This window comes from Psychrobacter sp. S1-30-MNA-CIBAN-0213 (assembly GCF_040309845.1).
In the GTDB taxonomy this organism is placed as follows: domain Bacteria; phylum Pseudomonadota; class Gammaproteobacteria; order Pseudomonadales; family Moraxellaceae; genus Psychrobacter.
In genome coordinates this window covers 57,672-99,247 of sequence record NZ_JBEOPE010000013.1, presented here as the reverse complement: position 1 = coordinate 99,247, position 41,576 = coordinate 57,672, and the positions used below count along the sequence as shown (strand labels likewise).

At 40.4% G+C, this 41,576-nt stretch carries 37 protein-coding genes and 2 tRNA genes (1 of these 39 only partly in view); 21 read left to right on the top strand and 18 right to left on the bottom strand.

Annotated elements, in window-relative coordinates; genetic code table 11:
- Window positions 1-406 precede the first annotated feature (406 nt).
- Window positions 407-586 carry a hypothetical protein gene (locus AAEY87_RS11800; RefSeq protein ID WP_350657334.1) on the bottom strand — a complete coding sequence of 60 codons (180 nt, stop codon included), beginning with the start codon at window positions 584-586 and terminating at the stop codon, window positions 407-409.
- Between the two features lie 278 nt (window positions 587-864).
- Between AAEY87_RS11800 and AAEY87_RS11795 the strand changes: the two genes are divergently transcribed.
- On the top strand, window positions 865-1,491 hold the full coding sequence (locus AAEY87_RS11795; RefSeq protein ID WP_350657333.1) for a hypothetical protein: 627 nt from the start codon (window positions 865-867) through the stop codon (window positions 1,489-1,491).
- A gap of 272 nt (window positions 1,492-1,763) precedes the next feature.
- Here the strand turns inward: AAEY87_RS11795 and AAEY87_RS11790 are convergent, their stop codons facing one another.
- On the bottom strand, window positions 1,764-2,120 hold the full coding sequence (locus tag AAEY87_RS11790) for a P63C domain-containing protein (RefSeq protein ID WP_350657332.1): 357 nt from the start codon (window positions 2,118-2,120) through the stop codon (window positions 1,764-1,766).
- A 42-nt stretch (window positions 2,121-2,162) separates the two neighbouring features.
- Here AAEY87_RS11790 and AAEY87_RS11785 point away from each other — a divergent pair, with 42 nt between their 5' ends.
- From AAEY87_RS11785 to AAEY87_RS11750, 8 genes are all read left to right on the top strand, one after another.
- On the top strand, window positions 2,163-2,507 hold the full coding sequence (locus AAEY87_RS11785; protein WP_350657330.1) for a DinB/UmuC family translesion DNA polymerase: 345 nt from the start codon (window positions 2,163-2,165) through the stop codon (window positions 2,505-2,507).
- Window positions 2,508-2,530: 23 nt separating this feature from the next.
- Entirely contained in the window at window positions 2,531-2,893 is a 363-nt protein-coding gene (locus tag AAEY87_RS11780; RefSeq protein ID WP_350657336.1) for a DUF4113 domain-containing protein, read from the top strand.
- A gap of 378 nt (window positions 2,894-3,271) precedes the next feature.
- Window positions 3,272-4,738: an ATP-binding protein gene (locus tag AAEY87_RS11775; protein WP_350657329.1), complete on the top strand. Its 1,467-nt coding sequence runs from the start codon at window positions 3,272-3,274 to the stop codon at window positions 4,736-4,738.
- A gap of 4 nt (window positions 4,739-4,742) precedes the next feature.
- Window positions 4,743-7,433, top strand: a complete 2,691-nt coding sequence (locus AAEY87_RS11770; RefSeq protein WP_350657328.1) for a Z1 domain-containing protein — start codon at window positions 4,743-4,745, stop codon at window positions 7,431-7,433.
- Window positions 7,426-9,546: an AIPR family protein gene (locus AAEY87_RS11765; RefSeq protein ID WP_350657327.1), complete on the top strand. Its 2,121-nt coding sequence runs from the start codon at window positions 7,426-7,428 to the stop codon at window positions 9,544-9,546. Before AAEY87_RS11770 ends, AAEY87_RS11765 begins: the two co-directional genes overlap by 8 nt.
- Before the next feature lie 55 nt (window positions 9,547-9,601).
- Window positions 9,602-9,781, top strand: a complete 180-nt coding sequence (locus AAEY87_RS11760) for a S24/S26 family peptidase (protein WP_350657326.1) — start codon at window positions 9,602-9,604, stop codon at window positions 9,779-9,781.
- Between the two features lie 241 nt (window positions 9,782-10,022).
- Window positions 10,023-11,522, top strand: coding sequence for an Eco57I restriction-modification methylase domain-containing protein (locus tag AAEY87_RS11755; protein ID WP_350657325.1), 1,500 nt, complete (start codon window positions 10,023-10,025; stop codon window positions 11,520-11,522).
- A gap of 12 nt (window positions 11,523-11,534) precedes the next feature.
- On the top strand, window positions 11,535-12,545 hold the full coding sequence (locus AAEY87_RS11750) for a BsuBI/PstI family type II restriction endonuclease (RefSeq protein WP_350657324.1): 1,011 nt from the start codon (window positions 11,535-11,537) through the stop codon (window positions 12,543-12,545).
- A gap of 117 nt (window positions 12,546-12,662) precedes the next feature.
- On the opposite strand, the gene AAEY87_RS11745 is transcribed toward AAEY87_RS11750, so the two are convergent.
- Window positions 12,663-12,794: a hypothetical protein gene (locus AAEY87_RS11745; protein ID WP_350657323.1), complete on the bottom strand. Its 132-nt coding sequence runs from the start codon at window positions 12,792-12,794 to the stop codon at window positions 12,663-12,665.
- Window positions 12,795-12,977: 183 nt separating this feature from the next.
- Between AAEY87_RS11745 and AAEY87_RS11740 the strand changes: the two genes are divergently transcribed.
- Window positions 12,978-14,003, top strand: a complete 1,026-nt coding sequence (locus AAEY87_RS11740) for a DUF3427 domain-containing protein (protein ID WP_350657322.1) — start codon at window positions 12,978-12,980, stop codon at window positions 14,001-14,003.
- A 447-nt stretch (window positions 14,004-14,450) separates the two neighbouring features.
- Here AAEY87_RS11740 and AAEY87_RS11735 read toward each other — a convergent pair whose 3' ends face one another.
- Window positions 14,451-14,591 carry a YgjP-like metallopeptidase domain-containing protein gene (locus AAEY87_RS11735; RefSeq protein ID WP_264753634.1) on the bottom strand — a complete coding sequence of 47 codons (141 nt, stop codon included), beginning with the start codon at window positions 14,589-14,591 and terminating at the stop codon, window positions 14,451-14,453.
- 199 nt (window positions 14,592-14,790) lie between these two features.
- On the opposite strand from AAEY87_RS11735, the gene AAEY87_RS11730 reads away from it, so the two are divergent.
- Entirely contained in the window at window positions 14,791-15,498 is a 708-nt protein-coding gene (locus AAEY87_RS11730; protein ID WP_350657321.1) for a hypothetical protein, read from the top strand.
- 94 nt (window positions 15,499-15,592) lie between these two features.
- On the opposite strand, the gene AAEY87_RS11725 is transcribed toward AAEY87_RS11730, so the two are convergent.
- The 5 genes from AAEY87_RS11725 to AAEY87_RS11705 all read right to left on the bottom strand — a co-directional run bounded on the left by AAEY87_RS11725 (window position 15,593) and on the right by AAEY87_RS11705 (window position 19,248).
- Window positions 15,593-15,850, bottom strand: a complete 258-nt coding sequence (locus AAEY87_RS11725; RefSeq protein ID WP_350657320.1) for a hypothetical protein — start codon at window positions 15,848-15,850, stop codon at window positions 15,593-15,595.
- Between the two features lie 269 nt (window positions 15,851-16,119).
- Entirely contained in the window at window positions 16,120-16,533 is a 414-nt protein-coding gene (locus AAEY87_RS11720; RefSeq protein ID WP_068038431.1) for a PaaI family thioesterase, read from the bottom strand.
- Between the two features lie 197 nt (window positions 16,534-16,730).
- Window positions 16,731-17,675: a DMT family transporter gene (locus AAEY87_RS11715; RefSeq protein WP_350657319.1), complete on the bottom strand. Its 945-nt coding sequence runs from the start codon at window positions 17,673-17,675 to the stop codon at window positions 16,731-16,733.
- An 814-nt stretch (window positions 17,676-18,489) separates the two neighbouring features.
- Window positions 18,490-18,735 (bottom strand): hypothetical protein, encoded by a 246-nt coding sequence (locus AAEY87_RS11710; RefSeq protein WP_350657318.1) that lies wholly within the window; start codon window positions 18,733-18,735, stop codon window positions 18,490-18,492.
- 261 nt (window positions 18,736-18,996) lie between these two features.
- Window positions 18,997-19,248 carry a hypothetical protein gene (locus AAEY87_RS11705; RefSeq protein ID WP_068038444.1) on the bottom strand — a complete coding sequence of 84 codons (252 nt, stop codon included), beginning with the start codon at window positions 19,246-19,248 and terminating at the stop codon, window positions 18,997-18,999.
- A 277-nt stretch (window positions 19,249-19,525) separates the two neighbouring features.
- Here AAEY87_RS11705 and AAEY87_RS11700 point away from each other — a divergent pair, with 277 nt between their 5' ends.
- Entirely contained in the window at window positions 19,526-19,825 is a 300-nt protein-coding gene (locus AAEY87_RS11700; RefSeq protein WP_350657317.1) for a hypothetical protein, read from the top strand.
- Window positions 19,826-19,977: 152 nt separating this feature from the next.
- Here AAEY87_RS11700 and AAEY87_RS11695 read toward each other — a convergent pair whose 3' ends face one another.
- Window positions 19,978-21,522 carry an alanine/glycine:cation symporter family protein gene (locus tag AAEY87_RS11695; RefSeq protein WP_350657316.1) on the bottom strand — a complete coding sequence of 515 codons (1,545 nt, stop codon included), beginning with the start codon at window positions 21,520-21,522 and terminating at the stop codon, window positions 19,978-19,980.
- A 788-nt stretch (window positions 21,523-22,310) separates the two neighbouring features.
- On the opposite strand from AAEY87_RS11695, the gene AAEY87_RS11690 reads away from it, so the two are divergent.
- A complete protein-coding gene (locus tag AAEY87_RS11690) occupies window positions 22,311-22,709 on the top strand; it encodes a hypothetical protein (protein WP_350657315.1) in 399 nt (132 codons plus the stop codon).
- Window positions 22,710-22,909: 200 nt separating this feature from the next.
- Window positions 22,910-24,385, top strand: a complete 1,476-nt coding sequence (gene cls / locus AAEY87_RS11685) for a cardiolipin synthase (RefSeq protein ID WP_350657314.1) — start codon at window positions 22,910-22,912, stop codon at window positions 24,383-24,385.
- 160 nt (window positions 24,386-24,545) lie between these two features.
- On the opposite strand, the gene AAEY87_RS11680 is transcribed toward cls, so the two are convergent.
- The 7 genes from AAEY87_RS11680 to rsmH form a co-directional block, all read right to left on the bottom strand.
- Window positions 24,546-25,508 (bottom strand): putative RNA methyltransferase, encoded by a 963-nt coding sequence (locus AAEY87_RS11680; protein WP_350657313.1) that lies wholly within the window; start codon window positions 25,506-25,508, stop codon window positions 24,546-24,548.
- 136 nt (window positions 25,509-25,644) lie between these two features.
- Complete coding sequence (mraY, locus tag AAEY87_RS11675) at window positions 25,645-26,763, bottom strand: phospho-N-acetylmuramoyl-pentapeptide-transferase (RefSeq protein WP_350657312.1); 1,119 nt, start codon at window positions 26,761-26,763, stop codon at window positions 25,645-25,647.
- 3 nt (window positions 26,764-26,766) lie between these two features.
- Complete coding sequence (locus AAEY87_RS11670; protein WP_350657311.1) at window positions 26,767-28,215, bottom strand: UDP-N-acetylmuramoyl-tripeptide--D-alanyl-D-alanine ligase; 1,449 nt, start codon at window positions 28,213-28,215, stop codon at window positions 26,767-26,769.
- A gap of 98 nt (window positions 28,216-28,313) precedes the next feature.
- Window positions 28,314-29,924, bottom strand: a complete 1,611-nt coding sequence (locus AAEY87_RS11665; protein ID WP_502945473.1) for a UDP-N-acetylmuramoyl-L-alanyl-D-glutamate--2,6-diaminopimelate ligase — start codon at window positions 29,922-29,924, stop codon at window positions 28,314-28,316.
- A 149-nt stretch (window positions 29,925-30,073) separates the two neighbouring features.
- On the bottom strand, window positions 30,074-32,182 hold the full coding sequence (locus AAEY87_RS11660; RefSeq protein WP_068038475.1) for a peptidoglycan D,D-transpeptidase FtsI family protein: 2,109 nt from the start codon (window positions 32,180-32,182) through the stop codon (window positions 30,074-30,076).
- Complete coding sequence (ftsL, locus tag AAEY87_RS11655) at window positions 32,179-32,661, bottom strand: cell division protein FtsL (RefSeq protein ID WP_068038479.1); 483 nt, start codon at window positions 32,659-32,661, stop codon at window positions 32,179-32,181. Before ftsL ends, AAEY87_RS11660 begins: the two co-directional genes overlap by 4 nt.
- A gap of 257 nt (window positions 32,662-32,918) precedes the next feature.
- Window positions 32,919-34,091, bottom strand: a complete 1,173-nt coding sequence (rsmH, locus tag AAEY87_RS11650) for a 16S rRNA (cytosine(1402)-N(4))-methyltransferase RsmH (RefSeq protein WP_350657309.1) — start codon at window positions 34,089-34,091, stop codon at window positions 32,919-32,921.
- 290 nt (window positions 34,092-34,381) lie between these two features.
- On the opposite strand from rsmH, the gene gltX reads away from it, so the two are divergent.
- From gltX to AAEY87_RS11615, 7 genes are all read left to right on the top strand, one after another.
- On the top strand, window positions 34,382-35,920 hold the full coding sequence (gltX, locus tag AAEY87_RS11645) for a glutamate--tRNA ligase (RefSeq protein WP_350657308.1): 1,539 nt from the start codon (window positions 34,382-34,384) through the stop codon (window positions 35,918-35,920).
- A 124-nt stretch (window positions 35,921-36,044) separates the two neighbouring features.
- Window positions 36,045-36,404: a hypothetical protein gene (locus AAEY87_RS11640; protein ID WP_350657307.1), complete on the top strand. Its 360-nt coding sequence runs from the start codon at window positions 36,045-36,047 to the stop codon at window positions 36,402-36,404.
- 122 nt (window positions 36,405-36,526) lie between these two features.
- Window positions 36,527-36,602, top strand: a tRNA-Ala gene (locus AAEY87_RS11635).
- Window positions 36,603-36,759: 157 nt separating this feature from the next.
- A tRNA-Glu gene (locus AAEY87_RS11630) sits at window positions 36,760-36,835 on the top strand.
- A gap of 452 nt (window positions 36,836-37,287) precedes the next feature.
- Window positions 37,288-38,346: a hypothetical protein gene (locus AAEY87_RS11625; protein WP_068038489.1), complete on the top strand. Its 1,059-nt coding sequence runs from the start codon at window positions 37,288-37,290 to the stop codon at window positions 38,344-38,346.
- 565 nt (window positions 38,347-38,911) lie between these two features.
- Entirely contained in the window at window positions 38,912-40,309 is a 1,398-nt protein-coding gene (locus AAEY87_RS11620; protein WP_350657305.1) for a solute carrier family 23 protein, read from the top strand.
- 88 nt (window positions 40,310-40,397) lie between these two features.
- The gene (locus tag AAEY87_RS11615) at window positions 40,398-41,051 is read left to right on the top strand and encodes a LysE family translocator (RefSeq protein ID WP_350657304.1); all 654 of its coding nucleotides are present in this window, start codon (window positions 40,398-40,400) and stop codon (window positions 41,049-41,051) included.
- Between the two features lie 154 nt (window positions 41,052-41,205).
- Here the strand turns inward: AAEY87_RS11615 and acnA are convergent, their stop codons facing one another.
- A protein-coding gene (acnA, locus tag AAEY87_RS11610; protein WP_350657303.1) for an aconitate hydratase AcnA crosses the window boundary here: on the bottom strand, window positions 41,206-41,576 show its end. 2,437 nt of this gene lie beyond the right edge of the window; only the last 371 of its 2,808 coding nucleotides appear in the window; its start codon lies off the right edge, out of view; the stop codon is at window positions 41,206-41,208.

Below are 41,576 nucleotides of genomic sequence, written 5' to 3'. Positions count from 1 at the left end.
CTTTATGATTATGTTTGATGATCGTATCAGCAAGCATTTAATCTAAATGGCAGTTACACAGAATCAGGGATGGTCTCGAAGCTGTAGCATCTTCTTTTCCCTACTTCTAATACAGTTTACAGATAAGCCTATAAAACTGAGTGGAAAATGATCTATAAAATACGTCATGATGCTGGTAGACGATTACATACCAGCTTTCCTACGTACATATTTAATTGATTTTAAAAGTACTTTCTTGCAGATCAGTCATTACGATAACTTGGACTTTTATAGCCTACTATAACAAATAAAAAAGTTATCTAACAATAGGTAAGTTATACCTTGGACTAACCTCCTATGCACAAAAAAGAGCCGATTAGACTTCGGATCTAAGCGGCTCTTAAATAAAAGTGAGTGTTGAAAAAGCTTACTTTCCTCTATTAACGTCAACGAATGCTTCGTGTGGCGCACCGTCTGGGAAATCACTATCATTTAGACCTTGCTTTGCCATCTCAACAACACTGTCATGGTCTAACTGTAGGTCATCAATACTTCTTTCTTCATCATTGTCATCTTCAACATCATCTTTATATAGAGGCTTGCTCATAGTAATTTCCTTATACCAGCTTAATAAGTAAATAGTATTGAGCTATACTGCTATTATTTCAAGCTAGACTAAGAATAATAGTTTGGAACTCCTGAAAAAATCGGACTTTAGAGAGCTAACAACAGTGTCAAACACATCACTATGCTATAGCAAACCTTTAAAGTCATTTAGATCATCTAATATTTATAGATTGAGATCATCCATGAGGTCATCAACATTATCTAATAGTGCTATTTTTTGAGTTCACGGAAACGACCCTATAATGAAGAGCATCAATAATGTCAGATCAATCTAATAGTGTAGATATATTTAATAGTGTAAAAGAATTCGAAAGTAAGCTGTCTCTTCCTGATGGTTTTTACGATAAGCTTTTACATGAAGATGACTGGTCCTTTACGATAAAAATGAGTGCTTTGTTCGAAGCTGCTTGCACTCATGCATTAATTACTAAGCTTAACACTCCAGAACTAGAAAAGAGTTTTTCACAATTGGATCAAGCAAACAGCAGCTATGGAAAAGTAACACTATTAAAGTGTTTAAATCTTATTTACCCAGAGCAGGCAGACTTCCTAACAAAGCTTGCAAGTTTGCGAAATAATTTCGTTCATAATGTTTCTAACGTTGAACTTACTTTTGATCAATTAATCGAAGCTATGGACGATAATCAGAAAAAAGCTTTTGTGAAGTGGGTAGGTCATGGCATTGTAGAGAAAGCAGTGGTTGGAGAAAGCTCTGTAACTCGAAACAGCATGGTTTTAGAAAATCCAAAGTTATCTATTTGGATAACTGCTGCTGAAGTATTAGCGTGTTTATACTTAGAAGTAGATATAGCTGAAAGACTTCATAGTCAATTAGGTGCTATAAGCAAAGAGTTGATATCAGCACTTCTTACAAAGGAATCATAATCAAGCTTTTAGGCTAGCACGTTCAACAGAGCGTGCTTACATCGAAACAAAACATTATATCGCTACGAAATAGATAAACTGTAGTGACGCTTACTTTAATTAAAATGATACATCGTTAACTATCTTGCTATTAAGCTTACACTTATGAGCGGTGCTGCCAATCATATATAACAGCACGGCCCTGTTCTGACTACACAAATGGCACCTACATACTTAGCTACCCTGAGGCATATCGATGGAAATTTACATTCCATCAATATGTTTCGTGAAGTTTACTTCTTCTGTTTCGGAAGCGCCAACGACAACTGGACAATCTCACGACCGTAATGCTCTGCCACCTTCTCTCGCAACTCTCGCATATCATCACATCCCTTTGCCATACCGATTACCTCGTAGCAGCGAGAAACCAATGCACGAACTCCGATATTCTCGGTCAACTGACGATGCCAACGAATACCCGGATCCGGCTTATTTGCTCTGAGATAATCTGTGACATCTGGATCTAATGTATCATAAATCAGTTCAATTACTAGTTTTCCCCACCATCCAGGGCGAGAATGAAGCGGTACCTTCCAGTTTGTAAGACGTCCAAATTCTTGCCAAAGTCCATCTGGAAATGTTTTTTTCATTCTCGTAATTCCACAGCAATAAACGCGCGTAGCTTTAATGATATGGGCATTCATACCGTTTATCAGTTAGCTATCTGTGAGCCCGCCAAGATACGTCAGTACTTTGGCGTGGTACTTGAGCGTACTTGCCTAGAGCTAAACGGACAGTCGTGTATGGATATCGAAAGCGTAGAACGTAAGACGCAGATTATATCGTTACGCTCTTTCTCCAAATGTATCACCTGCCCCAATGAGCTCAGCGAGTCTATCTGCGGTCATGCGACAAAAGCGGCTAGCAAATTACGCAAGCAAGACAGTGTCTGTGCTTATATCGGTGTCTTTGCTAAGAACAATCCTTTCAGTAAAAATGAGGTTATGTCTCTATCTCTGGTGAATATCAGTTTATAAAATCAACCGTAGATACTAGGGTGATGATCACTGCTGTTCGGCAAGTCTTGAGGGTTATTTATAAAGCAAAGGTTCGTTATGCTAAAGCAGGTGTGGTGCTACTTGGTATTTGTCAGCATGATGAGGTGCAGCTTGATTTGTTTTCACAAGCAAGTGATAACGATCAAAACACTCATCATAAAGCTGCTGAAAATAATGAGAAGAGCCTAGCTGTCATTGCCATCATGGATGAGCTCAATAAAAAGTACGGACAAAATAATAATCAGCAAGCAGCAGTGTTTATTGCTAGTGAAGGCATCAAAGACAATCAATCATGGCAGATGAGCCGAGTCATGCTATCCCCTTGCTATACTACTGATATTAATCAATTACCTAAGGTTGATTGATCGAGCATCAATGTAATTAGAAAATCACTGAAATAAGCCTCAATATTTTTACACTTACTGTTGGTTTCTAAAGACAAGTAATTTTTTTATTTTTAATTTTCTATCAATGTTTTTGAAACCATTATATAGAACGTCTATAGCTAATGATTTAACTAGTAAACTTGTGTAGGATAGCTATAAAAAATATCTAGTTAAATTTAATTAAAAAAATTTTATAAAACTATTTAACTTTGCTCTAGTGACTCACGATATTAATGCTCATAGTTACCATTATGAGTCATGCATTTTTAACACAGCCTAATAAATCAATATTACTAAAAATAAAATAATCAACTTTTTTTCTGAATAATCTTATATTCAAAATTGGAAAGTTTAAATATGTCACTAATTATAGATAGTCCGCCAAATGCAGCGGCACTTATGCACTCTCTACGGGATATTGGCTATGAGTTAGATACAGCTTTGGCAGATATTATTGACAACAGTATTACTGCAGGAGCAAGCGAGGTCCATATTACTTTTGAGACGGATCCCGTAACTAAGGTTGCTATCCTAGATAATGGTGATGGCATGAGTCGAGATGAACTCATAAAAGCGATGACGATTGGATCAAAAAGCCCTCTAAGCAAGCGCCCTACTAAAGACTTAGGAAGATTTGGCCTAGGCTTAAAAACAGCTTCTTTCTCACAGTGTAAACGTTTAACGGTAGTTACTAGACAGTTTGATGAAACGTGGGCAATGTGTTGGGACTTAGATCAAGTCACTAAGTCTAATTGCTGGAATTTAATACAGCTTGGCGATGATGTGATGGCTGAGACCTATCAGTTCGATCAACTGGAAGACACAGGTACTTTGGTAGTCTGGGAGGTTTGTGACCGTCTACAAGGTGATGGCAATCGTAGCAATGACAACCATTTATTACAAAAGTTTGATAATGCCGAAAGTTATCTAGGATTGATCTTTCACCGTTTTTTAGACAAATCACCAAGTTCTGTATCGAATTTAGACATTATTATTAATGGTAGAGCAATTGGCTATGTAGACCCCTTCTTTCGCCATAAACCTGCCACTCAGGTGCACAACCTTGAAACCATCAAATATAAAGACGTGTACATCAAGGTGCAAGGCTATACCCTACCCCACCATACAAAATGTACCAAAGAAGAATATGACAAATATTCTTTAGGTAGCTATCGGGACAGCCAAGGATTCTACGTATATCGAGCTAACAGACTTCTTATAGCAGGTGATTGGTTTCGATTAGCTGCAAAATCAGATTTAACCTCTCTAACACGAGTCGAAATTGACCTACCTAATAACTTTGATAGTGAATGGCATATTGATATTAAAAAATCACATGCCAAGCCACCAGAGCAAATGCGAGATCAACTCAAGCAGTATATCGACACCTATATTCAAGGATCTAAACGTGTCTACAACTCTAAAGGTTATAGAAACAAAGGAGATGTCACACCCCTTTGGCATCAATATACTAATAAAAACTTACGTTCTTATCAGATTAATAAAGACTATCCATTAATTACGCAGTTCATGGCAGGACTAGACGCTAAGCAATCAAGCCAGCTTAAGCAAATATTGGGCTTGATTGAAGAAAGCTTTCCTATTGATCAATTACATGTAGATTATGCGTCATCTCCCAAAGACTTTAAAACCAAACATACTGATAAAGAATTAGAGATACTAGCGCTTAGTTACCTTGAAAACTTCGCTGAGTTAGATCTACAAAACAATGTAGATATTGTTGCAAGCTTCTTCAAGACAAACGAGCCATATAGCAATTATCAAGATAATTGGTTAGATTTTTTAAATCAAATTCAAGGATAGAATAATGGATGATAAAACCCTAAATAAAATTTATGATACTTGTGTCAACATAATGAGCTTAGGTAAAGATAAACGGACCAAAGTAGAAATCTTAACTCAGACAGTGATGCTCTATGGTTTTGATGTTCAAGAGGAACAGGAGGCTATTGAAGTGATTCTCAATAAGTTGACTGTCTTTTTTGACACTAAACAAGAAAACTCTCATGTTTTAGATGATGAAGAAATAACGCCTTGGATGCATACAGTAGATAGCGATAAATACTATAGCGAACGTTATTACAACTTCTTGCAACATGAAGAGCAGTTACCTGCAAGAGTTATTGACGTCATGAAGCGTACAAATGAAGACATTTTAGAACGACTAGGTAATCCAAAGATGGACATGCCTTTTAAGAGGCAAGGCTTAGTAGTAGGAAACGTACAGTCAGGAAAGACAGCCAACTATCTATCTTTGATAAACTTAGCAGCTGATTACGGCTATAAGTTGATTATATTGATCACTGGTATTCATAATAACTTGAGGTCACAAACTCAAAAGCGAGTTAATAAAGGATTTATTGGGTATAACAGCGATGAGCAAAAATATGCTGGTGTAGGTGTAACTAATGATAAAGAGTTGCTTGAACTTATTATGGCTAAACAGCCACATTGTTTTACGAGTCTAACTGAAGACTTTAGCGGCAAAATTCGCAAGACAACCGCTGTTCGATTACAAAGCGCTAAAAACCCAGTCATTATGGTAATTAAGAAAAACTATCATACGTTAGATAATGTGATTAAGTGGTTAAGAAATAATGAGGGCGGGCAACGATTTATTAACGAGCCAGCACTAATTATTGATGATGAGGCAGACAACGCTTCGATTAACACTAGTAAGCATCCAAATGAGACAACCAGAATAAACAGTCAAATACGCGAGACATTTAACTTGTTTCGCCAAGGCTCCTATATCGGTTACACCGCTACCCCATTTGCTAATATATTTATAGATCCTGATAACTACGATAAAGCTTTGGCAGACGATTTATTTCCTAAACATTTCATTTTTACCCTTGTACCACCTTCAAATTATCTAGGAGCAACCCGATTTTTCTTAGGTGAAGATGGTGAGCCTAACTACAATTCTCCTCATATAGAGTTCATTGAAGATAATGAGGATAGTGTTCCTTTAAAAAAACCTAAGGACTTTGTCTTAACCGAATTACCTAATAGTTTGATTGTGGCGCTCTATGAGTACTTGGTAAGCATCGTTATTAAAGGTGTACGCTCAGTTAGTAATAAACATACATCAATGCTGATCAATATATCTCATAAAACGCAAGAACAAGCTGACGCACGATACCTAGTTAGCCAAGAGATGGAAGAAATTAGACTAGCGGTAAAATTCCATGGTGCCAAATCACAACAAGAACGTATGAAGAATCCGCATTTAGAAGGTTTGTATCGTAAGTATTTACCTTATTCGAATGAATGTAGTATTGATAAGTTCTTTACTCAGCTACAACAAGTAATTGAATTCGTAAAAGTAAGAATGATCAATAGTAAGAGTAAAGATAAATTAGATTATGATAATTATGATAACGGTCTTAATGTAATTGCAGTCGGTGGCTACAGCCTATCGCGCGGATTTACACTAGAAGGTTTAACGGTAAGCTATCTAATACGTAATACGGCTATGGCAGACACCCTATTACAAATGGGGCGTTGGTTTGGATACCGAGAGCATTACAGTGATCTTTGTAAACTGTATATACCTGAAGCCTCTTTCGAATGGTATGCCTTTATCGCTCAATCAATTGAAGAGCTACGCTCAGAATTTGCGATTATGGAGCAAAATGGCCTGACGCCTTCAGAGTTTGGGTTAAAAGTTAGAACCAGTAATAGTGGACTATTAATAACGGCACGCAACAAAATGTATCATACAGAGCCTGTAACGCTATCAGAAAGCTTCTCAGAGGAAGCCTTTACACTTCGTGGTTTAGCCTTAGATGATCTGCCTAGGCAACGAAATATATTTAATGATTTTGCAATAGTAATTGCTGATAACTATGATCATGAAGCAGTTTATAATCATAAGCAAAATAAGACTGATAAGCAGTTCAATTTAGTGAAAAGTGTCAATATAGATGAAGTTATAAAATTATTGAACGATTATAATTATTCAATCGATGATAAAGAGAGAAAGGAGGCGCTCATCTCATATATTAATGAGCGTCGAGAAGAGCTGGCAACTTGGGACATCGCTATTCATAAAAATTATTTAGGTGAAGGAACCTTTTCTCAAAATCGTCAGTTTGCAAGGTCTAGCTATTATTCAGACCACGTCAAAATTACTGACGGTGGTGGTCGTATCTTAAGACCTTGGGAAGAAGCTTTTGGTTTAACCGATGATCAGTATAGACTCGCAGAGCAAGAGATAGAGAAATCAAAAGTCAAACAAACTGCTCGATTCTATAGAAGAAATAGAAGTAGGCCTTTACTTGTACTCAAGTCTTTTAATCTTTATGTAGGCTCCAAAAAAGCAGGTGATAAAAAGGTTGAAGAGCCAATATACAAAGACGTACCAGCATATGCGATCAGCTTTCCCGAATCTAGCAATCATAACCCTGTTAATTACATAGTTAATAAAGTATTTATGAAAGACTTCTTTGGAGAAGAAGACGAGTCAGATGAATTAGGAGAAGAAGATGAATGACCTGACCGAGCTTCAAAGCTACTATGCTGATTTGATGAATGAGCTCGACCATAGCTCTACCACGCAGGGTAACTATAAAGAGCTTTTATTCATTGAGAAGATACTTCCTTACATTGAGGAACAAGGCGTTGTTGATGACTTAGAGCTGTACCACTTTTACAAGCCCGGATCTCGTTATGGGCGTATTGATGGATTAGGCTTTAACGGCGACTTTAATGACCTAGACTTAGATCAATTAGAACTAGTTATACTCATTAACGACTTCGTTCATGATGACAATATTAAATCTTTAACAAATAGTCGCATTGAACAGTTGAAAAAAGCAGGTATTAACTTTTTTAATAGTGCGTTGAAAAAAGATTTCATTGAAAGCTTAGAAGAAAGCTCAGATGGTTATAGAGCAGCTCAAGAAATATTCCAAAAATATAAGCGTATTGAGTCTATTAAGCTTATCATTTTAACCAACGCTCAAATCAGTAGTCGGGTGGCTGATAAAAAGGAAATAGATGAGGACGTAGATATTCCTCTAAAACTTGATATCTGGGATATCAAACGAATCTACGACCTTGAGAGCAGTCAAACAAAATCTGAAGCGATCGAAATTGATTTGAGTGAATGGGGAGGAGCAGTACCTTCGCTACTCGCAACAGAGTCAGACGAGTTGACAAGCTATTTATGCGTTGTAAATGGACAGATGATTGCTAATCTTTATGACGAATATGGCGCAAGATTACTAGAAGCAAACGTCAGAAGCTTTTTGCAGTTTCGTGGCAAAATTAATCAAGGTATCAGGAAGACTATTAAAACAGAACCCGAGTACTTCTTTAGTTATAACAATGGCTTAACAGCTACAGCATCAGATGTAGAGTACGATAAAAGCAAACAGGTTATTACAAAGATAAATAACTTACAGATCGTCAATGGTGGGCAAACTACAGCTTCTTTGTTGATGACCCAAAAGAAAGATAAAGCCGATCTAAGCAAGATACGGGTTCAATTAAAACTTAATGTAGTGAGCGATGCAAAGTCAGATGAGCTCATTAGTAATATCTCTCGCTTTGCGAACTCTCAAAACGCTATTAAGGATTCAGATTTCTTTTCTAACCATCCTTTCCATCGCACACTTGAAAAGCTATCACGACAGATACTTGCTCCAACGTCAAAAGAAAGGATCAAACCTACACGCTGGTATTATGAAAGAGCGAGAGGATCCTACTTAAATGCTCAGAGCAAACTAACTGATGCGGGTAAAAAAGCGTTTAAATCTGAACACCCTAAAGAGCAGTTAATTATAAAAACAGATTTGGCTAAGATTTATCTCATTTTTGACAAAAAACCTCATGATGCTATCAAGGGGGCTCAAATAGCATTTAGAGGATTCGCACAGTCAATTGAAAAGATCTGGGACAATACCCCAGAGACAATAAATGAGTATTTTTTTAAAGAGTTAGTAGCAAAGTTTATTATCTGGCAGGCCTGTAAAAAAGCAGTGTATAAGCAGGAAGAGTTCGTTGGTAATACCAAAGCAACCTTAACCGCTTATACGATACATATTCTTAAAGCTTTAATGGATAAACAAGGTCTTGAGTTCAACTATCCAAAAATATGGCAGGATCAAGCTGTAAACGACTTTTATCACGAGCAGTTTATTGAGACCTCAATTGAGATAAACGCCCTACTCAATCAATTCAGTGAAGATACTGGCAAGGCTGTATTGTCTATGGCTAAGTCTAAGGAGAACCTGGTTAAAGTACAGTCTATTATTGATAAGGGTGATTACTTCTCACTAGATATGATGTTTAAAACTCAACTGGTTTCTAAAAATATCATTGAAGAAAAGCGCCAAGATTCAGCTCAACAAACAAAAACAGTAACTAAAGCTGTAAGTAGCTTGATAGAACTATTCAACACTCCTCTAGCTAAATGGTTAGCTTTAATAAAGAATGCGGAAGAGAAAGGTGTACTGGATGAAACTGACAAGCAAGTTTTATCGCTCGTACCTAACGTTTTACTTGGAAAATCATTAAAGACACCAACTGATAGGCAGGTCGACTTGATCAATAAAACGTTAGTAAAACTTGAAGATAAAGGGGTTTACTTGGAGGTTGGGTAAGATTTCGTAAGAGATTTGAAGAAGCCTTTTATGGACTGCAACGGAAGGTTATTAGATGGCAGTCGAAATGATCGGCAAGCTGACCAATGAATGCGAAACAGTGTTGCTGTCTTTATACAGCTATAAGGTAAAAGCTGGTTTCCCAAGTTCAGCGACTGACTATGTGCAAAACCGTATCGATCTAAATACACTACTCATACGCCATCCGGCATCGACTTATCTGGTCGAAGACTAAGGGAATATGCCTACTTATTTCATTGTACATTACAAAAGTGGTGAGCGTCATAGGGTTATGCCAGATCAAAAGGGTATAATCAATTTGCTGTGTAATATGAGATATAACGACGAGAAATTGATTGAACAGTCGTATGTGTAAGGAATAGGTTAAACACTTGCATCATTACCTTTCAATAGATTTATGATCCAATGAATAGCGGGAGGAACAAATGCTTAATCAATTACAAGTAGGAGACCTTATGGAAGACATTATTCGTCTTCAAAGTGATTTTCTCAGCTCCAAGTCTATGGATGCACGTAAGACGTTGGGGCAGTTCTTTACAGGTGCAGCTGTCTCTGACTATATGGCTTCATTGCTCAATAAGCCGCATAGCAAGAACGTTCGAATTTTGGATGCTGGTGCGGGTACTGGAATTTTAACTGTATCCACCGCCTTAAGGTGCTTGGAGCTTGGCTGTAAGACAGTTCATGCTGTCTTGTATGAACTTGATAGCGAAGCAATACCAAACCTTGAACAAACACTGAAGACTATTCAGAACTCCTTTGAACAGCAAGACGGAACTTTCAGTTTTGAAATACGCTGTGAAGATTTTGTACTAGCAAGACCTGATAAAGATCAAAGTATTTTAGATTTCGATGTATCGGTAGTCAATCCGCCATATTTCAAATACAACGTGAAAGATTCACCCTATGCCAAAGCAGCAGCTGACTTGTATTACGGTGACCCGAACATTTACGCTTCTTTTACAGCTATAGTCATGGCTTGCATGAAAGATGGTGGACAAGTTGTAACTATTACTCCGCGTAGTTTCACTAATGGTCTTTATTTCAAAGGCTTCCGTTCATATATACTGACCCAGTCTGCTTTAGACTTGATACACATTTTTAGGCAAAGGGATAAAGTATTTAAAAATGCTGATTCATCAGTATTGCAAGAAAGCATCATTTGCCGTTTTATTAAAGGTTCAGCAAAACATAATGTTACTATCTGTTCGAGTGACTGTGATGCCAGCATCAATGCTGATCAAGAACAATACCCGATTGAACTGATCATTGACCCATCGAACGATCAGCGAATTATTCGCATTCCAGAATCAGCATCTGACGCCAAGATATTAAGACAAGCTGAAACGTTTCCAGAAACTTTTGAAGGCGCTGGTTATTTTATTTCAACTGGTCGTGTCGTCGAGCATAGAACACGAGAATACATCACTGAAGATACTGGCGAACAAAACTCTATTCCGCTTTATCGTCCGCATAATGTCACCCCATTAACTGCTAAATGGACTGGTGAGCATAAAAAGGATGTGTCGTTTATGTTGAAAGACGGGCATGAAAAGCACACGATGAAAAACGGAACATATGTTCTTTTGAAGCGTTTTTCTTCAAAAGATGAAAAGCGACGCTTGGTATCAGGTGTTCATCTTGAAAATGCCCATAATTGTGAGTTTATTGGATTTGGAAACAAAACAAACTACCTTGGTGTAAAAGATGGTGAACTAACTAAAACTGAAGCGTATGGGCTTGCAGCGATTTTTAATTCATTATTCATGGACAAATATTTCAGGTGTATTTCAGGTAATACACAAGTTAATGCTACTGAAATTCGTATCATGAAGTTCCCCACACGTGAACAAGTGAAATTGATTGGCAAAAAAATACAAAAACTGAAGACAGCTCAAACAAGCGAAATTGATTCTATTGTGAATCCGATACTTGGAATAATGAGTTTAGTTTAATAGGGATAAATTTTGACTTTTACAGAGCAGCAAAAAGCGCAACAAAAAGAAAAACTTGAGCAGGCTAAAACACTACTTGTTGCACTGGGGCTTCCAAGTGCACAGTGTAACGACCGTTCAGGATGGGTTTTTCTGGCTCTTGCAAATATAAAACCTTCTGATGATTGGAATACTGCAAGCGCGCCATTACTACCCACAGTGAATATTATGGAGTTTATCCGTAATGAATACGGCATGGACTATAAACCTAATAGCCGTGAGACAATTAGACGCCAAACCTTACATCAGTTTGAACAAGCCCGTATTATTGACCGCAACCGAGACAACCCAGCGCGTGCGACCAACAGCAAAGACAACAATTACTCACTGAATCAGCCTATGCTGAATATTCTAGCTGAATATCCAGACGATGGGTGGTTAGGAAAAGTCCAAGATTTTAAAGATACTGTGCCTGAATTGAAAGCTCAATATGAACGCGTTCTTGATAAAAATAAGATCCCTATCAGTTTGCCTAATGGCGAAACTATAAAGTTGTCACCAGGCAAACATAATCAGCTTCATGCTGACATAGTACATCAATTTTGCTCACGTTTTATCGGTACTGGCGGTCGATTGCTTTATATCGGTGACACTGCCAGTAGTCGCAAGGAAGGCGGTAAGCTAATGTTTCTGGAAACTGAGTATCTGCAGTCTTTAGGAGTTCCACCCATGTCGCATGACAAGTTGCCTGATGTTGTTGTGTACGATGAACATAGACAGTGGTTGTTTTTGATTGAAGCAGTCACAAGTCATGGTCCTATTTCGCCCAAGCGGTGGATAGAGTTAGAAGATGCGTTCGAGGATTGCACTGTTGGTTTAGTTTACGTTACAGCGTTTCCGGATCGTGCTGAATTCCGTCGGAATGCAGCTGATATCGCATGGGAAACTGAAGTATGGATTGCCGACAATCCTGATCACATGATCCACTTCAATGGTGACCGTTTTCTTGGACCACATGAAAAAGAAAATAACGTGCAAGATTAATAAATCAAACAGACCTTTTTAATGGGTCTTTTTTCATTTAACGTTTTACTATGATTAGTGTCTATTGTTGCCTTTAGCCTACTATAAAGCTGCCGATTTGCCAAATGACTGAATTACTCAATAATAGGTATCGGCGCTGATGACCCCACGGAAGGTATCACAGTCATTCCATACGGCTTTATTAATATCGTCTTGATTGATTTGGTTGGTGGGCTGATTGTTGTTGCTATTGCTATTGCTAAGGGACATATATAGGAGCTCTTAATTAGTAATTCTCAAATGGATTCAATCCTACACGACAATCTATGTCGTTTATAAGCTATTTAATTCAATCCATTCTGTCAATAACCATTAGAATAGACCAAAGGTTAAATTTCCTATGTAACTTTAAAACTAAGTACGCGTATAGCTTATTGAAAAAGGAGTAGCAATATGACTAAATTATCTATAGGTCACGAATATAAGAGACAAGAGGTTCATAAGTTTTTCGGAGGAAATACTAATTTCAGTCGTGGTTCAGGTACGTGGGGTAACCATGGAATGTTACGTACTGAGCAGGACAATTTGAGTTGGGTTTTTTATGTTACTTTAGGCCAGAAACAAGGGTCTCACCAATTTGATGAAGGTGTGTCCGATCAGGGAGTTTTAACGTGGCAGTCTCAACCAAGCTTATCACTAGATAATAAGAAAATACTTGACCTTATTAACTTCGACCAAGATGAACATAATATTTATCTATTCATTAGAAGAAATGGTAAAGAAGACTATCGCTACCTAGGTAGATTGGGATATCTTGCTCATAACCCAGATATTGAAAAGCCTGTCTACTTTGAATGGCAGCTACTTGATTGGGATCAAATAAAGCAAGATAGCTTTGTAAAAGATTTAGCTATTATAAAAAGCACATCTACGCTTGAGCTACCCGAAAAGCTGAATGAAAACGCGTATACTCCTGGGCTAAAGCTCTCAAAAAGCCAACAACCATACAAGAAAAAGAAAACTGCTACTTTTGGTTCTAGTATTCCTGGTGGTATAGATCTTAATCTTGAAAGACGTAAGCAAGTTGGCGATATGGGGGAATCTATAGTTGTAAGGTATGAAAGGCAAATGCTTCGAGATGCCAATCAGCATGAACTAGCTGACGCTGTAGAACATAGTTCTTTAGTGATAGGTGACGGCTTGGGCTATGATGTAAAATCGTTTAATGAAGATGGCTCAGTCAAATACATTGAAGTCAAAACCACGACTCAGAATAATGCTTTAAGTGACTTTTTCATTTCATCTGGTGAAATGGCTTTTGCAGATGCTCATAAAGACAGCTATGTCATCTATAGGCTCTATGACTTAGATGAAAAAAATGAATGTGCTAGCTTCTTTGAAATAAGCGCAGAGGAGCTCTTAAATAAAGATAGTTATGACCATATTCCGACAAATTACAGGATAGCTTATAAAAGATAATCAGTATCAGTTTTTGATCGATTACCAAAAAGCATTTTTTAATGATAATATGTATTTCATCTCGTTTCGTTATAGCACCTCATCAAAGATGAGGTGCTACGTAATATTTAGTTACAATTTAATATGAGATAAATCGCACTATCAGCGTTACAACTAATACTTGGACAATGTTGGTCTAATAGTTGGTCTATATTTTTAATTATCAACTATAAAAACTTTAATATCAATTGCTTACGATAGTAGTTCGAATCCCTCCTTCACCGCCAATCTTATTCTGTTTAATCAAAATCTCATTTCTACTATCTTGTTCTACCCCTTCGTTAATACTTTCAAAGATCTTATGCATAAGGCTTACAGCCTCATTGTGTCACATCTTTTAAAAAAACTTCCTGCAAAAAAAACAACTATGTCATGCTTACCCTATCTATGATTATAGTTTTTATACTCTCACTCATTCAAATACAGCTCCGCCATACTATCAAGTCTAGCTTTTACCTCTTCCCAATTCGGCATTACTTGCGTTAATAAACACCAAAAGCGCTCACTGTCATTATGCTCGGCAATATGGCAGAGCTCATGCAGTATCACATAGTCGATGCATTGCTATTAGGTGCCTTCACTAAATGTGGATTGAGTATCAAATTACTTTTAATTGAGCAACTGCCCCATTATTTTTTCATTGCCATTGATTTAAATATAGAACTATTCGTTGTTAGAGACATTGCTCAAAAATTCGATTATAGTAGACATTTATAGCAATTATCTAAACAAACTGAGGGGTTAAACCATGAGAACACTAGGATTGTGTATTGCAGCAGGGCTGGGCTTAAGCGCTTGTGCTGGTGGTATGAATGGTGGGACGACAGGTAATACTAACCAAAACAATATAGTGACTCAATACCCTGTTGAGGCTGCCATGCTCAACATCTATACCAAACAACGTAGTGATAAATTAGTTGCCGCTGTCGGTAGTCAAAGCCTATCAGCAGACATTCAGGTCACGCCCAAAGGCAGCATGCGATTCAATAATAAATCCGTACAAGGTACAGAAATAAATACGATCAATAAGGTGAATAATCAAATCACTGAGCAATCGGTCGCTATTAATTACTTTACCCTGAACCCATTGGTTTTCTATGGCTTCACGGATAGCACGGGTAAATACTCACTATCGAACCAAACGACCACCATCCCTAAAATGGCTATGGTAGGTGATTCTAGTAAGCTGATTACTGAAAATGTCTATGCTGATAGCAGCATGCGTAACAAGATAGGGACGTATAACCAAGACTGGTCTCTTGCGCGAGATACTAATAACACAGCATGGTTCTGTATAGAAACATCAGGCAATCTATTACTCAGCTCTGATCCTTCAGGAACTTCATCAGAATGTTATAAAATCAATGCCAAAGGCGATCTCTTAGCGAGCAAGGTGACACTAAGTCAGCCGAGTATTAATGGCAGTACTAAGACCGTAACCTTTACCAGTCAGTAGTTATTATGTTTATCGCATGACCTTTATTGCATAACAACGAAACAAAAAATAGCGCCTAATATGGGCGCTATTTTTATACGATTAAACATGACTATCAAGAACGGTGTTCATGAATATCTTTATGTTTACTTTTAGCGCTCTGTGCAGCCGCTATCCTATTAGATTTATGGCGTGAGACTGTCGCCTTGTTTTTTACGTGTTTATGTTTAGCGTCCACCTTTTTTACGATAACTTTTTGGTGCTTTACTTGAGCGGTATGATGTTTATTAAAATTGGGTGCTGCATTTGCTTGGCTAACCATTGCCAAGCAAGCTGAAGCCGCTAGAATTGAGTTTATCATTATATTTTTCATTATTATTTCCGTCTGAATTCATATCAACTATGAATTGTGATTGAAGATGCTTTATCTAATATCAAGCTAAACAGCTATCATGAAAAGAGCATCGTGATAAAGGATTGCTTTATCGACAACGAAAATGATAAACGATTCCAATGTTAAGTAGATTTATGAAAGCTAAAGAAAGGTTGCGATTGTTGCTAGCACTCTGATCTTATCTAAAGCCAACCACATAATAAAAAATTCAGTTTCAGTAGTCAGCACTTTCTCGAACAGTGTGAATTTTAAACAAGTTTAGGCGGTACGGAATATGTGCCAACTACATGAGCCACCATATCGCTAGAGCCTTCTGAGTAAAGGGAGACTTCGCCTACTATCAGCGTGCGCCCTACTTTCATCAAGGTACAATCAGCAATGATACGTGCTTGTGCTGATGGTTTGCGCAAAAAATTAATGGTAAGACTCGTCGTCACGGTCAATGGAACAATACCTATTTTACCTAGTATCGCCACGTAGATAGCTACATCAGCGATGCTCATTAATACAGGGCCAGAGACTGTGCCACCAGGACGCAGCTCGTTTACACCAATATCGTGCGCTAAGGTCGCACCATTCTCATCTACTGCTTCGACAACGCACTTGGTTTGTGGAAACTCTAATGCCATAAAAGCGACAATTTCTTCTTTGGTTGCAGACATATATATTCCTTAAGTCTAATTATCCTTGTTGTGTACTTCCTGCTGTTCTTCTAATTTAGTATCGTCAAGTCGTCGATGCTTCTTCGAATAACGCCTTTCTAAACAATACCTTTTTGAATGATAGCTTCCTAAATGATATCAGTCTATGATTTTGAATGTTTAATTGAAATTATCATCTAATCCGACCATAACCATATTTAAATATCTTCTGTCGGTAGCGTCGTCATTTTCACCCCGCCCCATGTAACAAGTACGACCCCGAGCGCAATCAGCGATGCACCCAAAAACAGTCCCTCTGGAGGAGTCTCACCCTGCAAAAAAATAGCGACAGGAACTCCAACGACTGCTCCTACTGCTCCCAACAAACTTAGTAAGACTGGACCGCCAGTTTTCTGTAGCAAGAACAGCAGTAAGAATTGGCCTGCGAAAATGAATGCTTGTACAGCGATTAACACAAGTGGTCTGAATTCTTCTAGCGGAATAGCGAGTGAGAAGTTTGGTAATATGCTAACGATACCAAGTAGCACTGCAGCTGCGATCAACATACCTGGTGCCAGCGCGATGGGAGAGGCGTTATCCGGCCAACGTAATGTACGGTATAGATTGCCAATCGCTAGTAAAACAGGCCCGCAAAGCGCAAGTAAGACCCAAAATACACTGGTATTTGGTGCAGAGAACTTGTGTGCTGCCAACACACCTACACCTGCCAGTGCTGCTGCTACACCAAAAGCGCGAAGTGCACTGAAGCGTTCCATTCGTAGTGCTAGGGCGCCAAGATAAGTGAGAAGCGGTGGCAAAGCGATAATCAGTGCAACGAATCCTGCACCGACTTGAGGAATAGCTGAGAAGAATATTAAATTGGAGCCTGCAACGCTTACCAGTGCCGCTACTAAATAGTATTCAAAGCTGCGTTTATTTAGAGGTGGCAGCTCATTTCGTAAGAGCGCGATAACTAACAGGATAATAGACGCCCCTGTAATCGACCAAAAAAGAAAAGCCAGCGGGGTTAAGTCTATTTCGCCTGCATATTTTGCCAGATTAGTAGACACTCCTATTAGCGCACCTCCAGCTAACAGGCAAACAAAAGGAACAAACCATCTAGTCTTGTCGCAAGACATTCCTTGCTCTCTGAACTCACTCATCGTTTATCCTAGCTTTGCTCACTTTTTTTGCTATTTTGAAAGCGAGTTATTTAGAGGCTAACTTGTTTATTATTTAGAAAACAACTTGTCTAGAAATTATCCTCAAAAATCCATTGTCATTTATTATTTTCGCTATTTTTAAGAGCTTCTCTCTTCTTTCCATCATATTGATTTATTGATATTTTTGTCAAAAAATACCTTATTAGGTAAGCTCTATACGATCAAATTCAACCATATTGGTAGCTATTATTACCTGACTATTATCCAATCAATATTTGAGTAAATCTTTAGTAAAAATTTTTTATAGAAGTAACAACTATCCTTTACTTAAAGGTATCAAGTATAGTGTTTATGTAATAAAATACCCACAACAGCAGTCATAAATTTTATCAAAAATCAGATTATTCACGAACTATAGTTTGCATATATATGTTCTTATCGTGTATATTCTTTTATATGGATATTAACGATAAAAAAAGGGATATATGGAAATGCAAAAAAGAGTGCATGGTATATCACTCACTGATCATGAGGTATCACTGATACACACTTCATTGAGTAATTTTCAACGAGATCTAATTAATCGTTTTAGGTCTTTAAAAGAAGTGACTGAAGAGGGAGAGGAGGTTTGGATTGGTGATTATGATAGAATTCAACTGGATGTCATCGATTCAATACAGAAAAAACTATCACAATTTTAGGCTAGAGTCATACGTCGCTGTGCAACCACTTAATTTCTCTTATTGGCCCTGCTATCTTGTGTAAACTTATTAACCGTCAATCTCTGACTGGTTAATAAAGCCATGAGAGAAATTTAGAGTCCTACCTCATCTCGCATCAACGGAACTATTTTGATAGGTACAGCAAACGACCATGCCATACCTGCTGTACATAAGAAATTGCCATTATCAAAAGATACGATGCGAGCCGTAAAATCGTTATTCACTTGATCAGACATAGCTTCCTCATCGCTATCATCGCCTACAGCACACCATATTTGCTTATCACCACGATTTAACATCGCACGCGTTAACTCACTACCAGTTAATTCTTGATACATCCTGATCCCTCCTGTTCATGGCCTACTGTTAGAATGCGAAAAACATCTCATAGTTTGATATCTCGATAAACTCAACTCTTTGAGTCCATCTGAAATGTTTCTATACTGTCACTATCTAATCGTGATAATAAACCAGATTTAATGAATCAGAATTCTATAAGTTATTGTTTTTTTTAGCTATTACTTATTATATAGATGGCGCTTTTTTCATGTTGAACGGTTGCTCAAAAAATATATGTAAGACAAAAAAATATCCTTTACTTATATTTTTACTTCGCTTTGACGCATCTCAATCCTTTTGACAGGGACAGCACAAACCCATAAGTTCCCTTCACTGCAAATGAGATATTCACTGTTGAAGGAAACAATACGATGTATACCGCTATAGTTAGCATTGTTAATAGTCGTGATAGCTTGTTCATCGCTATCATTACTTACAGCACACCAGACTTGCTTGTCACCGCGACTCAACATTGCACGAGTCAAATCACTACCTACTAAATTATTACTCATAGTTATACCCTTATTAATGAACAATCATTGTTTATTATAAGCATACACTTTGAAATCTCGATTCATGTTTACAGAATGTTAGATTTTGTGACTTTCTTATTTTTAAACTTGCTCGCAATCACTGTATAAAATATTATTGAGAAGGAGCATAAAATAAGCTCTGAGAAGTAATAACTTGGTTAATGCTATATTAATAAATTAACTCTGTGCCATTTCATTTTCAGATTAATAAAAAACCTTACCACACCTTTATGGCAATCTTGTTAAGGATAATAAAATGAAAAAAATACTATTAAAATCGAATAGCTCACTTCGAACTGCACTATGGACAGCACTTATCGTTGCTCTTATAGGTGTTAGTGCTTGTAGTAATGAAATAGAAGAAGCTGACGTAGATTCAGGTGAAGTCGTCGCCGTAGATCAAGTCGAAAGTGTTGCTGAAGACAATAATTCTGAGGGGACAACCATAACACAAGACATGCCAGAGTCTTCAAATGATGCAGGTATTGATAAAACAGCAACCGATTCTGTCGAAAATACAAACTCGGATAAAACAGCTGCAGATGGATTGCAGTAGAGGCTAAGTTAAAAGCAATAAACGCTTAGTTAAGAACAATAAGATAAAGAGGCAAGCGAAAATCACAACCGCCTCTTATCTTACTTTAAGCTTATTTTTATGCAGGTGCTTTCAACCGCTAATAGCTGATAGCGTTGATTACCAATACATTATTAGGACTCTTTACGTATTAGCGCTTCCTTGGGAGATGGTTGCTCTTTTAGATGACGCTTCTCCCAATATAGGGCATTTTTGATACCCAGTTTAGTAGGATCAAAAGTATAGCGAGTGACTCCCGCTTTGCGCTGCATCTCGTAATCTTTGAGAGCCTTTAGTGCAGGACGCGCCATAAAGAAAATAAGCAGAATTCCGACGATGTTTAACCACGCAATTAGACCCACCCCAATATCACCAACAGCCCAAATATAACCTGCTGAATTAAGACCACCATAGGCAATCATTGCCATCGTCAATATTTTAACGAGAAATAATCCTATTCTATTGGCTTTAGGACTAATAGAGCGTGTTAAATAGGCCACGTTGACTTCAGCAATGTAGTAGTTGGCTAAGATAGTGGTAAAGGCAAAAAAGAATACGGCAACCGCGATAAAAATATTACCAAAAGTACCGTAGACTGATTCCATTGCCATCTGAGTAAAAGCAGGAGAGTTAATTTCAGTACCAGCTATTACGTTTTGTACTAGATACTGTCCTTCAGGCAAGGTTCCTTGAATGTTATAGGTTCCCATTGTCAAAATCATAAAGGCAGTTGCAGAACAAACCAATAGCGTATCGATATAGACAGAAAATGACTGTACCAATCCTTGCTGTGCGGGATGATCAACTTCAGCAGCAGCAGCAGCATGAGGTGTCGTACCTTGACCAGCTTCACTAGAGTAAACACCACGTTTGACACCCCAACCGATAGCTGCTCCTAGCCCCGCTTGGGCAGTAAAAGCGTCACTAACGATTAAGCCAAATACTTGTGGAACCATCTCAAAATTGATGAGCATGATTATCAAAGCCAAAACGATATAGCCGATTGCCATAAATGGCACTACAATTTCAGTAAAAGTTGCAATGCGCTTGATACCACCAAAGATGATAATACCGAAAACGACTAGGATAAGAGCTATCGCACCTAGACGCATGCCACTCACATTTGCGCCCAAAATATTTAGATTGGTGCCTTCGCCCATTACTTGGGTGACGGCATTGACCACACCATTGGTTTGAATACCGGGTAAAAATATACTGAGAGCTATAATAGCAGTAATCGCAAAAACGATACCGTACCAACGCTGACCGAGCGCTTTTTCAAAATAGTAGGCTGGTCCCCCGCGATACTCACCAGTGGTCGCGTCTTTTTCTTTATATATCTGCGCTAGAGTCGCTTCAATATAGGCAGTAGTGGCGCCTAAGAAACCGACCACCCACATCCAGAACACCGCTCCCGGTCCGCCAAAACCAATAGCAGCTGCTACTCCAGCTATGTTGCCCATCCCTACGCGTCCAGCTAAAGATAGAGTCAATGCCTGAAAGGAGGAGATGCCATCGCGGCTGGCCTTGCCCTTGAATATGAGACGTATCATTTCGCCAAAAAGACGCACTTGTGCAAAGCGTGTCACTATGGAAAAAAACAGACCTGCTCCCAAGCACAAGTAGATTAGCGCAGAGCTCCAAATGACTCCGTTTATTGTATTGACTAAACCTTCCATGTGTCGATTCCTAATACTGTCTAATAGTGTTGGTTTGTAGCGTTAGCGTTAGTTTTAATATTGTCACTGTCATTAAAATAAAGAGTAAGAACCTCTATATCACTGCAAATGAACGATGATTTTTCTTTATTCAGCCCCTCGGCTTATTGCGAATACTATTGATATCTATCCATAAGAATCATACGAAGATAGCAGCGAACAATTAAGAAGCTGCAATTTGGCATAATTTGGGGATAATTGCTAGACAGTTTTCTAATCGGTTTTGTTTGAATTAAATGATATTTAATTTTTTTTGAAGATGACAGATTTAATAATGGTTAACTTTAATGAACGCCTTTTCCAGCTCTATTGCCTAATATGATAGAATTAAAAAATCCACTCTATTGACATGGATTTACTGGGGCGTGTCCTCATTTTGATAATGGTGATCAAAATGAGATAGATTTTTGTCAATCAAAGGAAATTCTGCAGAGAATATGAACATATTTTCTAGAAATTTTCAAAGATTGACGGAAATATAGCCATTTTTAGCCCATTAGAGGTTTATTCGTTCAGATTGAGGACATGCCCTAGAATGCTTAATAATATACAATTAAGTGGCAATCGTTACCTTTCTTAATACCTCAAAAACACTTACCACTTATCTAACGTTTATGATGGGTATGTAGATATTGGACACTCTACTCTAGTAACCAAAGCCCAATACAACATTAAGATGTCGGAATAATAATCTTTTATATCTAAAACATTTTCGAAATAAAATTGATAAACGAAAAAAGGATAACATTATGAAAAAATTATTACTAAGTTCAATAGTAGCTGTCTCTAGCCTATTTGCAATCACTGCCTGCGCCAACATTGGAGAAGCTAAAGATGCTACGTCAGCACCTGCTATGCAGCATCATAACCAAGGACAAATGCAGGCCCAGATGCAAAATATGATGTCAGAGCTCAATTTGACTGCTGATCAACGAGCTCAAATGCAAGCTATGAGACAAAATAACAGTGGTAATCATATGCAGAACCACAATGCTATGATGCAAATACTGACCCCAGAGCAGCGTCAAAAGCTCACACAAATGCGCTCTCAACATATGCAGAAGGACGGGCAAATGATGAATCAAGACAGTCATATGATGAATAAAGACGGGCATATGATGAATAAAGATGGACATATGAATCAGTAAGGTTAGCGCCTTTTTATATTACCTATATAAGCCTAATAAAAAGCGTACCCGTTAACTCTGGTGCGCTTTTTTTGTTGAACATACCACTACTGAGTAAAAAGCATTTCAATACAGAGTACGTTATAATCCTTGAGCACTATTAATCAATAGTAATAAAAACCAATCAATATGAATAACAATAAAAAATAACGGACCGCGCTATGGTATTGGATATCTTGCTCACCATTCACTTTATATTATTACTGCTTATATCCTTACGAGTGCTGGCGCGTCATGAATTAACTTCATCGGCACGGCTCGCTTGGTTAGTCGTTTTATTTGTGCTGCCGTATATTGGCGTGGTCATCTATTGGATGTTTGGCGAAATTCATTTGGGACGCGAATTTACACGTAAATACGAGCAAATTATCGATCGGCTACACAGTAGCAACCCTGAAGTGCTCGGCAATGACACCTCATTAATAGAGGCTGTCAAACCAGAGTATCACGCTGCTTTCGCTTACTCAGCTAATGTGACTGGTTTTCATACTACATTGGGTAATCGTGCTGAGCTGATGGCAGATGCAGCAGCTACACGTAAGCGTATGATTGCAGATTTTGATGCGGCAACCGATCATATTCATGTGCTGTACTATATTTGGTTAATCGATGGCATGGGTATCGATACTGCACAAGCGTTGATACGTGCAGCTAAGCGCGGTGTCACTTGCCGCGCGATGGTCGATGGAATGGGCTCACGCAAGATGGTTGGCTCGAAGGTATGGCAAGAGATGAAAGACGCAGGCGTACAGCTCAGTGTTGCGCTACCGATTAACAATATAATAAAAGTACTCTTACTGAGCCGTATTGATCTGCGTAATCACCGCAAAATCACTGTTATTGACGGTAAAATTGGCTACTCTGGTAGTCGCAACTGCGCAGACCCTGAGTTTCGAGTAAAACCAAAATTTGCGCCATGGGTGGACATTATGCTGCGGGTTGAGGGGCCAGTAGTCGCACAAAATCAAATGCTCTTTGCTAGCGATTGGCTGACTGAAAATCCAGATACACCGCTTGATAGCTTTCCTTATTATACCGAGTCTCATACTGAATCTAATACGCAATGTCAGAAAAATTCAAAACACCAAGGCTTTGCTGCCCAAGTTTTCGCGGATGGCCCGACCCAACGGCATGGATCGAGCCCGCAGTTTTTGGGTGCTCTTATCAGCCAAGCCCAGAACACTTTAACTATCTCAACCCCTTACTTTGTACCAGATTATTCGCTGGTCAGTATCTTATGTGCCACTGCTTATCGCGGCGTAGAAGTCACGATGATTTTCCCAAAGAATAATGATTCGTTGGTAGTAGCAGCGACCAGTCGCAGCTACTATTGGCAATTGCTGCAAGCAGGGGTAAAAATCTATGAATATAGACCAGGTTTGTTGCATGCCAAGACTTTGACCATTGATGGGGAAATCAGTTTGATTGGCTCGACCAACTTAGATTTGCGTAGCTTTGATTTGAACTATGAAAACAATATTGTGTTTAGCGATAAGGCTTTGACTGCTGACATTATCGAACGCCAATATCAGTATATCGCAGACTCCGATGAGGTAAAGCTCGAACAAGTAAAGGACTGGCCGCTACCTTATCGGATTTGGAATAATGTCGTTGCCACAATGGGACCTATACTATAGTCAATCCACTATAAAATAAATACAGTGCGACTGGGAGAGATTTTGCGCAGCCTTTGTCTACGTAGGCACAGCAAGCAAGAAAAATTTATACCAGTCGCAGGTTATAATATTTGTACTTCTTTTATTTAGGACTGACGATATAAAGTTATTAACTTTATTTTTAAGTGGTGAGTTTTTTTAAAACATATACTACAAATTTTGCTTCAGTCATAAATGGTGCGGTCTCAGCACTGGCTAGCAAAGCTTGACGATTCTCAGCACGAGCGCGATAAGCATAAGGCGTCATAGTCAAAAGGTCTGCTAATGCACCTGCCGATAAGCTTAGTGATGTACTAATATTATGCGTGTCTACAAGCTCAAAATAAGGCGCTAAAGTAGGTAAGAATTTATCAGAATCATGCTCACGGACGCTGTCAAATAATGCCTCACGTATACTAGCCAAATGCCCTATATCAGGCTTGGCAATCAACAAATAACCATCATCTTTTAAGACTGTTGCAAATGCTTCTGGCAATATGGGGCTAAATATACTGCTGATACCCGTTATGCTATGGGCGCGTAATGGCAAGTGTGCGGCGCTGGTCACTAGCGGATAAATAGCAGCAGTTTTGGTTTTTGTATTTTCAGCTTCTATCTTTTTATTTGCCATATCTTGTTGATACCAAAGGCAACTAGCCGCTTTACTGACTTTAGCAAGGCTGGCGAGCGCAGGCTTACTAATATCAGCAGCAATTAGAGTATCCATACCAGTTTGCGCCATTGCCTGCGTGTAATAGCCTTCTCCGCAACCGATATCTAGCCAGCGTACTGGTTTTTTACTAGGCTCAGCTGCTGTTTTGCCTTGTCCCAACAACTGCGTCAGTTGCTGACAGATTAATGCTTGCAGAGGCTCATAGTATCCTGCGTCCAAAAATCGCTGACGAGCATCAATAGATTGCTGACTGTCACCAGGTGCTTTGGATTTTTTTTGTTGGACTGGTAACAGGTTGACATAACCTTGTCTTGCCATGTCAAATGGATGCGAGGTTTGCTTGGGGTGCAGGCTACCATCACAGCGCCACGTATCTTTAGCAGGCTGCAATGGCGAATGACAAATAGGACAAGTAAATAAGGACACAGGCATCTCAAGTTCAGATATATTTGATGAGCATATTAGCAAAATTAAGCCACAACGGACGACATTAACCATCATTAAATGACAAAAAAGCCATCTCGATATATCGGAGATGGCTTTTTATTAAGCTAATCAAGGTTTAAAGCTAACGTAACTTCAAGGTCATTAAACCTAATACCACTAAGACGATAGCAATAATCCAAAAACGGACGACCACTTGAGTCTCTTTCCAACCGATTTCTTCAAAGTGATGATGCAGTGGTGCCATACGAAACACCCGCTTCTTACGTAGCTTATATGAACCCACTTGAATCATAACTGACAGTGCTTCGGCAACGAATAGACCACCCATAATGGCAAAAGCAATCTCTTGTCGCGTCATTACTGCAATCGTACCTAGCATCGCGCCAAGTGCCAGTGCGCCTACGTCACCCATAAAAACTTGTGCTGGATGAGCGTTAAACCATAAAAATCCAAGACCAGCACCAATCATTGCGCCGCAGACGATAATAACTTCAGAGTTATAGGCGATATAAGGAACGTGCAAGTATGCCGAAAATCTAACGTCACCTGATACGTATGCCATCGCACCCAAACCTGCTGCCACTAGCACTATCGGTAAGATAGCCAAGCCGTCCAAGCCGTCAGTTAAATTGACCGCATTAGAAGCACCATTAATGACAAAATAGGTAAAGATAATAAAACCGATGCCAAATGGAATCGCAGAGAATGGAATCGTTAAGTTTTTGAAGATAGGAATCAATAAATCCTGCATCTCACGCGTCATTGCCATATCGGGCTGTAGCGTCGCAATATAGTAGAGTGAAGCCCCTACGAACAACGCACCAATCGACAACCAAAAATACTTTTTGCGAGCAATAAGGCCTTGAGGGTTTTTATATTTAATTTTTAGCCAATCATCTGCCCAACCGACAGCGCCAAAGATAATCATCACAATGAGCAGAATCCAAATATAAGGATTACTCAGTCGCGCCCACAGTAATGTCGCTACCCCGATAGAGGTCAGAATTAATACCCCGCCCATCGTTGGCGTACCGGTCTTAATCAAATGTGACTGCGGCCCATCGTCACGGACCGCTTGACCATACTTGAGTGAGCGCAGGTGACGGATGACCCGCCCACCAAAAAACAAGCTAAAACTAAGTGCGGTAATGACCGCAAGTAGCGCCCGCAGCGTCAACGAAGAAACCGCAAAAAACGGTGTGTAAAACTGACCAAGCCATTCAAACAACCAAACTAACACCGCCTACTCCTCGACTAGCGCATCAATAAGTGTTTCCATTTCCATGGAACGAGAACCCTTGAACAATACAGTACAAGGTTGCGCTTGCTGCGCTTGCAAAAACTGCTGCAAGTACTGCAGTAGACTTTCTTTATCATCAAAAGCATGTGCATTAATCGCACTAACTTCTTCCGCACCAGCAACGCTATACGCAGCATATTCGCCTACGCACAGCAGTACATCGATACCTGTCGCACCGATAGTACGGCCAAGGCTTTGATGTTCACTGACAGCAGCATCGCCTAGCTCAGCAATATCACCCAATACCATAACTTGCGTACCAGTTTGCGCCGCCAATACTTTTGCTGCGGCACGTACGGAGTGTGGATTGGCATTATAAGTATCATCGATAAGCCTGTGCATACCGAGCAGCTGACTATTTAAACGACCCTTTGCTGGGCGAGCATTTTCTAGTCCGACAACGATATCGCTGATGTCGATATTTAACGCATAGGCACAAGCAGCGGCGGCTAAGGCATTATTGACATTATGCTCGCCGGCAAGTGGCAGATTAATATCATGAACACTATTGCCAATATGCAGCTTAAATTCACTGCGTTCAGGCTCTACGTCTAAATGGCTGGCGCTCACGTCAGTATTGCCAAAACCAATCACATGTGAGGTATGCTTTTCAGCAATACGGCGCAGTTGGTTGGTAAAGTCATCTTTATCAGGGACAATAGCAAATTGTGCATCACTTAAAGTATGATAAATTTCAGCTTTGGTCTGACATATACCTTCACGGCTGCCAAATTCACCTAAATGTGCCGTACCAATATTTAAGATACACGCCACATCAGGACGGACAATCTCAGTCGTATAAGCAATCTCACCAATGTGGTTGGCGCCTAGCTCTAAGATTGCATAACGATGATGATCAGATAGCTCAAGAAGCATCATCGGCACACCCAAATCATTATTTAGGTTGCCACGAGTAATGAGTGTCGGTGCCAAACGACCAAAGATACTACCTAGCATCTCTTTACAAGTAGTCTTACCACTAGAGCCAGTGATAGCAATGACTGTAAGGTTTTGATGCTGATTGCGTCTATATGCGGCAAGCTGCCCCAATGCCAAGCGCGCATCACTAACCACTAACTGCGGAATACTAGTAGAAATCGGGCGCGATACAATTGCTGCGACAGCACCTTGAGCGGCAGCGACATTGATATAATCGTGCCCGTCAAAGTTGTCGCCACTTAATGCTAAAAATATATCACCTGTTTTGATGGTACGTGTATCAGTGGTAATGCGATTGCTGTTGACTCCAATCTCTGTGCCTGATTGCCCTGCCTGCTCTATCTGTGCTACCTGCCAGTGACTGCCAAGTGCCGCGGTAGCTGCCAGCAAGTTATCTGCTTGCCAGACATAAAGTCCTTGCGACTGAATGGTGTTATTGTTGCCAGCTGTCATAGTGATTGCCTTGTATGGTGACGACTTTATTTCGTTATTTTTTATCTATCTGTTGTTTTTTCATGTGGCTATATTTAGCCGTATGAGGAATTAATTATCTAGATGCGTCCGGCTTGCTGTAATGCCTGCTGCAAGATAACGCTGTCATCAAAATCATGACGGACACCGTTAATCTCCTGATAAGTCTCATGGCCTTTCCCAGCGATAACGACAATATCATCGTCATTGGCATGACTCACTGCATACTCAATTGCTTGTTGGCGGGCAGGTTCGATATGAGTACGCTGATATTGTTCTGGACTCATGCCGACCTGCATGTCTTGCAAAATTATATTAGGATCTTCAGTGCGCGGATTATCTGCAGTTAATATCACTTGATCAGCACCCGACAATCCTGCCTGTGCCATCAGTGGGCGCTTGCCAGCATCGCGGTCACCACCGCAACCAAACACTGCCCATAGTTGTCCACGGCAATGCGTTCTTAGGCTATCTAGCACTTGCGTCAAAGCATCAGGCGTATGCGCATAATCCACAATAAAGCAGCCATCATTTGACGGTACTCGCTGCATACGTCCGATTGCGCCTTGTAGCTGTGGCACTAAGCTGGCAACACGCTCAAGACTGATACCTAATGCGACCGCTGCTGCAATCGCCGCTAGTAAATTGGCAACATTAAAACGTCCTAATAAAGGGCTAACAATATTGATATTAGTAGATTGGCTATCGTCCAGTGCACTGCGTAGAGCGATTTTCACACCTTGTAGGCTCGGCTCAATGTCAGTGGCGATAAAATTAGCATTGCTATTAGCTTTAGTTTGCAAACTGTAGGTCCATACGATCAGACCACTAGCTTGTGCGGTGTCGATCATTACCTTCGCATACTCATCATCGATATTAATGATAGCGTGCGTCAAGGTTGGGAAGTGAGTTTTATCAAATAGCTTGGCTTTGGCAGCGACATATTCTGCCATATCTGCATGATAATCTAAGTGATCGCGGCTCAAATTAGTATAAATGGCGACTTTTACTGGTACGCCTTGCAAGCGCTGCTGGTCAAGTCCATGCGAGCTAGCCTCAAGCACCAGTAGATCAGCATTTTGCTCACCCATTTGATATAAAAACTGCTGAACCACTAAGGAATCACCAGTGGTATGGCTGGCTTGTGTCAGTGCACCAAGCTTGCCATTACCTGCCGTTCCCATGACCGCGCTGTTCATACCAGCCAGCTGTCCTAACTGCGCTACTAATTGGCTAATAGTCGTCTTACCATTAGTGCCTGTCACCGCGACGACAGTTGGCAATGCTACTAGCTGCTGATATTGCAGGCGTGCTTGCACTAAACCACCTAAAAAATCACGGATATTTGGTACGTACAGAATGGGGCATGGCAGTACATTGGTATTGTCGAATAAATCTAATAGATTAATTTCCGATAAGATAAAAGCAGCGCACTTGGCAGCTTGCGACAGATAGTCGCGGATTTTTTGATAGTCTTGACCTTGTTGCGTCTGACTCTTTAACAAGATAAATACGTCATCACTAGCGACATGTCGACTATCTAGACGTAAATCTTGAAAAACCGTATTGGCAATCGCGTCTGGATTATCTGCATTTTGCACCATCTTTGATAATTGTCGCCCTAACTCGTCACTACTACTGCTATCTATAAGTTGTTGCAACGTAACAGCGTCGTGTGATGATGTGGTCATGGGCAAATCCTAGACGATTAAGAAAATTGAAAGATTAAGGCGTGTTGAACAGTGACAAATAGCGATTTCAAAACTGCAGGTATTGTTGATAATTTATAAAAACAATACCTAAATTTTGATATCAGTCATTTGATTCCTGTCATGTACAGTTACTCAGTCTGTAAAGGCTTATCTAAAGGCACATTATACAAGCGTAAAGCCTCTCTCATAACATTATGAAAAACTGGCGCTACTGTTAAACCTGCATAAATCTGACCACGTGGGTCTTCGATGAGCATCACGCCCACGAGTTTCGGATTGGATGCAGGCGCCATACCAGCAAAGACGTTGCGATATTGGTCAGTATAGTAACCGCCATCTGGGTTAATCCGGCGCGAAGTACCTGTTTTACCAGCTACGCGGTAGCCATCAATGGCCGCTGCTTTTGCTGTACCGCCCGGCTCCGTAACTGCCTCAAGCATCTTGACGATCGACATCGCCTGCTCATGCTCCATAATACGCTTACTTGGTAACGGCTTGTCAGTCTTGGTTAACGTTAATGGATGCATAACCCCACCTGCTGCCAATGCTGCATAAGCTTGCGCTACCTGTGCCAGTGTTACTTGTAAACCATAGCCATAACTGACAGTCGCGCGGCGAGCAGTTTCTTTCTCTTTTGGTGTAACAACCAAGCCACTGCCTTCACCAGGGAAATCTAATGGGGTTTTTGACCCAAAGCCAAATTGCTTTTGCATATTGGTAATGGCATCAGGCGGTAGAGACAGGGCAATTTTAGTCGAGGCAACGTTACTAGATTTCTGTAGTAGCGTGGCCATATTAATCCTTCCTAGATTATTATGGTCACGAATCGTATAGCCACGGACGCGAATAGAGCCCGGGTTGGTATCAATTAGAGAATTAGCAGTATATTTACCAGAGTCTAAAGCTGCAGCGACGGTAAAGGGCTTCATCACCGAACCTGGCTCAAAAACGTCAAGTAACGCGCGGTTACGCTGGTTTTCGCCGGTCATCTCATTAAGATTATTAGAGTTAAACGATGGCCATGTCGATAACGCTAGTACCTCGCCTGTTTGAACATCAACGACCATACCCGTTGACCAACGTGCTTGCTGCAAGCGCCCTGCTTTTTCCAGCTCTTTATAGAGCAAATACTGCAAACGCGAATCAATAGTCAACGCCACATCTTGCCCTGCAACTTCCGGTTCAATCTGCTTAATTTCTCTTAGGCTGTTTTGCTTAGCATCTTTTAATACCAACACCTTGCCATCGTCACCTGCTAGGGTTTTTTCATATTGGCGCTCAATACCTGCACGACCTTCATAACCACCTTCAGGATCGCTAGAATTTTGTCCCATAAAGCCTAATAATTGCGAATTGGGTTGTGGCTGCGGATAATAGCGCTGAAAGAAATTCTTTTCATAAACCCCAGGAAAATCAAGCGAGCTAACACTTTGGGCAATCTCAGGTGTGACCTTATTAAGTAACGGCAAATAATGTGAGCCCGCTCCCGATGGTAAAGCAGCTTTTACCGCTTCTTCATCTGTGACGTCGATACTGTCGTCAATAGCGACCACTTTTTCTAACTCACTGACTGGAATGTTAGCAGCGGCAGCTAAGCGAGTCAGATCCATATTGTCTAAGCGCTTTTGCATACGTGCTTGTAGCTGCGGACTTTCAGGATTGGCAATTTTGACGCGATTGAGCTCGTAATATTCGCGCGCATAATCATGCGGGCTAAACGATACTGTTGCAAGCGGTGCGCTGACTGCGAGGGGTAGCTTGTTGCGATCGGTAATCATACCGCGATAGGATTTTTGAGTGCGCACACTAGTAATAAGCTCATTACCTTTATCTTGATAAAATTGCGCGTTAGCTACTTGCAGATAATAGGCGCGTGCTATGAGCAAACCTAATACAACCAGCGCAATTCCCCAGATAGTACGAAAACGGTTTTTATCATTCTCAAAACCACCACGCGATGAAGCACCAGAGGCTTTACTAAAAATAATTTTCTTACGGTTTTTAACACTGGTATAAGCGCCTTGAGTTTCATTCTTTTTTAGGCGACCGAATAGTTTGCCAGCGCGATCATCCGCTTTTGCAGACTTATTATTTGCGGACTTGTTATTTGTAGTTTTGCTATCTGATTTGGCAGCGCTAGCACGACGTAAGGGCTTTATAACCTTACCGCTAGCTGACTTTTTGCTGGTATTTTTCGCTGAGCTTTTTCCATTATCTGTTGATTTTTTATCACTCATTGTCCTGCCTCCACTACCGGAACATCAGGAGACAAATCCGTAGAAGCTCGTGGTCCGTTGGCGTACGAATCATCCTCATCTGAGTCATTAGTCACCACTGGTACCAATGCGTTAGCAACCCCTGGCTGGATAATCAGTTTATCTTTAAGCGTTGGTGAATACATACCTAGCTCGGCGACAGCTCGGCTGGCAATTTGCGGAGTCGCACTGAAGGTTTGCTGCTCGATTAATAGGCGTTGGTGTTCAACTTGTAGCTTACGCTCTTGTTTTTTCATATCTTGCAAGGTTCTATAATCCTGATGATATTGCTGAACGTCTTCGGCTGTTTTGATACCGCTCCACACGATAGCACCTGCTAATAGCAATAATACGACCACATAAATACTGACGACATTAAATCGACGCGCGAATAGTTCGCCGACATCGGTAGTATTAGACATAGCGGCGCGGCGGTTTGCAGGTTTGTCAGATATTGCCATGACGATCTCAAAAAGTGAACTTAAAGTGTAAAAGCGCTAATTGTTTTAGAATTACAAACAATTCATCAGCACCATCAATAAAATATAAAACCAAACACACTCATTAACTGGCTAAAAAACAACCAAATAAAAAGTTAACTGCTGAGCCTAGCAGATAATATTTACAGCTCTTTAACAGTAGCGTATTTATTAAGACATTTATTCATATTTGATATAAGGAACAGCGACTAGATGCCTGTCATATATACTTTACTGTTCTACCGCATATAATAATCGGTATCGGTACGAGTCGCCATCCGTAACCATGCACTGCGCGAGCGTGGGTTATGACTTACTTCCTCTTTGCTTGGACCGACACGTTTAGGTTTACTAAAATAGCGCGGACGATTGGGCGGCATCGGCAACTTTTCGTCTTCCGGATACTGCCCTTTACTATGACGCTGCAAAAACTGTTTGATACGGCGATCTTCTAATGAGTGAAAACTGATGACTGCCAACTGTCCGCCTGATTTTAAAATCGGAATACTTTGTTCTAAAAAGTCATCAACATCGCCAAGCTCATTATTGATAAAAATACGCATGGCCTGAAAACTTTGCGTGGCAGGATGCTTACCGCGTTGCCAATTGGGATGAGCAACTTTAATGACTTCTGCTAGCTCAAGCGTCGACTTGTAGCTGTCCATCTGCTTGATAGCACGGGCGATACGGCGACTGTGGCGCTCTTCGCCAAATCCATAAAGCACGTTAGCTAAGGTTTCATCATCAACCTGTTCAAGCCATTCAGCCACTGACTGCCCGCGGCTAGTATCCATTCGCATATCGACAGCGCCATCACGCATAAAGCTAAAACCACGACTGCCATCATCAATCTGTGGTGATGAGATGCCTAAATCTGCCATAAGACCGTCGACTTGAGTGATGCCCATTGCAGCTAGACTGTCCGTCAAGGTAGCAAAGCTATCATGAATCACATGCACGCGGCTATCTGCACCTGCCAGCTCTTGGGCAACGCTAATAGCGGTTGGGTCTTTATCAAAGACAATCAGCTGTGCATCATCGGCAAGCTGACTTAATAATAGCCGGCTATGCCCACCGCGCCCAAAGGTTGCGTCAACATAGATGCCATTCGCCTGTAAGCCAGCTTCACCTTCTGCTCTATTAGGTAGTGATTTGACACCTAATACCGCTGCGACCGCCTCTTGCAATAGCACTGCATCATGTACAAAATTCAATTCGTCAGACGTAATATCGCCTTGACTAGGCTGTTGATCAATAGTTTGATCCACTTGCTCAGTGGCATCTTGAGCAGAAATATTTTCCATAGAAGACGGGCTCACCACTGACTCGATATCAGCGGTAGAAGAAGGGTTGGCTTTAGAATCTGGTTTAGATTTTGGCTTAGTTTTTGACTTAGGTTTTGATAGTGACACAAACAACTCAATAGATGACGACCAATAAGGCCAGTAATTAGATGAAAATAAACAAGTTATGACTTACCTAGCGTTATTATCGCAAGGATATATCTGTAGTCAAGCACTAGAAGGCCTTTTCATTAAAAATATCACATCTCTCTGTTATACTAGCGCTATATTTTACGCTATTTTTCTAGTTTAACGTCTATTGTTTCATTCGTATTTTTCATGTAAATCTTTCATTTACATTTATCATTGCTATTTTTTGCTGCCATTTTCATTAATAACTATATTCTGAGACCTCTATCATGCAAACGTCGACTCAAACCACTACTGCTCCTCGCGGCAAACGCCCTGTTCGTACCCGTATTGCCCCATCGCCTACTGGTTTTCCTCACGTAGGGACCGCTTATATCGCGCTATTTAACTTAGCCTTTGCTAAAGCTCATGGCGGCGAATTTATTTTACGTATCGAAGACACTGATCAAACCCGCTCAACTGAACAATCTGAACAAATGATTTTGGACGCACTGCGCTGGGTCGGTCTGGATTGGAGCGAGGGTCCAGACATCGGTGGCCCGCATGCCCCTTATCGTCAAAGTGAGCGTAGTGACATTTATAAAGAACATGCTGAGAAGCTATTAGATAGCAACAATGCGTTTCGCTGTTTTTGTACTAGCGAAGAGCTAGATGTCATGCGCGCTCAGCAAATGGCCAATGGCGAGACTCCACGCTATAATGGACGCTGTGCTCATTTGGCCCCTGAGAAAACTAGTGCATTGGTCAATGAGGGCAAACCGCATGTGATTCGTATGCGCGTACCGACCGAAGGCGTCTGCCACGTTGAAGATATGCTACGCGGTACTGTTGAGATTCCTTGGACGCAAGTAGACATGCAGGTATTACTAAAAACCGACGGCATGCCGACTTACCATCTTGCTAACGTCGTCGATGACCATTTGATGGACATCAGTCACGTTATGCGCGGTGAAGAGTGGCTAAACTCTGCGCCTAAGCATCAGCTGCTTTATGACTATTTTGGTTGGGAGATGCCGGTACTTTGCCACATGCCGCTACTGCGTAACCCAGATAAATCAAAACTGTCGAAACGTAAAAACCCAACTTCTATTACTTACTACCGTGATGCAGGTGTGCTACCTGAAGCGCTGCTTAACTATCTAGGTCGTATGGGCTACTCGATGCCTAATGACGCTGAGAAATTCACTTTAGATGAAATGATTGCTAGTTTTGATATTCAGCGCGTCTCACTTGGCGGCCCTATCTTCGATATCGAAAAGCTTAACTGGCTAAATGCAGAATGGCTACGTGCCTTAACGCCTGAACAGCTCAAAAATAAAATCCTCGACTGGGCAAGTAACAGCGATAAATTAACCGCTATCGCCGCCGCTATTCAGCCTCGTATTGAATTATTGTCTGATGCGGTTAATTGGAGTGGCTTTTATTTCCAAAACCTACCTGATATTAATGCTGAGAGCTTTACGCATAAATCATTGACGCCTGAGCAAATTGTAGAAATGCTACAACTGGCTCTTTGGCAGTTAGAGACCTTACCAACTTGGTCGGAAGAAAATATCTACGCCACGCTCAAAGGTCTTGCTGCCCATCTTGATATTAAGATGCGTGACTTTATGGCACCGTTCTTTATCGCTATCGCTGGCAGCACCTCATCGACGCCAGTCATGAACTCTATGGCGATTATCGGCGCTGACATGACCCTGACACGCTTGCGTCATGCGGTTGATGTACTAGGCGGGTTGGGTAAAAAGAAACTGAAAAAGCTTGAGAAACAAGCGGCAGAGTTGCCAGACTTTTTGGCTGCTGAATAGTTTTTCACTTGTTAGTTGATAATATTATTAATTAGTAATACAGCTAGTTAATTTACAAGAGGGGTCAGGCTAATACTGACCCCTCTTTACATTGATATCAGCATTACGTTAATTGGAAATAAATATGGCCGCCAAAACCATCACAATAGAAAGCAAAGATTATGTCTTTAACACGCTAAAAGAAGCGCAGAAATACTATGATGCGATCGTAAAAGAGCTTTATGATGCAAAACTTACCCTTACGACAGGGCAAGACTTTGAAGACCTAAAGTGGATATATACAACTTACTGTGATTATAATAAGTCAGCGCGATTAACCGAGTCTGAGATTATAGGCTTTAAAGGCATAAGCACTGTCCGAGAAAAAGGCGGTCAATATATCCCAACTGAATGTTGCGCCATCGTTTTCTCTGATGGCAGTGAAGAAGAGTTTTTTACCGACAAAGCCCTAAAAGAGATAGCTATCAAGCAAAACCCACGTTAATTTGAACTCATAACGCTAATAAAACAGCTTTAAACGTATTTTTTAGCATATTTATGAACTATTTTTAAAATAGCTGTTGACAACACTGCCACTCTTACCTAAAATACGCACACTCTTAGCGAGGGGCTATAGCTCAGTTGGTAGAGCACTTGCATGGCATGCAAGGGGTCAACGGTTCGACTCCGTTTAGCTCCACCATACTATTTATAGCAAAGCTCAGTACTACTGAATTTTATAATAAATACTCGCTAGTAGGACGATATCAGCACCTAGGCAATGCTTGCTCTATTATTAATAGATAAGCTATCTGATATTGTGAAGTACCGTTGTAACCATTGGTTATAACACTCTATGCGTCCCCATCGTCTAGAGGCCTAGGACACCGCCCTTTCACGGCGGTAACGGGGGTTCGAATCCCCCTGGGGACGCCACTATTCGGCGTCACTTATTAGCACTTTTGCTTAGCACCTTTTAAGCATAAGATTAGACTAATAAGCGTACCACTAAAAATCCCAGTCATAATTTATTATGACTGGGATTTTTTTATGTCTGTCTTTTATCCAATAGCTTTAACTGCCTCTCTAAAAACCTCTCATTTTATATATTCGTTTTTCCGAAAGTAATAAATTTCAACTTTACAATCAATAAGTTAACCGTATTAACGACAAATCCACACAAGTTTACGCTCAACTGATTTGGTGACACAGATTAACATCTCTATACACAATGTTAGTGTTTTTCTACCTAACTGTATTATGAATATAACTACCTTTTTAATATGATTGCGTTGTACTTATCAGAGGATATTTATAAACCTCTGTATAAGAATTAATGACAGCAATATGCAAACTAGCATTTAAATAACATGTGATAAGGAATTGTTATGTTACCTACCTATACGCCCCAACGTCGCCCATCATGGCGCGGTGTGCTAGCAGGTCTCGTGATGGGACTGATTGTTGTTATGGCAATGATTGCCATCGCCTTAGTTTTAAGCTCATTTATCCCTTTTGATCTAAAAGGCACCAGTATCGCAGCTGGTATCTATGCTGCTATCACTGCATTAGTCAGTGCCTATGTAGCAGGTTTTTTTGCGATTAAATACTCAGCCCCTGAAGCCTTATTCGGCGACGGTACAGATGTCGATCCAAAAGACGCTACTCTAACGGGTATGCTTACTGCCGCTTTAATTGTATTACTAACCACGTTTTTCACTCTTAGTAGTGCCACTGGCATCCTAGCCTCAGCTGGTAATGCAGTTGGTAGTACGGTTAGTACAGTAGCAAAAACAGCAGGCGGTGTAGCAGCAGCTGGCACATCAGCAGCAAGTACGGCAGCGATTGCAGCACCAGAAGGTACAGTCCAACAAGTTCAACAAAAAGCGCAAGAAGTTTATCAAACGGTATCTGGAAACATTAGTAAAGAAGATATCAGTGCTCTGGTCGCCAAGAATACTCAAAACTTAAACGATCAGCAAATCCAAGCAACAACCAATGTATTGGATGAGTTGGTAAACGAAACTAAAACTGAAGTGGCTGATATGGACTTCACGAGTATCGATACATGGCGTCATATTGATGAGTATGCTAAACAACGTATGGCATCTATCGAACAAACGCTACAAGGCCCTGAACTTATCAATCGCTTACAGCAAGAAGGTTTGACTGAAGCGCAGGCTACTGAAGTACGTTCAGAAGTAGTACAGTCATTCAACGAGTATAAAATGAAAACTGAGCAATACATCGCACAGGCGCAACAAACGGTAGATCAAAACTTACAACAAGCTGAAGACGTTGCTCGTAAAGCAGCATTGTATAGTGGTCTATTTTGGTTAATCAGTACTATTTTAACTTTCCTTGCAAGTATCGTTGGTGCCAAAAGTGCAGCATCGAATCATCGTTTAACTAAGCCTATCGTAACTTGGGGTGACAACGTTAAATAAGATGTTAAGCCGAATAAGTGAGTTATGAGATATTTATTACTGACGGATATTCTTAATATATCTTACTAATAGATATGAGTTATAGGATATAAATTATAAACAGAAAGCCCAGCCACAATATACTGTGACTGGGCTTTTTTCCTTACAAGCATAATTGCTTTAATCATTTTAACCACGTATCATATTTTTCGAAAAATATCCAAAAGCAGTTTGACTATTAATTTCGCTTAATTATTTTTAATAAATCTATAACCAACTTTCAAATAAGAGTTTTTTTCAAAAGGTTTAGCCAAACAGTACTTATAGTCAGTCCAATATGAAAAAGATACAGCGGGACTGGGGTGAATTTTTTGTAGCCTCTGTCGGCGTAGGCACAGTAAGCCAGAAAAATTTATACCAGTTTTGCGTTATTAAATAACGTATCCATTTTATTTAGTATCGACTATATAATTGGTCAATACTATTCAATGGGATTATTTACCCTTTATTATTTTAAGAGAAAAATTCTAACCAATTTAAATTAAAGCTAGCTCCATAAAATACTTACTTAAAAGGATTTAAGACGATGGCTATCGTTCGTAAGCACGGTGAAGAACAGCCTTATTGGCCTGCCGGTCCCTTCAAAATACGCCTACCCTTTGTACATTACCGTTGGGAAATCCCTGAGATGATTCAGGGTTTGTTCATGTTCGTGGTCAGCCTTGGCATGATTCCCTTGTTAGAGCAATATCTGGGCATGCCATATGATGCGGCACTGGCATTTTGTGTGGTCGCAGGGCTAATGTATCTATTGCCATCATTGCTTGGTGTGCCATTGGTACCGGGCTGGATTACGCCTGCTATCCCGGTCGTCCTTTTATATCTGCAAGCTTTTGAGCCTGGACCTCAAGCTGTACAAGCGATGTTTGTACTCCAGTTAGAGGTGTTTTTAATCTTCATTGTGTTAGGTCTTACCGGATTTGGTAATCGCTTAGTAAGCTTTATTCCTAACTCCTTAAAAGCCGGTATCATCATTGGTGCAGGTATCGCCGCCTTGATGGGTGAGATCAAAGTAGGTGGCCGTGTTGAAGCTACACCAGTCTCACTAATCATTGGCGCGATTATCTCCGCTTACGTGCTGTTTTCAGTTTCTTTTAAAGATAAGATTCAGAGCAATCGCTATGCAAAAATGCTAGCTAACCTGGGTATGATCTCAGGTATGTTGGTTGCTATGGTCGTTGGTTGGGCTATCGGTGAATATCCTCTGCCCGATATTGAATGGGGCATTACCCAGCCGAACTTTGGCCTGATGACCGACTATCTTATATTTAACGTCGGTATGCCTGATATTAGTGTCTTCTTATTGGCCTTCCCTACCGCAATGATTGCTTATGTCATCGCCTTTGGTGATATCTTGGTGGGTAAAGCGCTGAGCGAGCGTGTGGACAGTATCCGCCCTGACGAAAAAATCGAGACCAATATTACTCGTATCCACGTGGTCACAGGTATCCGTAATGGTGTACATGCTCTATTTGCACCATGGCCAGGACTTGCTGGACCTATCTGGACTGCTGCTCATGCTACGCTTGCGGAGCGCTATGCGCTAGGTCGGAAGGCGATGGACTCCATCTATAGTGGCGGCGGTACATTCTGGTGGACAGGACTGGTGGCGATATTTATGCTGCCATTGGTCACGCTGTTTAAGCCTGTATTACCCATCGCGTTATCATTGACGCTATTATTGACCGCTTATATTTGTATCATGGTCGGTATTGAACAGCTCAAAAACTCCGCTGAGCGCGGTGTTGCTGGTATCGTAGCGGTGACTTTGGCCATGCCTGCAGCGCAATCAACGATTTACGCAATTGTGATCGGTATCGTACTCTATATCTTGATCGAAAGACCGAGTGCCAGACAGCGCAAAGAGATGAAAGCAGATTCTCTTTCAGATAGTAACGTTGACTCTGTTGATAAAGACTATTAATAAAACGCTTTGATTAAGCGGGGATCAGCAGAGCATTTTGTTCTGCTGATACTCGCTTTTTTTATGATATTTAAAAGGCAGGTTGGCGATGTTTGGTATTGAGAACTATCTCGGGTTTATCTTAGCGGCTATCTTACTGAACCTTACTCCAGGCACGGATAGCATGTACATCATCACGCGTAGTGTCTCACAAGGAAGACAGGCTGGCTTTTATTCTGTGTTGGGTATTACTTCTGGTATTTTAGTGCATACTTTGTTTGCAGCGCTAGGATTGTCATTATTATTGGCTCAATCCCCAATCGCATTTACGATAGTCAAATATGTAGGTGCAATCTACCTGTGCTATCTAGGCTTTAAGATGATAACCAGTAAACCTGAAGCTTCAGTAGCAAACGAATTAAACGAAGATAAAACACTCGCAAACTCCAAATCTCTAGATTATGGGCAAATATATAAACAAGGCATATTAACCAATGTTTTCAATCCAAAAGTGGCCTTGTTCTTCTTAGCGTTCTTTCCCCATTTCGTCGACTCTAATTACGCTCATGGCATGTTGTCATTTTTAATTTTAGGACTTACTTTTGCTGTAACCGGTCTAATATGGTGCACGTGTCTGGCATTATTGGCTTCACAGTTTAGTAAAAGCCTGAGAGAAAACCCAACAACTGAATCCATTTTGAATAAAATAAGTGGCGTGGTGTTTATTGGTTTGGGTATTAAGCTTTTGACTGATAAGGGTTGAGTAAAAGAATTTAAGTCATTAAATTGGGTGACGCTTTGCTAACTCACCCTACAGACCATGCGTCTTATTTTAAAAATAACAGCCCTAAAAAATTATCAAAAAAAAGCCCAATCATAACGATTGGGCTTTTTCTGATACTAACTCTAATCAACCATTACGCAGCGTCTTTGCTGTCAGTAGCGAGCTGGCGTAGGACATAGTGCAATACACCGCCATGACGCACGTATTCGCGCTCTTTTGGCGTCTGCAGACCGACATTCACTTCAAACACTTCTTCTGAACCATCGGCACGAGTAGCAGTGACTTTGGCGGTTTTGCTCTCGCCATTGTCAAGCCCTGTGATACTAATGACTTCTGAACCATCAAGGTTGTAAGTGTTAGCATTCTCACCATCTTTAAAGGTCAATGGCAACACGCCCATACCCACTAAGTTTGAACGGTGAATACGCTCGAACGAAGTCGTCAGTACCGCTTTTACGCCAAGCAAAATCGTACCTTTAGCTGCCCAGTCACGGCTAGAGCCAG

What these genes read in the sequence shown, in the direction of transcription:
- AAEY87_RS11800 (WP_350657334.1), bottom strand. Translation starts at nt 586, where the DNA reads ATGAGCAAGCCTCTATATAAAGATGATGTTGAAGATGACAATGATGAA.
- AAEY87_RS11795 (WP_350657333.1), top strand. Translation starts at nt 865, where the DNA reads ATGTCAGATCAATCTAATAGTGTAGATATATTTAATAGTGTAAAAGAA.
- AAEY87_RS11790 (WP_350657332.1), bottom strand. Translation starts at nt 2,120, where the DNA reads ATGAAAAAAACATTTCCAGATGGACTTTGGCAAGAATTTGGACGTCTT.
- AAEY87_RS11785 (WP_350657330.1), top strand. Translation starts at nt 2,163, where the DNA reads ATGGGCATTCATACCGTTTATCAGTTAGCTATCTGTGAGCCCGCCAAG.
- AAEY87_RS11780 (WP_350657336.1), top strand. Translation starts at nt 2,531, where the DNA reads ATGATCACTGCTGTTCGGCAAGTCTTGAGGGTTATTTATAAAGCAAAG.
- AAEY87_RS11775 (WP_350657329.1), top strand. Translation starts at nt 3,272, where the DNA reads ATGTCACTAATTATAGATAGTCCGCCAAATGCAGCGGCACTTATGCAC.
- AAEY87_RS11770 (WP_350657328.1), top strand. Translation starts at nt 4,743, where the DNA reads ATGGATGATAAAACCCTAAATAAAATTTATGATACTTGTGTCAACATA.
- AAEY87_RS11765 (WP_350657327.1), top strand. Translation starts at nt 7,426, where the DNA reads ATGAATGACCTGACCGAGCTTCAAAGCTACTATGCTGATTTGATGAAT.
- AAEY87_RS11760 (WP_350657326.1), top strand. Translation starts at nt 9,602, where the DNA reads ATGGCAGTCGAAATGATCGGCAAGCTGACCAATGAATGCGAAACAGTG.
- AAEY87_RS11755 (WP_350657325.1), top strand. Translation starts at nt 10,023, where the DNA reads ATGGAAGACATTATTCGTCTTCAAAGTGATTTTCTCAGCTCCAAGTCT.
- AAEY87_RS11745 (WP_350657323.1), bottom strand. Translation starts at nt 12,794, where the DNA reads ATGTCCCTTAGCAATAGCAATAGCAACAACAATCAGCCCACCAACCAA.
- AAEY87_RS11740 (WP_350657322.1), top strand. Translation starts at nt 12,978, where the DNA reads ATGACTAAATTATCTATAGGTCACGAATATAAGAGACAAGAGGTTCAT.
- AAEY87_RS11730 (WP_350657321.1), top strand. Translation starts at nt 14,791, where the DNA reads ATGAGAACACTAGGATTGTGTATTGCAGCAGGGCTGGGCTTAAGCGCT.
- AAEY87_RS11725 (WP_350657320.1), bottom strand. Translation starts at nt 15,850, where the DNA reads ATGAAAAATATAATGATAAACTCAATTCTAGCGGCTTCAGCTTGCTTG.
- AAEY87_RS11720 (WP_068038431.1), bottom strand. Translation starts at nt 16,533, where the DNA reads ATGTCTGCAACCAAAGAAGAAATTGTCGCTTTTATGGCATTAGAGTTT.
- AAEY87_RS11715 (WP_350657319.1), bottom strand. Translation starts at nt 17,675, where the DNA reads ATGAGTGAGTTCAGAGAGCAAGGAATGTCTTGCGACAAGACTAGATGG.
- AAEY87_RS11710 (WP_350657318.1), bottom strand. Translation starts at nt 18,735, where the DNA reads ATGTATCAAGAATTAACTGGTAGTGAGTTAACGCGTGCGATGTTAAAT.
- AAEY87_RS11705 (WP_068038444.1), bottom strand. Translation starts at nt 19,248, where the DNA reads ATGAGTAATAATTTAGTAGGTAGTGATTTGACTCGTGCAATGTTGAGT.
- AAEY87_RS11700 (WP_350657317.1), top strand. Translation starts at nt 19,526, where the DNA reads ATGAAAAAAATACTATTAAAATCGAATAGCTCACTTCGAACTGCACTA.
- AAEY87_RS11695 (WP_350657316.1), bottom strand. Translation starts at nt 21,522, where the DNA reads ATGGAAGGTTTAGTCAATACAATAAACGGAGTCATTTGGAGCTCTGCG.
- AAEY87_RS11690 (WP_350657315.1), top strand. Translation starts at nt 22,311, where the DNA reads ATGAAAAAATTATTACTAAGTTCAATAGTAGCTGTCTCTAGCCTATTT.
- cls (WP_350657314.1), top strand. Translation starts at nt 22,910, where the DNA reads ATGGTATTGGATATCTTGCTCACCATTCACTTTATATTATTACTGCTT.
- AAEY87_RS11680 (WP_350657313.1), bottom strand. Translation starts at nt 25,508, where the DNA reads ATGCCTGTGTCCTTATTTACTTGTCCTATTTGTCATTCGCCATTGCAG.
- AAEY87_RS11670 (WP_350657311.1), bottom strand. Translation starts at nt 28,215, where the DNA reads ATGACAGCTGGCAACAATAACACCATTCAGTCGCAAGGACTTTATGTC.
- AAEY87_RS11665 (WP_502945473.1), bottom strand. Translation starts at nt 29,924, where the DNA reads ATGACCACATCATCACACGACGCTGTTACGTTGCAACAACTTATAGAT.
- AAEY87_RS11660 (WP_068038475.1), bottom strand. Translation starts at nt 32,182, where the DNA reads ATGAGTGATAAAAAATCAACAGATAATGGAAAAAGCTCAGCGAAAAAT.
- ftsL (WP_068038479.1), bottom strand. Translation starts at nt 32,661, where the DNA reads ATGGCAATATCTGACAAACCTGCAAACCGCCGCGCCGCTATGTCTAAT.
- gltX (WP_350657308.1), top strand. Translation starts at nt 34,382, where the DNA reads ATGCAAACGTCGACTCAAACCACTACTGCTCCTCGCGGCAAACGCCCT.
- AAEY87_RS11640 (WP_350657307.1), top strand. Translation starts at nt 36,045, where the DNA reads ATGGCCGCCAAAACCATCACAATAGAAAGCAAAGATTATGTCTTTAAC.
- AAEY87_RS11625 (WP_068038489.1), top strand. Translation starts at nt 37,288, where the DNA reads ATGTTACCTACCTATACGCCCCAACGTCGCCCATCATGGCGCGGTGTG.
- AAEY87_RS11620 (WP_350657305.1), top strand. Translation starts at nt 38,912, where the DNA reads ATGGCTATCGTTCGTAAGCACGGTGAAGAACAGCCTTATTGGCCTGCC.
- AAEY87_RS11615 (WP_350657304.1), top strand. Translation starts at nt 40,398, where the DNA reads ATGTTTGGTATTGAGAACTATCTCGGGTTTATCTTAGCGGCTATCTTA.